Origin of the sequence: Clostridium sp. MT-14, assembly GCF_042436595.1 — a bacterium.
GTDB lineage: Bacteria > Bacillota > Clostridia > Clostridiales > Clostridiaceae > Clostridium_B > Clostridium_B aromativorans.
In genome coordinates this window covers 1-57,671 of the sequence record NZ_JBHMIY010000017.1, presented here as the reverse complement: position 1 = coordinate 57,671, position 57,671 = coordinate 1, and the positions used below count along the sequence as shown (strand labels likewise).

The window sequence follows — 57,671 nt, the reverse complement described above, 5'->3', positions numbered from 1 at the left end:
GGGATATGCAGACGCAATGTACAGGTTGTTGAAGGCTGTAGGAATTGATAGTATGATGGTAGTAGGAACTGTTTCAAGTGATGGCGGGGTAAGTTATGGAGACCACGCATGGAATATAGTTAAGATAGGTGGTCAGTATTATCAACTGGATCCTACCTGGGATGATCCTACTTATTTTTCCGGACCTAATGAACCAATTCCTGGTTATAATGATCCAACACATGATTATTTCAATGTAACAGATGATTTTTTATCTCAGGATCATATATGGGACAAGAGTAAATATCCTGTATGCAATAGCATAGAGTATTCATACAAATAAAAGATACAAGCAAAAAAATAATTTGTAATGGACAGAGAAGGTTCCTTGATTGTGGGGGCCTTCTTTTTTTTATCCCCAATTTTTGCTGGAGAAAATATTAAATTTTAGCCCAATTATAAGCAAGAAATCGCCATAATTTCTTATCATCGTATTCATTTATACTGAGTGTATACTGAATTTCTACAGAAAGGAGATATAGGCTTTTGATATTGATAGCGACGGGAATAAGTGATTTTGATGAGCAGATAAAAGAAGCAATTGATAGAGAAAATACCCACGGTACAAAAATTGTAGGGTATAGAGAATATCTTACGGGCGATAATGTAAGTTCGGATATTATAATTCTATCTAAAAGACTTCCTGGGGATATACCATTAAGACAGCTTCTGTTTGAACTTAAAAGAGGGAGCAAAACTCAAAGAATTATTTATCTTACAAATCAGGAAGACATAAAAGGTATAGAAGCATGTTTTGAATTTGCCATATATGATTTTCTATTTGATCCAGTAACAGTAGATAATATATTGGATTGTATAAAAAACCCCAGGACATTTACAGATGTGAGTTCCATCTATTTGAATTTTCAAGAAAAAATAGCCAAACATCCCGAAAATGATATTGATAAACCTCTTGTTGATACCAAAAAAAATACCAAAGTAGAAAAACCTATAAGGACAAAAGAAAAAATAAAAGAGGTTGAAAAAATAAGGGTAATCGAGAAAAAAGTGGTAGAAACAAGATTATACAAGCAAAATGTCATATCATTTTATTCTGCCGACAATAATATTCTTGCCAGCTTTGTTCTGGCTAATTCGGCTGTAGCTTTCAGCAGAAAATCCGAAAACAGGATACTTGTTATAGATAATAATACTGTACCCTGCCTTGATCATATGTTTGGAGTAAACAAAGAAATTATGGTAAAGGACAATTTTAATTCTAATTCAATTGATACAGGACTTTCAGCCTGCTATACATCCATAGAAAACTTTACTTTCAATGCGGAATTACTTAAAAAATTTGTTATACCGATCAAATACAGTAAAATAGACGTTCTGACAGGTATATATGACAATAGTGTTTTAAAACAGATGGAAGGCAAGCATTACAAAAGCATTATTGATACGGCCAGGGAAATATATGATGTGATCCTAATATCGGTCAACCCTTTCAAGGCAGCGGCAGGAACAATATATTCCCTGCTAAACAGCGACAAAATAGTGACCGTGGTGGAAGCAAATTATCTTTCGGCAAGAAATACGGTGAATGCTCTTAAAACTCTTGAAGGTACTGGAATTTATAAAGATAAATTTGGAATAGCAGTTGTGGAGGATAATGGAGCTCTGGATATTGGAGTCATGGATAAGATTTTCGAGAGTTATAAGGTTATATCTCAGATACCATTAAGCAAAAATTACAACAAGTCCATAAATACTAAAAAACCTTTGATTGGTTCACTGTATTCTTCAAGAACTGATAAAAATTCCTATGGCAGAATAGTTACTTTTATAGGTCTTTCAAATTCAATTGTGGTAAAGAACAAAACTGAAAATAAAGAGTATGAAAATGATAAAAAAACGAATGTATCTCCCACAAAAGGCATCGGTTTCTGGCTCCTAGGGGATATGAAGAAATTAGCGAGAAGGGGAAGGAGGTAATATACTTTGCCTTTAATAGTAGATTTGGATGATCTTAACTATTTACACCAGGTTTCAAATATGCCGAAGAAAAATTTAAATGAGACTATAGATAATATAGTAGACTATCTTGTTAAAAACTGTGCACTTCTTATAAATGACATAGAAAAAAATAAGAAACCTGTAACCTTAATAAATGATGAAATCCTAAAATATATAAAAAGCAATAAAATTTCAGTAGTATCCCAAAACAATCTTAATATGCTGCTGACATCCATAAACAATTATATCTGGGGATATGGCCCAATTCAATCATTTATCAACGATAGAGATATTTCAGATGTTTATATTTTCAACAAAAATTGTGTGGCCATAAAAAAATATGGGAAACTGCAATTTACAGATATAAAGTTTCCAACTGACAAGTCACTTCTGAATTTCTGCTATAACCTCGCCATAAAAAATGGGGGAAGCCTTTCAGATATAAATGCAAAACAAATTTTATCCGATTCAAAATCACAGAAAGATGCAATCCTTAGAATTGACATAGTTATAGATCCAATTACTTATACAGGCTCGCAGGTTGAAATAAGGAGACTTCCGAAAAAGAAAAAGTCATTTAATGATCTTATAAAAGAGGGAATGCTAAATGCAGAGATACAGAAATATTTAATAACTGCTGTTAAATCGGGACTTAATATAGTTTGGACAGGCCGTGGCGGTAGCGGTAAAACCACACTTATAAATGCATGTCTCGATTATGTTCCGAAACAGGATGTACAGCTTATAATGCAGGAATCCGAGGAACTTTTTACCTCACATAAGGCTACCTTCATGCAAAAAGTTAAAAAGAAACAGGGTGAAAGTGATGTGGAATATACCCTAAAGGATCTCACTATAAATGCACTTCTCATGAGCCTTGACAGGATGGTAATAGGCGAGATCAAAGATGAGGAAGCCATGGAATTTTTTAATGCCGTATACAGCGGCCACATAGGCTGGACCAGTGTCCATTCCCCATCGTCTGAAGAGTGTATGAATAAAATCGTACACCTCATGAAGTATTCAAAGACCGACCTTCCCAAAGAAGATCTTATGGAAATGCTCACGGAGATAGACCTCATCATATACATGGAAGACTACAAATGTTGTGAACTGACTGAAGTTGCAGGGTGGGATGAACAAAAAAAGAAGCCTTTATTTAATCCGGTCTTCAAATACAATACCGTAAAAGATAAATCTGATGGCAGCTACAGGGGCGAATTCATAAGAATTGGCGACAGTTGTGAAAAAGTAATGAAAAAAGTAAAAAAGGCCGTTGTTTCAGGAAAACTGAAGGGAGATGGTGACATTGTATAACTGGCTTATTGTTATACTTGAAATTGTAACGATGGTTTTACTGTATAACCTCATTTATATTACTATTTCACATGTCAGAGATGTTAAATTCAGAAAAAAAGTAGAAAATGGATTAAACAGACTTAATTCCAGTGACCTTAGAAAAGACATCCAATATGTATCCAAGAAGAAAAGGCCCCGATACTTACAGGACTTGTCACTATTAATACAGCAGTCAGGATTAAACATCAAGTACAAATTTATAACTCCGGTTTTCGTGATAGTCATATCTTGTGCCATATCAATAATATTTTTCATATTGTCTCAGAAATTTATAAATATACTGGTACCTTCAATTTTCATGGCGCTGATAGGATATAAAGTGCCTTCTGTTTTACTCAATATACTGGTGGGAATAAACTCAAATAAAATAACAAAGAGGATTATAGATTTTATAAACCTTCTTAAAAATTTCTGCATGGTGAAAAATAATATTTCATATGCTATTGCTTCAACAGGAAAGTATATGAAGGAGCCTCTGCAAAGTATATGTGAAAGTTTTAAATATGAGGTCAAGCATGGAATTCCACCTTATACAGCACTTGAAAATATAAAATATAGAGTTGATAGTAATCAATACAGCCTTCTTATAAAGAACCTGCAGATATGTTCAAAGCACTCGAACCAATATCTTGAAGTTCTTAAAAAATCAGAGAAACTTATGATGAGTTTCGCAAAAGAGCAGACTTTGAGAAAAAAAGAGATAAGTCGTGGTGTAATTGGCGTAGCCGCTCTGGTGGGGATGTCAGCTCTTATATTTTTAATGCTTATTTATATGAACCCAGGTTTAATCGAGCAGCTTCAGACTTCTACAATAGGACAAATTATTGTTTCAATCAATGTTTTTGCATATCTGGTAGGAATACTTGTAGTAGAAAAACTTGCCAGGTTTGATTTCTAGGAGGTGCTAATTTGCTTTTTATATTGAAATTGATTTTTTTGGTGGCTTTGTTTTTCATAATATATTTTGAAGCTGATTATCTGTATTTTAAAAACAATAAAAGTGTATTGGAGGCAAAAGGTGAATACAAGAAAAAGTATTACGCCTTCCAGGGGCTGAAGGCAGGCATTGAAAAAAATGAAAGGTTGAAGAACATTATTGAGAAGAAAGATGAAAAGCTTAAGAAAATGGGTAATCCCTTAAAAGTGAACGGATTTACTTATTATTTGTACAAGTTTGTAATTCTTATCCTGTTTACAATACTTCTCTTGATGAAGGACATGAATAGTTCACTGGTATTTGCACTAGTGCTTGCGGCCTTTCTTCCCGATTTTATGATCAATTCTGTGTACAAAAAAGAGAAGTTTCAGATACTTGGAGATTTGCCAAACATAAATGATGTTCTGAACATACAGTCAGGGGCGGCAGGAATGGATCTGGGAAGTGCACTTGTTGAAGTGTTTGATGTGGCGAAATGCAAAAGACTTAAAAATAAGCTCATAGAACTTTCCATTGAAATATCACTTACAAAAAATATACCAGACGCACTAGACAAGTTTGCAAAAAACTTTGATATAACTGAAATAGACAGCTTTGTACTGGCTCTAAAACAAGCCATCACGACAGGACGTTCCAAAGAACTGCTTGACAGCCAGAGTGAACTTTTGAAAGATGCTTCAATTGCCAGAATATCTGCTAAAACCAAAGAAATAAGCATGTGGGTCGGTTTGGTAGGAGGATTTATTTTTATAGGACTTGCCAGCATTATACTTTATAGCTTCGGGGTACAGATTTTCTCAAGCTTTAAAGATATATTTTAATGTAACTGGCAAGAAATCACCCACCTCTCTACATGTGGTGTGATGAATAATAGTCTTTTGGTTTGATTTATACTTATAATCATCCTACGACGGGAACCGCAGGAACTGCGGGATAGCATGAAAAATAAGAGAAACCGCTGTTAGTAAAGAAATATGCTAATAAGTATGCTCTTTTCCCATTAAGCTCTGACTTCAAGCGAAGCTAAGTTGGGGTAGTTCACAGATATATTTTAATAAAAATATTTTTTATTGAAAAAGGAGGAAATAATCGAATGATTATGCTAAAGGAATTGGTGAAAACACCACTAAGAAAAAGGAAGAAGGGTGATATAACTCATGTACTTGGAATTGTTGCTGTTACTGTTATTATGATTGCAATAGTTATGGCTGTCAAGGGACTTACATGGGCTGACTTGGTAACGCTTATAGATGATTTTGTAACCGGGCCATTATGGAAACATGTTACTGATCCATTCAACTAAATTTATGGAAGGGGGAAGATAAATGTTAAGAAAAGTATTCCCCAAAAGGAAAAAGGGATTTGTAGAAACTATGCTCGGTTCCCTGATAGCTATCTTTGTACTGCTGGTAGTAACATTTACAGCAATAGTCGATATCAAGCCTTTTTATATAAACCTGCAGCTTCACCAGGTGGACAGACAAGCATCCTTACGTATGGAAACAGATGGAGGGCTGACCGATGATACCAGGCAGTACATTGTTGATTCCCTGAGCAAAATGAATGGGTTTGATGCCAGTAAGTTGGAAATCAAGGCTTCAAATACGGCTGAAAACCATTCTCCTAATCCAACTGATGATACCAATTTTGCAAATTATGGTGAGCCTATAAGTCTCACTTTAACTTATAACTATACTCCCCGAAAGCATCATCTGGTAGGATGGACAGAGGTAACTACAGAAAATGGCAATGTTATACCCATAACTGTTCACTGGGATACGACAAGTAAAAGAATAAGAACAATAACCCATTAAAAGGAGGGACTAAAAATAATGATAAAAATAGCCAAAAAAAAAGGATCTGTCCAATTAGTCCCTTTATTCTTTATATTACTTATGCTTGTAGGAATATTTTCCTTATTCTTATATGAAAATGTAATTGCAAATGACAAATATTCCAGATTCAAAAACCAGCTAGAAGCTTCAAACCTTGCTGTTGTCAGGAACATAAATCAAAGGCAGCTCAAAGAAACTGGTAAAATAACTTTTAAAGAAACAGATCTAGTTCCGGCTTTTAACACTTTTAAAGAATATCTAATTAAAAATTATAGCCTTGGTTCAAATCTCAATAGCCTTCCTGGAAATACATCGGTTATAGGAAAAGTTTCCATAAAGGATTTAAGAATATACAGTGTTGAAAATGGGGAGCTCAATGAATGGGATTATACAGGCGAGGTATTTAACCATATATCAAATCCTACAGGTAAAACTCCAAATGGCAAACCAGTGGAGCAAACATCGATCTATTCAAAAATAAACTTAAACACATATACAGTACTTAGAGCCGAAAATTCAGGAACCAGCAATTTAAAAAGCTTGGATATAGAAGCATATGATGATTTTGTAACACCTAAAGAATAAGAAGATGGTTGTATGATATTTACAATCATATGTATTTTTTCATTGTTGAATTGTAAAAAGAAAGGATGTGTTTTACAGTTGAAAGACAAAAAAATAGTGGCAATAAGTATAATAGCTGCTGCAGTTATAGGGATCTCTATCTTTTATATTGAAAAGAAAGCCGTACAATATAAACCTACTACTAATGTTTATATAGCAACAAAGAAGATAAATGCAGGCAGTCCGCTTGACAAATCTAATTGTAAGGTCGAAGCCATACAGGTGTCCATGATATCAGCAGGAAGTAATCTAACTCCTAAAGATAATGCTTTAGATGGTAAAAAAATTGCAAAAGAAAATATATATAAAGGTGAAATAGTTAATAAAAACAGAGTCATAAATAAAGAAGATCCACAAGCAACAGCAATAACACTTAAAAAAGGTGAAGTTGAATTTTCAATCAATGCACAGCTGCTTGACAATTACGCTGGAACTTATAGGGAAGGAGATATGGTAACTATAATTTATACGCCAAATGCAACCAATAAAAATCCAAATCCCAAGTCAAAAGTTTTAATCCCCAAAATAAAGGTTTTAGGTGCAATAGATAGTCAAGGAAAGTTCTTAAAGCCGGGTGATAAGGATGCTCTTGCTGCAGGGCTTAGTTTTTCTGGGACTAATGAAGACATGAAAGCTGTTGCACAAGCTCAATCTTCAGGGATTTTTAAAATAGGAAGATTGAATCCCAGTAACTAAAGAGTTTTGTCATAAAGTTTGCAAAGGGGTGATGCCGTGCGTGACAGGTAGAACTCATGCGGCAGTGGGAATTGCTTCTGCTGCCGCTTTAAGTTTAATCTTAAATGTAAAATGTAGTTATGTGTTTTTTATCGGAGCCGCTATTGGCTCATTGACCCCGGATATAGATCTTGATAATAGTACAATCTCAAAATATTTAAATAAAGTAATTATAGCCATGTCTGTTATTTTATCCATAGTTTTATATGTACATCTCAAATATGGCTTTCATAATTTGCAAAATCACCTCACATCCTCGGGCCTCCTTATACTTTCACTTGCTTCTTTAATTTCAAGACTCACTGGACATAGAATGTTCTCACATAGTTTACTTGGTTTTGGTGCATTTTCTTATGGAATATATATTTTGTACAGACCGATATTTGCAGGTTTTGTTGTTGGATATGCAAGTCATATTCTAATTGATCTTTTAAATTATCAAGGGGAAGCACTCGTCTTTCCATTCAAGGGAAGTTACTCATTTAGGTTATGCAAGGCAGGTGGAATCATGGATAAAAGCATGCTTGTTATAAGTATAGTTGTTCTTATTACTCTTATGGAGAAAGCAAAATGGTCTTTACAGTGGTGATAAATTACGGGAAATAAAAATTATAAGAGAAAGGGTGATTTACATGGTGGATCAGTTTTTACAGGATGTATATGCAAGCCGTCAGAGCAGCAAGATTCTGACGGGAGAATTATCTGCTATTGAAATTATAAAGAAGAAAAAAGTTACAGAAGACGGTCAAAAGATAATAGAAATTCCATGTGGGATTGTCTTTTACGGAGATTTCAAAATTCTCATACCTTCCAGAGAAATGAATATCAAGCGTGAAGATCAGATGGAAATTTATAATATAATGAAAACTATGATAGGAGCTCCAATTGATTTCATAGTGGTTGAGCTTGATGCCGAAAGAAAAATTGCCGTTGCATCGAGAAAGAAAGCAATGGATTTGAGGTCAAAGCTGGAATTTCCCAAACATGCTGAGGGAGATAAAATTCCAGTCAGAATTGTGGGTATAGGCCGTACTACGGCATATGTCGAAGCTTACGGGGTGGAAGTCAGAATACCAAAAGAGGAAATAGACTGGGGCTATATATCAGATCTTAGAAATGTTATCCAGATAGGAGATGTAAAGACGGCTGTTATCCAGGAAATTGACATGGAAAAAGGCATTTTAAAACTTTCCATAAAGAGAGCTACAGATGATCCGTATTTTGAAAATATCAAGAAAGTTACCAAGAACAGCTGCTATGAAGCTGTGGTAACAGGAGTAGAGTCTTTTGGAATATTTTTTGAGCTGAAACATTTAAAACACGTGAGTGCACTTTGTCCATACCCTCACTGGGAAGGTTTCAATCCAGAGCCGGGTGACACATGCGTCATAAAAATAAAAAGGATTTTCCAATCTGAAGAGCTTAAAATGCGGAAAATAGATGCCAATCTTGTGAGACTTATAAGAAGGGTAAGGTAGGAAATTTTGTAGGGTGGTTAAAAACTAACTGCCCTACAAATATATATATGGGAGTGATAATAGATGGCACTTTATAAAATAGATACTCTTGATAGATTGTTAAGATTTATCAGTGATATGGTAGATGATAACCGTCAAAATGTTAAAAATTTGAGTTCATTAAAAGAAATGGCGGGTTTTGGTGATCCCAACAGTAAAGATATTTTAAAGGGTGTAATTATAAATTATATAAACAAGTCGGTGGATACTCAAAATATAAACTTACTTATAGAACAATACCATGTAAATTATTTCGAAAAAGTATATACAGGGAACAATAAAGATTTTGGCATGATAATAAACAGTTTGTGTATTCACAGGGATGACAACCTCAACGTAAAGATTGGGCTTCTGGCACAGATAATATTTCAGGAGCTGTATGGACTTTCAGTGATAGATATATACAGTTACAATGATGTAGATGGTCTGAATGAAATAAACTTAAATACCAAGGATTTCGTGAGCTTTCAGATAAAAGGAAGAAAAGAAAGGGTAAAAAAACTGTATTTTAAGGATGAAGTTTCCTATGAAGATACGATAAGAAGAAGTGTGTCATTTTCCAAACTGGACAATTTTCATCCTCTTGACTTTAATAATCCGGAAGTGAAATGTGAAAGAATTTGTGGTGCCAGGGTAACTGCAGTAATGCCGCCGTACAGCAGGTATTATTCACTCAACTTGAGGTATACGGGGGCCACTTTCTTTTCAAAAGAGTTTTTCATAGCTTCCAGGACTTCAAATTTATATATGGAGGAATTCATAGATCTCATAATGAAAGGCAGACCCAATATTTTTGTACTTGGTGGACAGGGTACAGGTAAGACAACATATCTTCTAAGGCTCATATCTTCTATCCCAGAAAATGTATCAATTCTTACAATAGAATCTACATTGGAACTTAACATACTCAAATATTTCCCGGACAAAGATGTCAAAAACTTAAAATTCTTCAAGTTGAAGTCTCCTGAAGATTGTTTTAAGACAGGGCTTAGGATGAACCGTGATATAATCATAGACGGTGAAGTATTGACTCCCGAAGAGGCCTATATAACTCTGGAGGCAATGACAAGGCAGAACAGGGGAAGCATGGGGAGCTTCCACACCTCCTCAAATCAGGACTTTATATATGACTACAAAAATATGCTTTTACGCGGAGGAATATATAAGACTGAGGAATCCGCACTATACGATATAGCCAGAGCAGTTAATATTCTTATATTCATTTCTATAAACAGGCAGACAGGTAAGAGATATATAAAGGAAGTATCGGAAATGATATTCAAGCCTGAAGATTATCACAGGCCATATGAATTAAGCACATTATTTAAGTATGATAGGAAAAAGGATGAACTGTTTCCTGTAAATCGAATATCCGAAGCTTTTCTTGACAGGGCTATGGATTATGAGTTTACAGAGAGTGATCGCGTTAAATTATATAATTTATATAAAAAAATAAAAATATAAAAAGTAACCGAATTATAAACAAATTTTCAAGTCTGATTTCTGCTGTATAATTGTTACGAAAATATATGAGAAAGAGGTGTGATTTTTTGTTTAGGAAAAGTATATTGGCTACGGCCGTAATATTAAGTTTAAGTATGCCTTTTCAAGTTTGTGCAAGCCCTTCAAGTCTTTCCTCCGGCATATCTTCAGATACAAACACCCAAGAGTATAAAAACTGGAATGACAATGTGGAAAAACAGATAGAAATTATGGATAACCAAATAGAAGGGAATATTGCTGCTTTGGAAAAATACAATCAAACTCTTAAAAATCTAAACGATAGCATTTCAAAGAATGCAAAGGAGCTGTCCTCTATAAACAAAAGCATAAAAGACACCAGTGATATTGCTCAAAAAAGAATCAGGGAAATGTACGTCACAGGTTTAAGACAAAACTACATTAATATTCTTTTGTCTTCTAAAAATTTCAATGATCTGATTTCAAAATCAATAATTATAAAAACACTAATGGATTTTGATGACCATAATATAAAAAAGCTTGAAAACGACAAAAAATCCAGGGAAAGCATTGTGAAAAAATTGAAACAGAATAAGGATAAAACTAAAAAATTGAAAAGTGATATTTTAAGGAAAATAGATATACTGAATAAACAAAAACAAAACCAGAAAAAGCTTTTGTCAGTTTTAAACAGTAGCGATCCATCAGAACGTGCTGATTTTGAGAATTCACTGTCAAGAGGAAGCTTTACTTCTACAAATGATGTGGTAAATTATGCACTGTCTTTTCTGGGCGTTCCTTATGTCTGGGGTGGTACAAGTCCCTCTGGATTTGACTGCTCGGGGTTTGTGCAGTATGTATATGAGCATTTTGGTGTCAATCTTCCGAGGGTTTCACAGGATCAGCAGAATTTCGGCATACCTGTCCCCAAAGGTGAACTTCAACCTGGAGACTTGGTGTTCTTCGGTACACCTGCATATCATGTTGGAATGTATATAGGAAACGGTAAATTCATAGAAGCGCCGCATACCGGAGATGTAGTAAAAATAGCAAATTTGGGAAACTACACATCTGCAATGAGGGTTAGATAAAAAATAGGGGTGATATAGATGAATAAAGTTGTTTTGATCGGGAGATTGACCAAGGATCCTGAGCTAAAATTTACACAAAATACTGGTACTGCTGTTGCAACGTTCAATCTGGCCGTAAATAGAAGATTTAAAAAAGAAGGTCAGCAGGAAGCAGATTTTATTCCAATTGTTGTATGGGGAAAACAGGGTGAATCTGTAGCAAACTATATGAACAAGGGAAAGCTTATAGGTGTCAGTGGCAGAATCCAGACAAGGAGTTATGAAGCTAAAGACGGCAGTAGGAGATTTGTAACTGAAGTTGTTTCAGAGGAAATTCAGTTTCTAGAATGGGGAGACAAAAATAAGGCAAAATCAAATACAGGTACAAGTAATGATTTGGCAGATGATTATGACTACTCGGGTATAACACCAGTCGATGATGGAGATATCCCATTTTGATTCTCCGAAAATCAATTGATTATCTGAAGAGGTGATGGTATTATGTAAGTACATAATACATTTTAACTTTTTCTTTCCAGGATACTACCACCTTTGGTGTCCTGGAATTTTATTTTTTGTGAGTTTCAAATTCCATATCAAAGAAAGGTTCCGAAATAAAAATGAATAAAATTTTGAAAAGCAGGTTGCTTTTAATCATCCTGTTTATACTGGTCAAATCTTTGAATTTCATGCTTGTTGTTATAGATAAATATGGCATCTTCATTATAGCTGTGAGTCTTGCACTATATAAAATTTCCATATCCTTTTATATATTTTTTGTAACTGCAGTTATAAAAATAGTACTTAAATTAGAAAATCCAATAAATAATGTACTTTGCATCAATAATTTTACCCGTTCCATAAACATGAATACTGCTGTAAATATAAAAAACATAAAAAACCATAGTACTATGTATGTGCTGAATAAAATTGTGGATGAATTTATAGAAGGGTTTGAAATAGCAGCCCTTGATACGAGAAAATTTAAAATTAAAGAAGGGACAGTCTACAAGTTTAGAACTCACGGTGCCATATATATGCTGTTTGCAAGAAAGGCCATAAAATTATACGATGGAATTGTTTATTGTGATATGGATTCGATGAAACCCGTAAGAAAGGCCATGAAAGACAGCAGGTTAAAGTCATTTAAACCTGCCAGATTAAGTATTGATGATAAAATTACATTTTTAGTTGAACGAATGCTGGTACAATCCTCTTTTACAGGAATGTTGAAATTTTTTAAACGTATGTACTTTGAGGATATACAGGTGCATGATTTTGAAGCGGTATTCACAGATAAAAAGGTATATATAAAAATAAAAGATTAAGCATAATTGCTTTCCCATATGATATGTTGTAATAATTGTTAAGAGTTAATTCGCAGGCAAATAGTAATTTGTGGGGCTGTTTTGAACTGCGGATTATTTATATTATTGGAGGTGCTAGTATTATGAGTGATGAACTAAAAATCAAAATGTACGCATTAACGTTGGACTGTAAAGATCTGCATAAATTAGCAAAATTCTATGCAGCGCTGCTCAAATGGGAGATAGCATTTCATGATGAAGAATATACATGCATAGGCGCTCCAGGGACAAATCAGGGAGAGTACCCTGGTATAACGTTTCAGCGGAACCCTGAGTATAAACCGCCTGTGTGGCCGGAAGATCCTGAAGCTCAGCAGCAAATGGCGCATATCGACTTCGCAGTTAATGATTTGGAAAAAGCGGTTCAATACGCAATCCATTGTGGGGCAACAATCGCAGATAAACAATTTTCTGACAGTTGGACCGTTATGTTTGACCCCGCCGGACACCCTTTTTGCTTATGTCAAATAAAACATATTTTTGAAAGTCCCCATTTTACGTTGCTATAGAAAGTTACGAGACTGAATAGTATGAGCAGAATGGGAAGTTGACAAATTTCAAATTTATAGAGATGAAGTCAAAAATAACTTCATAGAAAAACTCAAAAACTAAAATATTAAAAATGGATCATTAATAAGGTCTGTCTAGTGTGGCAGACCTTATTTTTTATTTTATATTTTTTATACTTTAAAATACCACATATTAAATATATAAAGGAAATTGGTAAATGCCTTATATAAGGTAACAATTGGCTTCAGCTATAAAGCTAACAAATAAATGGAGTGTGAAATATGTATGGATGTAATTTGCAAAGTAGATTATTTAATCAAGGGTAGTAGAAAAAGTTATCTGGTGAAAAGAGGAGCAAAAGGTATTGCGAACATAATAAATGGAAGAATATATGTTAAGTTACTTAAGACCGAAAGTGATATGGGAATTAATAAAGGCTCATTTGTTCAAAGAGATTTTCTAGATATTAAAGATTTCAGAGCTAAATGGAAACTTGTTTAAAAAAATAGTATAGTTATATTGATTTACAATCAAACATTAAGAAAGTCAAATTAGTGAAGCAAGGAGGGTTTTATTAAATGGTAGGAGAGAAATTAGAAGAGTATGTATTAGCAGCAAATAAAGAATTTAGTAAGGATACTATAGAAATGTGTAAAACTCTATTTAATGAATTACCAGAAAAAATTAAAAATGATATTATTGTTGAAGGAGTAATAAACACTTTGAATTTTAATTTTCAAGACAACGAAAAAATAAAAAAATTTATAAATCAAGTTTTACTTAAAAATGAAAGGCCATTAATCAAGAAATTTATTAGATATGACTAATATCATATTATGTAAAAATTTTATTGAAAAAAATATAATAATAAAAATTTAGGAGAATTTTCAATTTTGAGGATTCTCTTTTTATTTATTTTAGAAAAGGTGGAGTGTATTGTGAAAATTGAAGATTTTGGAGAAAAAATAGGTGGAGCTAAAAAAGATCTCTGGAAGGAAAGAAATTTTTTAATTTCAGATCTGGATTCTTTGTCTGACAGGGAAGCTTTTCAATTCTGTGTCAAAGACCAGATATGGAAGAAACCAGACTACAGAGAGATGTGCAATGACAATCCAAAGCTAGTGGTTTTCTGTATAAAAAAACTAAGAGATGCGTTGCCTGCAAAGGTGAAGCCCACACATGATGAAGAGGAAAACAAGAATAACAGAAAATTGTTTGTAGAATTTGTGTCCATAGTAAGAGATGTAGCAATGAATTTAAAATCAGAAGAGGACTTAAAGAATGTATTTTACGAGATTTTTGTACGTAATGGATATTATAGGCAAAGCTGGACAGGCAAAGTTTATAAGAATCCAAACATAAAAAATAAATTTACAACTGTTGCCTATAAAGTATCTCAATATCCGGAGGATTTTAGAAAAGAACTTTCGCGTATAGGGTTTCCGGATTCCTTGTCACAGAAAAATCCCTTAATAGTTAAGGAACAAAAGGGAAAGTTTTTCATATGCAAGAGTAGCTGCAAGAGCAGCAAATATTATTACAAAATTGTTTGTAAAAGCTCATTTGAAACAAGAGAAGAAGCAGAACTGTATATTGAAAACATGAATAAAAAAGGAAGTTCAATTTTCAAATTTCAGAGGCCAGTATTAAAAGGTATAGAAAGAAGGGGGCCTGCAAAAAGGAAATTTGAGGTATCAACGGATGAATTCCTTGAAATATTCGGCTTCAGAGGAGGAGAGTTCGGGAATTATGCCACTGACAGCGAAAGGCAGATGCATATAAATTATTGTTTCGACGCCCTTGTAGATTTGGCATATGTTCTAAATGTAGCATCAAATTTTATATCACTTAAAAGAGAGGGAGAAAGCAGCCTTGGAATAGCTTTTGGTGCAAGGGGCAGTGGAAATGCTTCGGCACATTATGAAAGCTGCAGGAGAGTCATAAATATAACAAAGATCAGGGGAGCAGGTTCACTGTCACATGAGTGGCTTCATGCACTTGACGATTTTATAGGCAGTATATGTGAGAATGAGGTAAGTTATCCATATGCTAGTTTTAATATTAATAACAGTAACAAACTGTCTCCTGAATTATTAAAAGTATTCAAGGACCTGATATATTCTTTGAAGTACAAGAATGAATCCGGAAATGCAAAACAGTCTGACTTTTTGATTGAATCCAGGAAATTAGATGAAGGAAGGAAAAAAGATTATTTCAGTACTATCCAGGAGATGTTTGCAAGAGCTTTTGAGGCATATGTGCAAGACTCCCTAAGGGAAAAAGGTTTTATAAGTCAATACCTGGTTCATGGTGTTGACAACAAATATTATTTCAGCAATAAACCTTACCCTGAAGGAGAGGAAAGGAAAGAATTCAATAAAAAATTCAAAGCTCTTTTTATAGAGTTGAAAAAATTCCTGAGCATCCCTGACTTTGAGATTCCTGAAGTGTATAACAGTCAGTCAACTCACTCGGTTATTATGGATATTTCAACTGAAATTATTAATGGAAAGCAGCTCAGCCTGTTTTAGAATGTGAAAAATAATTTATAATTTTAACCTTTTGTATTTAAAATACCACATATTAATATTAGAAATGAATTTAGTTAATACCCTGTAGGGTGACATTTGGATTTGGCCGTAAAGCTAAAAAATTGAAAGGTGGAATATATTATGTTGAATTTATTATCAAAATTCACGAACAAAAGTATAGCAGCAAAAAAGGAATTTGCTTCACAAAGAAAAATAGAAGATTTGGAACATGAAAAGATTATGCTGGAGAATTCTAAGAATGAACTTAAAACAAAATTAGAGGAGAAGCAGGAATATTATGATGCTATAATGTATATTCTGACCTGCAATAATGAAGATAAAATTAAACATACACTAAACTTGCATGGATTTAAGGAAAGTGATTTGTTTTCAATCAATTCTTCAGAAAATGGGAAATATGATGTAACATTGGGGTTTAATACATTCGGTGAAGATGTATGTTCGAGAGATATGGACACGCACTTGGATGCACTTAAATTTTCAGCAGTCAGAACATTGCTTGGATATGATATAAAAAGTTATTAAGAAGTACGGGAAACAATTTCTATTATGACAATAATTATAAAAATTTTTAGAAGAACTTTCAGACATTGAGAGTTCTTCTTTTATTATCAAAAATTATAAAAAATTATAAAAAATGAAAAGGTGGAGTGTGTTATGTACAAGGAAAGAATCGGAAAATTAGCAGCAAAAATAAAGGATAATGAAACTCTTGAAAATTTGAGATTTGTTGAAAAAGATTTCAGCGAATATGTAAGGACGGTTGCTGATACAGAGAACATATTGACTATTGCACGTTTTAAATACCAGGGAGAAGAATTCAGAGAGTATGTTGCCGGCCAGATGCTTTTAAGGAAAAGGGCAATGGCTTGTGCCGTATACAGTATAAAAATTCTCAACAAAATATGTCTTTTGTACGATGAACCTGTGATTTATACAGAAGATATCAGAAATACGGAGCAAATTGCATGCTTCTGTAAAAGTGTTGTAGATGAACTTTTTGAAAGCAGAAAGGCGGCTTAGCCATGACATATATGGGAGCAATGATTTTGAAAGTTATTTCTATAGTTGCTTTGTCAATTATGTTCTGCAGAAATATTTTCAAGTTTGCCAAGTCAGGAGACAAGGGTTGTGAAGCATCGTTGGCATTCTTAATAATAATATTTTTGTATGTCATAAATAAATAAAAAAGGTGGAATGTATTGTGAATAAAGTTGTATTAATTGGAAGGTTGACTAAAGACGTTGATTTGAAATTTACTCCGGGAAGCAATATACCGGTTGTCACATTTAATCTGGCTGTTGACAGGAAAGTAAAAAAAGAAGGACATCAGCAGGCAGATTTCATTCCTGTTGTTTTATGGGGGAAAATTGCCGAAGCTGCTGCACAAAATACATGTAAAGGGAAACTTATAGCAGTGAGCGGCAGAATTCAGACCAGAAGTTATAAAGCCAAAGATGGCAGTATGAGGTTTGTTACTGAAGTTATTGCGGAGGAAACCAAGTATCTTTCTCCAAAGTCTTATACAAGCCATTCTACAGGAAATTCTAACTATATTCCTGAGTCGGACATGAGTTTGGTTGGTGATGTACCTTTCTAAAAATTAAATTAATGATATAGAGGTAAGGGGGCTCTGGTATATGAAAACAAAAAAGAAGATATTGAAAAGAAAAATGGAAAATAAACTGGATGATTTGAATGAATTAAGGTCACTGAGCAAATCGGGATTAAAGATAAGAAAAGAAGAATTAAAAATGATTACCAGGGAGATTTATATTTTGGGCGAAAAACTTTCTAAATTGTAACATAAAAAGCTGTCATTTAATATGGCAGCTTTTAAATTACCACATATTAAAAATATAAGGGAATATAAGGAGGTGCTTTTGATGGAAATAGATTATGATACTGATCCTAGATTAAGCATATTAAATGTTGCTTACATGTGTGGATTGACAGACATAAAAGAAGAAGGATACAGATTCACAGCAACGTGTCCTTTCTGTGGTGCAAAACCCGGACATTTCTACCTGACACCAACGGATAGAAGAAATCCAAACTATAAAAATGTGTATAGATGTGTAAAATGCGGAGCTGCGGGTTCAAATATAAAATTGTATGCTGAACTTCATAGTTGTTCAACTAAAGAGGCATTTAAGGAAATCATGGGGTTTGACGTAAAAATCAGTGTTGTGAAAAAAATTAAGAAAATGGAAAAGAAGTTAAACAAGCCTGTAATTCCAATGGCTGATATAGATACAAGAGATAAGGTTTATAGAAAACTTATATCATTGCTTTACGTAAGTGATAAACATTTGGAAAACCTTGTTTTGAGAGGTCTCACTGAAAAAGATATCCGTAAAAATGGGTATGCAACTCTACCAGAAAGTAAATATCTGAAAAGAAAAATATGTATAGAAATTCAGAAATGCGGTTTTTCCCTTAAAGGAATTCCAGGGTTTTATCCGAGCAAATATAAAAATTGGACATTCTGGACTCCAAAAGAAGGGGGATTTCTTGTACCTGTAAGAGATATGTATGGCAGAATACAGGGATGTCAGATAAGAAAAAACGGCGAAAAAATCAAGAAGAAATATCCATGGTTTTCATCAGGCTACATGGACAGGGGATGTTCTGCTCAAGGTTTTTTCCACGTTTATTGGAATTCAAAACATTCCGGCAAAAAAGTGGCTATTACCGAGGGAGCATTAAAGGCAACAGTAGCTGGAATTCTATCAGATACAACATTTCTGGCAGTTCCAGGAGTAAACTCTTATAATGGTTGTGCGGAAATTTTAAAGAAAATGAAAGCAAAACGGATTTTTGTAGCTTATGATATGGATAGGTTTGATAATTCACAAGTCATGGAAAATCAGATGAAGTTGATACAATATCTAAAATCAGAAGGCTTCAGTGATATAAGGATATCTACGTGGAATCCTTCGTATAAAGGTATAGATGATTACCTTTATCATACTATAAAGCAAAATATAGAATATTACCATAAAAAATAAGCATAATAATTTAATAATAATATGTTGAATTATATGTATTATTATGATAATATTATTATAAAGTAACTTTTGAGGAGGGTTTATATGATTAAAGAAAAAATTGATGATAAGCAATTTGTTTCTATTACAGATTTGCAAAGAAGTGCTTCTAAAGTACTTGATACGGATAAAGATATATTTATAATGAAAAATAATCATCTTTTTAAAATTATCACATCAGTTGAAGATTACAACAAACAAATTGATGCTTTTGAAAAATTAAATGATAAATTACTTGAGGCTGAAACTTATATTCGTATTCTTGAAGAATCTAAAGGTAATGTAAAAAAATTATCGGATTATGAGGTCCGAGGTGATAAAGCAAATAAAGTGCCTGTATTGGATGAAAATGATGGTTGGGAATAAAAAAATAAAGCATTATAAAGATATTAATAAAATAAAAAAAGACGACCATTATATATTGAATTGGTTTGATAAAGCAAAGGAAGATTATTTTAAATTAGATGGAGAACAAATTATTTTTGTAGATAAAGCTTTGGATAGAATTAAAATTATAGGCATGAAAGCTGGAGAAAAACTGCATGGTAAACTTTGCAATTGTCGAAAATTGAAAAATAGAAAAAAAGGTTTAAGAATTGTGTTTAAAGAGGGAAATTCTGATAAGGATGTTGATATTATAGATATCGTAGTTATTGGGAAACGGTCTGATAATGAAGTCTACAATGAAGCTGAAAAACGATTAGATGATAAATCATAAAAATAATTTATAATGAAAAATTCCAAAGATGATTTTATATTATATCTCTGGAATTTTTTTATGCAAATAAGTTAAAACTTTAGTTTTTACCACATATTAAATATATAAAGGAAATTGGCAAATGCTCTTATATGGGTAACATTTTGTTTGGGTCGTACAAGACTAAAAAATAAAGAAACATAAGTGAAATATGGATATATCTAGATAGTAGAAAATAAAATGTTTAAGGAAAGCAGCTGATAAAATATTGGCTGTTTTTTGTTTATAAAAAATGAAAGGTGGAATGTATTATGTTATTTAGGACAACAAAAGAAGTATTTCAGAATGAATTGGAGAAGGTTGTCAGAGCTTGCGTGAAGACAAATTTGAATGAAAATCTGGATGGAGTTCTATTAGAAGTAAAAGATGGCAAAGTAACGCTTATGTGTACAGATCTTATAACTACAATTAAAGCAGCTTTTACATGCATGGATTTTGAAAATGGAGCCATTTTGGTAAATTCAAAATTCTTATTATCGTATGTAAAAGCCCTCCCAAACCAGGAATTGCTTATAAAATCAGAAGAAAAAGATAACTCGGTGTCCATAGTTTCAGGAAAGTCTCAATCCAATATTGTATCTATGGATATAAATGCTTTTCCTGTTATAAAGCCAATTAAAAGTAAAGTAGAGGTAAACGTAATATCAGAGGAATTCAAAAAAGCCTTAAAAGAGGTCATTTTTGCAGTTGCACATGATGAAACAAGACCTGTACTTACCGGAGTATTTTTTGAAGTTAAAAATGGGAAATTGACTCTTGTTGCTCTGGATGGATATAGGATGTGCGTAAGTAGTCTCCCTGTAGATTGTGATGAAAATGTATCTTTTATAGTTCCACAGAAGTCAGCATTAGAACTTCAGAGGATACTGGAAAATGACGAGCAGAATGTTAATGTAAAAATTTCAAAAGGCATAATTGAATTTGCATTTAATGAAGTTTTTATAAGCAGTGTTCCATTGGAAGGCAGCTATATAAAGTGGGAAAAAATAATTCCTGAAAATAGCGATACTGTGTGCACAATAGACAGAATGGATCTGGCATCTGTTTTGAGCAGGGCTGCAGCTATACTTACGGGAGAAAACAAGCTTGTAAAATTGTCATTTACAAAAGATGGTAATCTTGATTTGTTGGCCAAATCTTCCATTGGAAGAGTAGAGGAAGAGATTAAAGTGAAAGACTTTCAGGGCTCAGAGCTAAAAATTGCATTCAATTCAAAATATATTTCTGATGTGTTATTATCCCAGGAAGATGATGAACTGGAATTTGACTTTTCAAACAATGTATCTCCAGTAGTTATAAAGAAGAAAGACAGTGATAATTATACAGGGATTGTATTACCAGTAAGATTGATAAATGTAAATAAAATGTAAGCCATTATAACTTAGCTTAAATAATGGGAAATTTTAAAAATCAGTTATAAGATCTATATAAAAGGTAAAAGATTATTTAAAATACAACAAAAATGGTGTATAATCATATTATAAAATACAATATTTTTGTTGTATATATGCCTTACAAGAAGGGAATAATACTAAACATGAATGTATGGGACTATGAAACAAATGGAGGAAAAGATCTAATAAATGAATACTTGGATAATTTACCTTGCGATGAAAGTGCAGAAGGATACAGAATAAAACAGCTACTTGAAGATGAAGGACTAAGTGCTCTCAATTTATTAATCACACGGCAGCTTAAAAACAAACTTTGGGAAATAAAATTTAATTATAAAGATAGATTTATGTATGTTATAGCTGATAAAGATAATTTTTATATACTTCATGCCTGTAAAAAACAAAAAGGGAAAGCTGAAAAAGTTGAACTTAATAGAGCAATAAAAAGAGCTAAAGAACTGGGCAGATATCTCAATAAAAAATTTGTGTAATAGGAGGTGTTAAATATGCCATTTAAAAAAGTAAATGTAAGAGAAGAAATAAAAAAGAGAATGGAAGAGGATAAAGATTTTAAAAATGCCTATATCCAAGCAGATCGGGAGTTTAAACTTATAAAAGAAGTAGTACAAAAAAGAAAAGAGATGGGAATATCTCAAAACAAAATTGCCGAACGATCAGGGTTAAAGCAACAGGTAATATCTAGAATTGAGAAAGATGGTAATTCCCCAACTTTAAGAAACTTTCTTAAATATTTGGATGCTGCAGATCTTACAATTAAAATTGAGAAGAAAAATGCAGATGATTCAGCAAATAAGTATACTACAGTATAAACAGACTAATAAACTTTTTCTAAAATTGAACTTGAAATGAAAAATTCTGGCGGTACTAATTGTATTGCCGGAATTCTTTATTTTTTATAAAAAACAATTTATGCTTTAGTTTTTACCACATATTAAAAGTGAGAAATAATTTGGTCAATACCTTTGAGGTAACAATTTGTTTGGGCCATATAAGGCTAAAAATAAAGAAAGGTGGAATGAAATATGAATATTAACTCTTTACTTATTATAAAGGAACCATATCCTGCTAATGAAGAAAACATATCAAAAATAGCATTGTGTAGCTATATTAACGGATATCTTGATGGTGTCCAAGAACTGGACAAATATATATTGGAATTATTCAGATCAGCAGATAGATTGGATAGGCTAAGAGCTCATATGCTTTATACAATAACTAGAGAACTGAGAGAAACTACTTCAAAGGAATATAATAAACTTTGCGAAAATCTAAATAAGAAAATATAAAAGTATTCAACAAAAGCAGCTGATAAAATTTTGGCTGTTTTTTGTTTATAAAAAAGGAAAGGTGGAATGTATTATGTTATACAATGAATTTAGGCCCAAAAGATTTAGTGATATAGTAGGACAGGGGCATATAACTGAAATAATAAGGAACCAGGTTGTAAAAAAGAATGTTTCACATGCATATCTTTTTTCTGGCACCAGGGGTACGGGAAAAACTACTACAGCCAAAGTTCTGGCCAAAGCTGTAAATTGTTTGAATCCTAAAGATGGTGAACCTTGTGGTACATGTGAAATGTGCAAAAAAATAGAGGATGGAAACTGTATTGATGTAATTGAGATGGATGCGGCTTCTAAAAGAAGAATAGAGGACATGAGAAATATCATATCTTCACTTAATTATCCAACTACGGAAGCAAAATTTAGAGTTATTATCCTGGACGAGGTACACATGCTAACACAGGAGGCTGTCAATGCCTTTTTAAAGACTCTTGAGGAACCTCCCCAAAATACAATATTCATACTGGCAACTACAGATCCGCAAAAGCTCCCTGCTACTATTTTATCGAGATGCCAGAGGTTTAATTTTAGAAGGGTAAGTATAGAAGATATTTATAAAAGGCTTAAATATATTTCGGAAAAGTCATCTATAAAGGTAGATGATAAAAGTTTAGTATTGATTTCTAAAGTATCTGACGGAGGAATGAGAGATGCAGTAAGTATTTTAGATCAGGTCAAGGATTTAAATAATGTGTCTTATAAAGAGGTATCCGAGTTATTGGGTGTTTCAGGTAATGAAAATATGTTCAAGCTTTCTTCGTATATTTTTCAAAGAAATATCCCTGCAAGTCTTGAGCTGATAAATTATTTAGATAATCAAGGTATTGATTTCAATGTATTTATCAAAGATTTTATGAGGTTTCTCAGGCATATTCTAATGAGTAAGGTTATGGGCAGTGAAGCCAATTCTGTTATTCCCATGACTGACACTGATATTACAAGGCTGTCTAATTTGAAAGTTACTAAAGGGGAAGTTATTAATACTATAGAGCTTTTTCAAAAAATAGATTCGAAGGATAGAACTTCACTTGAACTAGCGGTTATAAAGGCAGGTAGTTTTGTTGGAAAACCTGCTGAAGGAAAATCTAATAAAGGTGTGGAGAATACTAATTACAATGAAGTGGATTTTGAAGAAAAGGTTAAAAAAATTACTTTTGCGAAAAAACAGATGGTAGAAAATTTCAAGAAGTTACCACAGTATAAGGCATTGGGAGATACGTTTGAAAAGTCCAAGATGTTTATAAATAAAGTTATGGAAATAAAAATTGTACCTGCCACTTTGAAAGAAAAAAACATACTTGAAGAAGGATATACATGGCTCGAAAAAGGATATAAACAGTTTTCAGGAATAAGCGATTTAAAGATTATTATATGTGACAATGGAGGGAAATGTTAATGGACAACAAAATTATACTGTATTCAAAATCCGAATACAGTATTTTAAAGAAGTTGAATTCTGTCAAAAAGGGAGTGGAACCACTAAATATTTCAGAAATAGATATTAAATCCTTGGTAAAACCTGAAGAAATAATATCAAAGTGCGAGACACTGCCTTTGATGGGCAAAAAAAGGGTAATCGTTATAAAAGCGGATTTCCTCTATGATGATTACAAAGACAAGCTGGGTATATTTAAATGTTTAAAGAAATATGTCAAGAGCCTTCCTAATTTTACAATCTTAGTTTTGTATGTCTACAAGAGGGACAAAAGAGAAAAAATCAGCAGAAGGATGAAGGAACTGCAGAAACAGGGTATGGAACTTATCATGGATTCAGATGATACTCTGGAAAAGAAGAAAATATTAAAATCGTTTTGTAAGGACAATAAATTGAATATAAATAATAAGATAATTGACTTCATGATAAATAGCAGTTCAAATCTGGATATGTTTATCAATGATCTGGATAAGCTTAAGTTTATGGATACTATATCTATAGAAAAAGTGAAAGATGTTTTTTGTTCACTGGATGATGATGATATTCTGGATCTTTTAAATGCCGTATCGGAAAACAGAAAAATTGATGAACTGCGCATTATAAATGTTTTACTCGATAGCGGGTTGCAGCCTGTTCAGATTATAAGAAGTATTGAGAAACAATATAACAGGCTAATATACTGTAAATCAGGGATGATGGCTAATAAAAATTATAGTGATATAGCAAAAGAGTACAAGTTGAACCAATATTTTTGTAAGAGACTCTGTAGTATTGCAAAGAAATATCAAATTCAAGATCTTGCTTATAATTTGGAGATTTGCAATGATCTGGATAAAAAAATTATAAATACAGGAGGACTTGACGTTAATACAGAGATGGAAATGATGATTATAAAGATAAGATAGATTAATATTATATGATAAAAGCTCCAACCTAAATTTAAGTTGGAGTTTTTATTTTTATAACATATTATTGTATAAACTTGCATATATGTTTCAATTTAAAGTATAATTTGCAAACATATTTGCAAACATAAAATACAATTTTTAATAACATTTCATAGTATTTAATAATAAATGAAAAAACGATAATCCTCAAGAAACCTTGATTTTGTGGACTTTATAATATATAATAATACATAAAAGTACATAGAAGACAGTTCGAAACCATCCTGTCTATAAACAAAACTATGGATTGATGCTATTGACAGTTCAATTACAATAGTCTATTTGTGATATATAAGGTGGGGAAATTTCTTCACCTTTTTATATTGTCTCTGTTATTTTAGATATAGATTGTGTGAGGGTGGCATTTAACGTTTCTTATACTTTTAAATTTTTAAACAGGCTAGGAGAGATAATATGAGTGCTTTACCGAAATTGAAAAGATATGGACAAATTACTGAGAGGCTTCCCAGGGAAATTGTGCTTTTAAGGGGAAGCGGGTGTTTTTGGGGAAAGTGTATTTTCTGCGATTACCATCTGGATCAGGACAGCAGTGCCTTTAGAAATTATAAGCTGAATTCTGAAGTGCTCAGGAGAGTTACGGGAAAATATGGAGTACTTCAGGTAATTAATTCCGGAAGTACGAGTGAACTGGATGTCTGTACTGTGTTTGAGCTCATCAGGTTGTGCAGGGAGAAGAACATAAAACAGGTTATTTTTGAGGGACATGTGAAATATGAGGAGAATATAGAGCTTTTTAAAGAACGGTTTTCTCCTGTTGAGCTGAAGTTCATAGTAGGTGCGGAGACCTTTGATGTGGATTACAGGGAAAATGTACTCCACAAGGGAATTGGACCGAGAAAAGCATGTGATTTCAAAAATTTTGACTGGGTGAATCTTCTCTTTGGAATGAGGGGACAGACACTTGAAGCTCTTAAAAAAGATGTAAAGCTTGCACTTGAATACTTTGAAAGGGTAACGGTGAATGTATTTTGTGAAAACAGCACTGAGGTAAAGAGAGACAATAAGCTTGTAGATGAATTTTATAACAGTGAACTGTTCAGAACCTTACAGACAACCTATTATAGTAGAGTAGAGGTGCTGGATGATATAGATGCCAGATGTAATGCAGATCTGGACGGAGTTGGAGGTAAGATAAATGAGTAGAACTGGTAAACTGGTAAAATTGGCTGTAGTGGCTGCAATATATATAGTGGCAACTATTGCATTGGGGCAGCTTTCCTATTGGGGTCCCATAGGGTTTAGAATCAGTGAAGTGCTTAACTTTCTTGCCTTTATAGATCCTTTTTATATAATGTCTCTTACTTTAGGATGTGCAATATCGAATTTTTACAGCTTCAGTATAGTGGACGTTTTCGTGGGCAGCTTTGCAACTTTTGTTGCCACCTATGCTATGTGGAAAACCAGGAATATGGCGGTTTCGATTATATGGCCTGTTTTAGGAAGTGCGGCTATAGCGGAGGAACTTCATGTATTGTACAAGGTGCCTTTTTTCTATACATTTTTTACCCAGGCGGTGGGAGAACTGGCAGTTATGATTTTGGGATATTTTTTATTCAAAAAGATATTTAAAAATTCCGCATTCTTGGATAGAATAAAGATAAAGCTTGATAATAAAAAATTGGAGAGCATAAAATTACAAAACATAAAAAAGGGCTAGTTATTCAAATGTCAGAGTTCAATATCAAATCTTGTTGGTTTTCGAACTTATCCGAAAATCCTCATTAATTGTGCATTGTGAACTGTGAATTGTGAACTGAATAAAAGGGGGAACCTGTATTATGGGGAAGAATCTTCTGAGTATTGATTGGGATTATTTCATTCCTATAAAGAGGAAATGGTGTGGTTCCTATATTGAAAACAGAAGAAATAATATTAATATATGGTATAAGAGATATTTTGAAGATATGAAAAATGGAGAAAATGTAGAAAAATCAGTTAGAACGGGTAGAGAACTCATAGGATTTTGGAATAGAATCAAGAGATACTTTATTATAAAAAAGGAGATGAAGATGTATGTATCTGATTCCCATAAAATTTCCTATTATATAGCAAAAGACAACAAATGTGATAAAGTGATAAATTTTGATGCTCATTCAGATCTAGGATATGGAGGACTGAAGTCCCTTAATTTTGAACTGAATTGCGGTAATTGGCTCGGAAAATTATTAAAAAATAAAATAGTTCAGAAGGTAAGCATAATTTACAGTCCATATACCTACGAGAGCAAGAAGGAATTTAAGGAAATAAACGAAAAATTTCATGTAAGTTATCATGAAACGGAGGACTTTAAGGACAAAATAGCTGTGGACTATATTCACATATGCAGATCGGGAAGCTGGACACCTCCTTGGTTGGATGCAGAATTTTATGGATTCATAAAGAGTTTGAATAGACCCTATAAGATATTTAAATGCCCAAAAAGAGAATGGGATCCAAAAGGACTTACTCTTTCCGATAAAATATATATAACACTCTAATATTCTATTTTTAGGGGGATTGATAATGTGGTTGAAAATTTTGAAGTAAAGAACAAGGCCGGGAAAGTCCTGAGGGGGATTATAAATAGACCTGAAATAGAGTATAAAATGCCGTGCATAATTTTCTGCCATGGATTTATGGGGAACAAGCTGGGCCATGATTTTATGTTTGTGAAAATAGCCAGGATTTTAGAAAGTATGGGAGTAGTTTCTGTAAGATTTGATTTTGCCGGTAGTGGTGAGAGTGATGGTGATTTTTTGGATTTGACGATATCTGGAGAGATTGAAGACTGCAGTTCAGTTATTGATTATGTAAATTCAATTTATTATGTAGACAAAAATAAAATAAATATCTTGGGATTCAGTATGGGCGGTGCAGTTGCAGCAGTAATTGCCTGTAATTATTCAAATTTAATTAAAAATACTGTCCTTATAAGTCCTGCATTCAATATGTATGATGTATTTATAAATGAAGTGAGAGGGAGCAAACTGGAAAAATTTCTGCACACTGGATATATAGAATTTGAAAATAACCGGCTTTATAAGAGTGCTGTAGAAGATGCATTTAACTATAATTTTTTTGATTATTTGAAAGGAATAATGGGAAAGGTACTAATAGTTCAGGGAACGGAGGATCAATCAGTGCCGCCTCTTTATTCCAAGCGGATTAAAGAAATGCTGGAAGATAAAGCTTTTTTAAAGTTTGTTTCCGGAGCTGATCACTGCTATTCAAGTGTGGCCTATTTTAAGCAGCTGGCAGACAACATAGTGGATTTTACAAAAAAATATATAATATAAATTATTTATATATTTTGGACTTCCCATTTCAGAGAAATCAGAAATGGGAAGTCCCAGTAAATAATGGCCTATTTTTTATAAAATCTCTTTATGGTAGAGCATACAAAGTCCACTTCATTTTCTGTTATCTCAGGATATATTGGAAGTGCCAGTATTTCCTTTGATACTTTTTCAGCTACCGGAAAATCACCTTCTTTATATTTTAAATAATTAAAGCATTTTTGAAGGTGAAGTGGGATTGGATAATATATGCTCGTGCCTATATTATTTTGTTTTAAATATGCAGCCAGTTTATCACGACTTTGTGCCAATATGTTAAATACATAATATACGGGTCTTTGTTCTCCTTTTACACTAGGTATTTTTATATAGTCACAGTTATCAAGTCTCTCTTTATACCAAGTTGAGACTTTTTCCCTTTTTTCAATAGCTTCATCTACATATTTTAATTTAACTGACAGTACAGCGGCCTGTATTGTATCAAGTCTTGAATTATAACCCAAATAGTCATAGTGATATTTCTTGGAAGCTCCATGAACCCGGAACATCTTTGCCATTTCAGCCAGTTTGGCGTCATTTGTAACTATCATTCCTCCATCACCGTATCCACCTAAAGTTTTAGTTGGGAAAAAAGAAAATATACCCATGTCACCTATGGTACCCGAATGTCTATATACATCATTGTTCTTGCCCTTCCATTTCATACCAAAGGCTTCTGCAGCATCTTCAAGTACGACTAAATTGTTCTTAGAAGCCAGATCGGTTACCTTATCCATATCCGACATCTGAGAAAATAGATGTATGGGAAGTATACCCACAGTGTTGGGGCTTATTTTTTCTTCAATTTTATTGGCATCTATATTAAATGTGTCTTCATCTATATCTACAAAGACAGGTTTTGCACCGCCTTTAGCTATACAGGAAGTAGAAGCAAGAAAAGTAAAGGGAGAAGTTATTACTTCCTTTCCATTTTTGAATCCCAGTATGTCTGAAGATATAACCAATGCATCCGTTCCTGAAGCTACGGAAACTGCATATTTAGCACCGGTGTATTTTTTTATGGCATCTTCAAAATCAGTAACTTCTCTGCCCATTATGAAATTTCCGCTGTTTAATACAGAATGTATTGCTCTGTTGAATTCATCCTTTTTTTCAGTATATTCTCTTGTAGGTGTAAAAAATTTAACTTCCATATATATTTACCTCACTTTCTCTACTACTTTAATGAGTTCCTGTGCTACATATTCAGCATCTTCTGGTAAAAGTGTTGAATAGAGGGGAAGAGTTATTTCATTTGCATATTGTGAATAGGTATTTGGATAATTGTCTATAGAATATCCAAGATTTCTATAAGCTGTGAACATTGGCAGAGGTGTAAAATGTACATTTGTAGCAATGCCTTTTTCTGCAAGAATCTGTATTACACTATTTCTATTTTCTTCAGTAAAATCTCTCAGTCTAAGTGGATATAGATGATAGGATGTAACCTTATCATCATTTTTTTCAAAAGGAATGATTGCCCAATCTTTATCTTTCAATGCATTGGTATAAATATCGAATATGTTTTTACGCTTTTTTAAAATATTTTCGTATCTGGAAAGCTGAACGAGACCTATTGAAGCGTTTATATCAGCCATATTGCATTTTGATCCGACAAACAACACATCATATTGCCATGCTCCTGCTTTGGTCTTTGAAAGAGCGTCCTTGGATTGACCGTTTAAAGACATCAGTTTAAGTTCCCTGAGAAGATCTTTTTTGCCAAACAGATGATTGTCATTAAAAGTTACTGCTCCACCTTCGGCAGTGGTAAGGTTTTTTACTGCATGAAAGGAAAAAACATGGGCATCTACCTGGTCTCCAACTTTTTTCCCTTTGTAGGATGCACCAAAAGCATGAGCAGAATCGGATACCAGGAGTATATCTTCACGTCCCTTATCCTTTAAAACCTGTTTTATGGCATCATAATCCACTGGTACTCCTGCAAAGTCTACAGAATATATGGCCTTTGTATTTGGTTTTATAGCGTCATACAATTTTTCAGGGTCAATTAAAAAATCGTCTTTTTTTACATCTACAAAGGTGGGAAGTATCCCGCAGTGAATAGCTGCACTGGCGGTTGAAGTATAAGTATAGGGAGTGGTTATTACGTCATCACCTTTTTTTATATCAAATACCTTGAGTAGAATTTCAAGGCCTGCAGTGGCATTTGCCAGTGCGAGAGCATGATTTGAACCACAGTATTCAGATATCTTTTTTTCAAATTCAGCAGTTTTAGGTCCCGTAGTTATCCATCCGGATTTTAAAACATCTACTACTGCGTCTATTTCAGCTTGTGTAATATCTGGAGGAGAAAAGGGAATTTTTTTATTCATAAATATCAAGTCCTTTCTACTTTTAATTTTTAGTCTGATAGTTAACATTGCTAACACGTAGTGGGTGAACTCCACATGAATTTAAGGCTCACTTGATTTAATACCTTGAAAAAAACCAGTGTCCTTTGTTATATAAATATATCCATTTTTGTCTATCTCAGACTGTAAAAAGTTTTTGAGATTGTGGAGTTCGGTTTCATCAAGTATATTTTTTGTATTACCTGGCATTGAAAATATATAATCTGCAAGAGGGCCGGAGGAAGTTACCTTCAGGTTGTCCTTGTATCTTTTTAAAGTTACATTTTTAAACCATTTTGAAACTTCTGCAAGACCATTTTCAAGTTGAAATTTTTCTGTAAGATTCCAACTGTCTGTAGTTATTTCCTGTGAATTAAATCTTTTGACAATATCCCTCATTTCTTTCATATGATTTTTACCAACTGTAGAGGCATAAAAATATCCATTGGGTTTTAAAACCCTGTAAATCTCTGAAAAAGCCTTGCCTATATCGGTTACGTGGTAAAGCATATGGTTGGCGATTACTACGTCAAAACTGTTTTTACTATAGGGGATGTCCTGTGCATCTACTAATTTAAATTTAAATCTCTTTGAATTCAAATTTTTTTTTGCATCTTCCAGCATACCCGCAGAAAAATCAGTGAGAGTTATATCCCATGCTTTTGGAATTTTACACAAATTTTTTGCCCATAATTCGCCGTTGCCACAGCCAAGTTCCAATACAGTGGCTTTATCCGGTAGATTTAATTGTTCGAAAAACCAGTTCATCCAACCCTGTTTGTTAGTGCTGAAAAGTTCATGTATTCTAATTCTGGCATTTAAATTGGAGGCATTTTCATATTGTTCTATCCATTTTTGATCTATATTTATTACATTTATTATGTTTATGAATTTATTCCAATTCAATTCTTTATTTTGGTCCAGCATACAGACAGCCTCGTCTATGGATTTTATTACAGTCTTAATGTGATATATTTTTTCTTTCATTATCTCTTTTTGTATTTCCAAAGATTTTTTTAAATCGTTGTGATTTATATCGTAATTCATTATCCTGGAAATATCTTCGAGAGAAAGCCCTATAAACTTAAGAGTCATTATCTTTTGCAGTTTGCTAAAATCCTCAAAACTGTACAATCTATGTCCATATTCATTATAAGAACATGGTTTTAAAAGGCCAATTTTATCATAATATCTTAAAGTTCTCAAAGTGACACCAGATTTTTTGGCAAATTGACCTATACTAACTAAGTCAGATTTTGGAACAGACACAGTAAATCACCTCTACTTAAACTATTGTACCACATTACGTAAGGTAAGGTGCAATACCCTATTTTATGATTGTATTTGGATATCAATTTCAAGTTATGGATATATTAAAAGTCCAAGATATGACGGTATTTTCACATATACATGATTTAAATATATAGCTGCATGCTACTGTGACAAAATATTTGCTATGGATAACGTAGTCTATGTGCCATAGACAAAGTTAGGCCGTATCGAGATTTTTGCAAATCAAATCTGGATACGGCTGCTATTTTTAATTAACGTTACTTTTTTATATAGGCATTTTCTGGATGAATGTCATATAGAAATAAAATAGAAAATTATTTAATTGTTGACGGCAGATTTATTTCAAAAGGACCAATTGAAGAAAAAGATCCGTTGATTTCATTTAATTGTAAATTATCGCCTATATCTTTTTCCTTTTGAAGAATATGTTTAATTGTACTATTATGTGATCTACAGTGATTGTTTCCATTTTGTCCTATGGTAACACTTCCCAAGTACATATCCCAAGTTTGCAATTTTGAACTGCTGTCATTTATATAACTGTAAATTAGTTCTACAGTGTTATCTGATAGGCGTTCAATACTGACGATTTTATACTTGATTCCCTTATATTCACCAGTTTTATTTAAAATGCTTTTTCCTGATTTGGGAACATCCAAGTCTATCTTAAAATCATTATTTTTACCCATGTAATCATTTTGAACATGATATACTACCTTTGGAACAGTTAATTTTAGCTTTTTACCGGTAAGCTTGCTCAAATCAAATAAAGATTCATTTCCCTGGTCTAAATAGTTGGTATTGTTATGTCCGTATACTGCGTTATTATATTCATCAGAAATTATAATGAGGGAATCCTGTATGGAATTATTATTTATTAATTTTGTACTAGTTGGTTCCTTGAATCCCCATTGCTTGCCTTCTTCAAAGGTTCCACAATTAACTTTATCTATTCTTTTAGATTTAAAATCTGGTAAGGTATCTGTAAAATAGTAATCTACTTTTAAAATATTTCCCTCCTTTTTTAATGAAGTCACATTTAATGTAGTTATTCCATTAGTTGCAGTATATAAGATTTTTGATTCAGGAGCTTCTTTAAAATCAGAATTTTTTAGCTTGAAAGCTGCTTTAGTAAATTTCCTATCATTATCTAGAATACTTAAAGTATAATTATTGGAGTTTTTTACTTTGCCATTGTACTCTAGCCTATATGAGCCTATATGATTATCTGGCATCATGGCAAGATTATCACTCCTGTGAAGTTCATAGGAATTGCCCTGTTTGTCTCTAATAATGTAATAAGAGGGTTTAAGTTCTTCTGGTTCAATGGTTAAAGTAACTACGATTTTGTTTTTGTCTACATACATATTAGCTAAAGTTATATTACCCTGTTTAAGACTGTTTTTAAGAATTTTCGGGGTATCTGAAGAGATCTTTACTTCTCCAATGCCGGATATAACAGTGAATTTTTCTATCATGTTAGCTAAGACATCTTTCTGGGATATAATTATAGGACTAGCTATCAAGAGGATAATAGCTGCCGCAACAAAATTTCTTTTAACTTTGGATTCTTTAGGATTTACTTTGTCAATAATATTTTTGCAGATTCTTTTCTTTTCAATTTTATTAAGTTCTATATTGCTAAATTCATTTTCCCTTATATTAACATCATTTAAAAGCATTAATACATCATCTTTATTTAAATTTAATTTCATTTTGATACCTCCATTTCACCTGAAATATTTAATTTTTTTATGAGTGAGTTTTTAGTGCGCCATAATCTATTGTAAACAGCACCTTTTGATAAATTAAAATTTTTACATAGACTTTCCATATCTTGATCTAAAATATATTTTCGTATAAATAGTTCTCTGTCCAATTTATGCTCATATTGTAAAAGCTTTATTAATTCTTCTTTTTTTTCCTTTGATATATACTCGCTTTCAATATCAGTCTTGGAGATTAAGGTTTGTTCTTCTATTTGAAGGTTATTCTGCTTATATAAGGTTCTTTTATAATCTATAGCCTTATATTTACTTACAGCTAAAAGCCAATTTTTAAATGAAGATTTTTTAGAATTATATAAGTGGCTTTTATTCCATATTAAAAGATATATATCATTAATACATTCTTTTGCATTTTCATAATTATCATTTCCAAGTACATCTAGTACAATTTTAAAAACTAAATTGCAGTAAGTATTAATTATGTATTCCAGGGCTGCAGGATTTTTTTTCTTAAGTTCTAATAAAAAGTTTTTATCATTGATTTTCATCTTTAACTCCTTCCGTCTTATTATCTCACTAATTAATACGAATAATATGGTTAGTATTTCACTTGATGTTGGAAAAAAATATTACTTTTCATGCGTTTATACTGAAGAAATGAAATATTATTTATAAAATGATGTGTTTTTGTGCTTTGTGTTGTATAATACTTAGATAAATCCAAGTATAAAAAAAGTTAAACATTAGATGAAAAGTGGGAGATCTGTTGTGAAGAGGTGAGAAAAAATGGACATAAATTCAAAGAACTCTAATAAATTAGATTTAAAAAACAGTTTACTTGTAAGAGAAGTTTTAAGTATACCTGCCTTTGAATCCGGCAGAGTTATAGCTGGAAAAAATGGACTTGACAATGAGTGCAGGAATAATAACGATAATTGAGACTCCAGATGGAATAGAATGGCTGGAAGGTGATGAATTTTTACTGAGTGCTGGATATGCATTTAAAGATAAAAAAGATGAATTGGACAATGCTGTATACAGGGCATATAAAAAAGGGGCTGCTGCACTTGCAATTAAGGAGAAAAGATATATAGATGTTATACCGCAAAAGATGATAGATCAATCAAATGAATACAATATTCCACTTATAGTATTACCTTGTAATTTTATATATACTAAAGCTTTAAGCAGTTTCTATAATTCACTTTTATATAAAAAAAACAAGCATATATATGAATCAAAAAAAATGCATGATAGATTGCTTAGACTTATGTTAGAAGATAAAAATGCTGAAGATACGATTAAAGCATTATCGGAACTTACTGGTTTAAGTATAATAATTTTGGATTCTGTTTTTAATTTAGTATACAAAAATATAGTTGAAAAACTTTTCGATACAGTCAATGACATGGTCAAAAGTAAAGTAAAAGAATTTGCTGCAAATAAAATGCATGACCATGCTAAAATAAAATGCTATGGTTATGATGTCTATATATATAGATTGTCTTATAATAATAAACTTTTAGGGTATATGTATGTTATTAATAGATTATCTAAAAATAGTATTTATATGGATGTAATTGAAAATGGGAAAAGAATGCTTGAATTGAAACTGGCAAAGGAAAAGAACAAGCCCTTGAATATAGTTAATGTAAATATGATGATAACAAATATGATTTTAAACAGTAGAAATTTACCAGATAAATTTTATTCTAATATAAAAAATGACTATGGATGGAATGACAAGAGTAGATTTATTGGAATTTGTATAAATGTAAATCGTGGTTTAAAAAACGATTCAAAAATCTTAGGCAATCAATTAAATGAAGAAATATGTAATTTGATTGCAAGGATTTTTAATGGTCATGGTTTTTTTATTACGGAAGAAAATAGCAGGATAATTTTGTTTTTTTGTCTGGAGGATGTTGTATCTCTGGATTATGTAGTAAAAAAAATAAACAACTACATAAATAATTATAATAATAGTATGAGAGTGTTTTTCTCAGTATCAAGATCGTATGACGATATAGTAGATATACCGAAGATGTACAATGAATGCTATATAGCATCGTTGTTTAATACCAAAAAGAATATAGTACTATATTATGACTCTTTGGATACAATAAAATTACTTTATCCATTAAAAGAGAATATGCAAACTTTTGAATACTGTAGTAAAACACTAGGTGGAATTAAGGAATATGACAGTAAAAATAAAAGTGAACTACTTAGAACATTGGAATGCTTTTTTAAATACAACATGAAAAAAAAGCTGGTGGCTGATAAATTACATATACATCCTGAAACTTTAAGATATAGATTGAATAAGATAGAAGATTTAACCGGATATTCACTTCACAGTTCAGAGGGAATATTTGCACTTCAAATTGGAATTAAGCTCTATCGCATGATAAAAGACTAAAATTTTTAAATTAATAAATATATAAAATAAAAAATCAAAACATATTAATAAAATCCACATATTTATGACAATGCGTAAATATGTGGATTTTATTTTATGAAATTACAGTATGTTATATTTTCTGAAAAATGATTATAATTCTAATATATTGTTCATAGATAAAGAGGAAAGGGGAAAGACTACATGACAAATAATTTAGAAAACCATCCATCCGTATTTGAACCTGTTGCATTTATAGTAAATGTACTTTGCGCTATACTTGGTGCAGTAATAGGGATGCAGCTGGTAACTACACTTGGAGTAACGCCAAATACTTCTATAATAGGTGCACTTATTGCCATGCTTATAGCAAGAATTCCTTTAAATGTACTTAGAAAATTTAGATCAATACACAGGCAAAATATTGTACAGACATCGATATCATCAGCTACATTTGGGGCTGCTAATAGCTTGATGATACCTATAGGCATTCCGTTTCTGATTGGAAGAAGTGATCTTGTAATTCCACTTCTGATAGGTGTTAGTTTTGCCATGATTGTGGATTCTGCCATTTTGTATAATGTATTTGATTCTGAAGTGTTTCCAGCGTCAGGTGCATGGCCGCCGGGAGTTGCCACTGCAGAATCTATACTTGCAGGTGACAAAGGTGGTAAAAGAGCAGGCATACTTGGTATTGGAACTATAGTTGGGGTAATTGGATCTTTCCTGCACATACCGATGTCGGCTTTTGGTATATCATTTATAGGAAATATATGGGCATTATCTATGTTTGGAATAGGTCTTCTAATAAATCAGTATTCCAAGCCCTTATTTAATATAGATGTAAATGCGCTTTACATACCACATGGAATTATGATAGGTGCAGGATTTATAGCCATATGCCAAATTTTCAAGATTATATTTGTTAAACAGAAAGAAGTGAAGAATAAATCAGAAAATGTAAGCTATACTCGTTCGGCTTCAAGAGTTAAAAAGTCTTTACTGTTTGGGTATATAGCCTATGCATTGATTGCTTCTGGAATTGCTGTAACTTGTGGACTTGCTTCTAAAATGACTACAAAAATGATAATAGGGTTTGTGATTTATGCTGCTGCAGCTGCTTTTGTTCACGAAATGGAAAGTAAATATGGATTTATGAAACATTTTCAAACTTTGGGAAAATAGGGAAGGAGCACATTGTTTTGAAAAAGAAAATAGGTGCTATAACTATAGGACAATCCCCCAGGAACGATGTTATTCCGGAGATAAAGGCTGTAGTCGGGAATAACATAGAGATACTGGAAGCTGGAGCCCTTGACGGACTTACCAAGGATGAAATAGACAGATTTATTATAGAAAAAGACGATTATATACTTGTGTCCAAACTTAGAGATGGCAGTTCCGTAAAATTTGCGGAGAGAAATATATTGAAGAGATTACAGAAATGCATATATGAACTAGAAGACAACGGAGCAGAAATTATTGTGTTTATATGTACGGGATGCTTCCCTGATGTATTCAAATCCAGCAAGCTTCTTATATACCCCCAGAAAATACTGCATTCTGTGGTACCTAAGATTTCAAATAATAAGATAGGTGTTTTTACTCCAGTTAAGGATCAAATAAAGCAGTGTTATGAAAAGTGGTCGGAAAGCGGAAAACATATCGAGGTGGTGTCCGCATCACCCTATAGTGACATTGATAAAATTAGAGAAGCTGCATTTTCCATGAAGGAAAAGGATGTGGATATAATTGTTATGGATTGTATAGGATATAACATGAAAATGAAAGTTATGGTGAGGGAGATAACAGGAAAACCTGTTATATTGCCCAGAACTTTGGTTGGCAGAATTGTAGCGGAAATGTTTGATTGATTGTGGGAGGATGGTATTTTGAATTTAAAAAAAGGTAGTAAAATAGTTCTTGATAATTGCCTTGGAATTAAAAGAGATGAAGATGTTCTCATTGTAACAGATGAAATTGAACTAAATATAGGTAAGGCTCTCTATGAAGAAACAAAAAATATAGGAGCAGAAGCAGTGCTGGCAATTATGAAGGAAAGAGATGTAAGTGGAGAGGAGCCGCCTAGAAATATTGCAGAAGCCATGAGAAATTCCGATGTGGTAATATGTGTTACGGATAAATCTCTGACTCATACAAATGCAAAGATAAATGCAGTTAAAAATGGTGCAAGGGTTGCCACCATGCCTGGAATAAGTGAAAGAATGTTTTCACAAGGTCCTATAATGGCAGATTATACTGAAGTGGAAAAACTTACGTTAAAAATAACAAAATTATTGACAAAAGCAAAAACTGCCAGGATATGTAAAGACGGCTACACTCTTACCATGAGCCTCGAAAATAGAGATGGAATACCTAGTACGGGGGTTTATAGAAAGAGTGGAATGTCTGGAAACCTTCCTTCTGGAGAGGCCTATATAGCTCCAGTAGAAGGAACTGCAGAAGGTGAAATTGTCATTGATGGGAGTATGGTTGGAGCTGGAAAACTATCAGAGCTGCTTTACTTGAAAATAAGTAATGGAAAACTTGAAAAAATGAAGGGAAAGGACTCGGATAAATTTAAATTCCTGTTTGATAATGAAAGAAATTCAAATGTAGGAGAGCTTGGAATAGGTACAAATCCTATGGCGAAGGTAACTGGGATAATACTTGAAGATGAAAAAGTATATGGTACAGTTCACATTGCTTTTGGAACCAATATTTCTTTTGGAGGTACTGTAAAAGCAGATTGTCATATAGATGGTGTAATTTTGAATCCGGATCTCTATTTGGATGACAATTTGATAATAAGTAAAGGAAAATTTGTAATCTGATTTTAATATAGGGGAGGGCTTAAACTGTGGATAGTAAAATTAAAATAGGTATAATAAGAGTACTTACCTTGAAGGATAAGTATGCTCTTGAAAATCATGCTAGAATTATAGATGAAGATGGCAAGTTTGGAGAAAGCATTGAATTTGTGAGCAGATGTATAAAAGATCAACCGTTTGGAATACATGATGATGAAACTTTAAATACAGCTGTTCCTAAAATAGTAGAACTTGCAAAGCAGATGGAGAAGGAAAATTCGGACGGAATAGTTATCAGCTGCTGTGCCGATCCGGGATTAAAAGAAGTTGAGAAAGAAGTTAAAATACCTGTAATAAGTGCAGGCCGGGAGTGTTCAGAAAAAGCACTTAAACTTGGGAAAAAGATAATTGCAATTGGAATAACTGCGGAAGCTACTGAACATCTTAAAGAATTACTTGGAAATAATCTTTTTGATTATTATAATCCTGAGAATATAAACAGCACTTTAGATTTAAATTCTAAAAGAGGAAGAAAATCTGTGGTAGATTCTGCAAAAAAAGCTTATAGATGCGGCAGTGATTGTATAATGATATGCTGTACGGGAATGTCTAATATAAAGATTGCAGAAGAAATAAGGAGCAGCGTGGATATTAAAGTTGCTGATCCACTTGAGGCAATTGCATCAAAGATAAAAAAAGTATATGATCTTTAAGTCGAGTAAAAAAAGGATTTCAAAGGTGTTCTTTAGTATAAAGTCGTTGTGTATAAAGAGGAGCTGCTGCTAATTATGAGCGGCTCCTCTTTTAGTGCACCATGTATGGTGGACTAAATTTCTCAGATTATATGATATCTTGTATAATAATTGCATAAAATATAACACAACAAGTTGCAATGCGGGATAAATAAAGGCTTATTATTGAATATACATGAGATGTATGGTAATATCAAGTAAAGTATTATAAAATTTTAAATGTATATAAAATGGAAAATTCGATAAGAATAGAAATTTTTGTAAAATATCAATAAGTTTTAGAAAAGGAAGGGTACGTATGGAAGATAACAACAGCTCATCAAATTTTATTAGGAATATAATTGAAGAAGATTTAAAGTCAGGTAAATATAAGGAAGTAATAACTAGATTTCCTCCTGAGCCAAATGGATATTTGCATATAGGTCATGCCAAGTCCATAGTTCTAAATTTTGGTTTAGCAGATGAATTTAATGGAAGAACCAATTTGAGATTTGATGATACTAATCCTTCAAAAGAGGATACGGAATATGTGAAATCAATAAAAGAAGATGTAAAATGGCTGGGATACAATTGGGAGGAACTGCATTTTGCATCCAGTTATTTTGATCAAATGTATGAATATGCCATTTTTCTGATAAAAAAGGGGAAGGCCTATGTATGTGATTTGACTTCAGATGAAATAAGGCAATACAGGGGAACACTGACAAAACCAGGAAAGGAAAGTCCTTATAGAAACAGAACAGTGGAGGAGAATCTTGAATTATTTGAGAAAATGAAAAATGGGGAATTTAAAGATGGCGAGAGGGTCCTGAGAGCTAAAATTGATATGTTGTCTCCCAATATAAATATGAGAGATCCTGTATTATATCGTATAGTTCATGCATCACATCACAATACCGGGGACAAATGGTGCATATACCCTATGTATGATTTTGCACACCCTCTAGAAGATGCCATTGAAGGAATTACCCATTCCATATGTACCCTTGAATTTGAAGATCATCGTCCTCTTTATGAATGGATAATAAGGGAATGCGAAACGAAAAGTAAACCTAAACAGATAGAATTTGCCAGGTTGAATATGACAAATACTGTCATGAGTAAAAGAAAACTTAAAAAACTTGTAGATGAAAATTTTGTGGATGGGTGGGATGATCCACGTATGCCAACTATTGCGGGTCTCAGAAGAAGGGGCTTTACTTCAGGATCCATTCGCAGATTTTGCAGGGAAATTGGAGTGGCAAAGGCCAGCAGTGTAGTTGATTCACAAATGTTAGACTATTTTTTAAGGGATGAACTTGAAAAAAAAGCACTCAGAACTATGGCTGTTTTAAATCCTTTGAAGGTTATAATAACTAATTATCCTGAAGGCAAAAGTGAAAATTTTGAAATTGAAAATAATCCAGATGATCCTTCTGCAGGGGTTAGAAAAGTTCCTTTCTCCAGGGAACTGTATATTGAACAGGAAGATTTTATGGAAGATCCACCTAAAAAATACTACAGATTATTTCCTGGAAATGAAGTCAGATTGAAAGGTGCCTATTTTGTAAAGTGCAGTGAAGTGATAAAGGATAAAGATGGCAGCATAACTGAACTCCACTGTACCTATGATCCCAGGTCAAAGGGAGGAAACAGCCCTGATGGTAGAAAAGTAAGAGGAACAATTCATTGGGTAAATGCAGATACTGCTATTTCAGCGGAGATAAGGCTGTATGAACCCCTGATTTTGAATAATTCAGAAGAGGAAAATGACTCATTTTTAGACAATGTAAATCCTAATTCACTTGAAATTGTAAAAGGATTTTTGGAACCTGATATGAAAAATGCAAAGCCCGGGGAAAAATTTCAATTTTTTAGGCATGGGTACTTTAATGTAGATCCTAAATGTACTAGAGATGGTAAATTGGTATTTAACAGGATAGTATCTCTTAAAAGCTCTTTTAGAATCAAGTAGTTTTTGTTATTAGAGGAAAGTTGGCTATAATGTTTAAAATAGATATATGTATAAATTTATAGATTTATGCACATATCTATTTTTAAATCATAAATTATAAGTAGCTTTAAACTAATAATTTATTCGGAGGGGACTTCTATGTGTGGAATTGCAGGATGGATTAACTTAAAGAGAGATATCTCCAAAAATAGAGATGTGATTTTAAATATGGCCAATACGTTAAAAAACAGGGGACCTGACAGTGAAGGATATTATTATTCAAAAAACGCCCTGTTAGGACACAGAAGATTGATAGTTGTAGATCCTACTGGCGGCGTTCAGCCCATGTTAAAAAAAGTAAATGACAAAAAATATATAATTGTGTATAATGGAGAGCTTTATAATACGGAGGATTTGAGAAAACTGCTTGTAGAACAAGGGTATTCTTTTGATTCCTATTCTGACACAGAGGTACTTATAACAAGCTATATCCACTGGGGGATAGATTGTTTAAAATATATAAATGGTATATATGCTTTTGCCATATGGGATGAAAAGGAAAAAAGTTTGTTTATGGCAAGAGATCCACTTGGAGTAAAACCACTGTTTTATACCATAAAAGATGATTCATTTATATTTGGTTCAGAAATAAAAGCTATTTTAGCTCATCCTTTTATTGAACCCGTAGTTGACAGGGAGGGGTTAACTGAAATATTTGCTCTGGGTCCTGCAAGATCCCTGGGTGGAGGAATATTTAAGAATATACATGAGATACCTCCAGCTAATTATCTTATATATGACAGAGACGGACTAAAATTGAAGGAATATTGGAAGCTGCAGTGTAAAGCCCATGAAGAAGACGTGGAGGCTACAGCGGAACACGTGAGGACACTTTTAGTGGATGCCATAAAGAGGCAGCTGGTAGCAGATGTTCCTGTCTGCACTTTTCTTTCAGGAGGACTTGATTCCAGCGCCATATCTGCTGTGGCAGCATCGGAATTTAAAAAACAGGGAAAGGTGCTAAATACCTATTCTATTGATTATGAAGACAATGACAAATATTTTAAAGCAAATGCTTTTGAGCCAACTTCAGATAAAGTATGGGCGTTGAAAATGTCCGAATATATAGAGAGTAATCATCATGGAGTTATAAATACCAGCAGGGATTTGGCAGAGACGCTGTATAATTCCGTGATGGCGGGTGATCTTCCCGGAATGGCGGATATAGATTCCTCTTTATATCTTTTTTGCAGAAAAATAAGAGAGAACAATACAGTGGCGTTGTCCGGCGAATGTGCCGATGAAATTTTTGGCGGATATCCCTGGTACAGAAGAGAAGAAGATATAAATGCCAATACTTTTCCCTGGTCGAAATCTGTGAGTGCTAGGAAAAAGATTTTGTCACAGGATTTGAAATCACTTAAGCTGGATGAATATCTGAATGCACAGTATGAAGACAGTATAAAACAAGTGCCTCATTTGGATGGAGAATCGAAAATTGACCGACGTATGAGAGAACTTTTTTATCTCAATATCAAGTGGTTTATGATCACTTTGTTGAACAGAAAAGACAGAATGAGTATGTCCAATAGTCTTGAGGTGAGAGTTCCCTTTGCAGATTACAGGCTAGTGGAATATGCTTTTAATATACCTTCTGATATAAAATTTTATAAAGGAAGGGAGAAGGGACTTCTCAGGGAGGCATTGAAGGGAATTTTGCCGGAAGATATTATTACCAGGAAAAAGAGTCCTTATCCAAAAACTCATAACCCAGAATATACAAAGAGAGTTCAGAAGTGGATGAAATTAATAATAAATGACAAGAGTTCACCTATACTTCCGCTGATAGATGAAAAAGAAGTCAGGACATTGATAGAAACTGGAGGAGATTCTTTTAAGGAGCCCTGGTTCGGACAGCTGATGAGAGGTCCTCAGCTGCTGGCATATCTGATTCAGGTAAATGTGTGGCTCAAATCCTATAATATAAGGATAGAATTTTAAAAAGATTACTGGTTGAATGCCAGTAATCTCTTTTTACATCAGCTTTTTGAAAGCTTCCAAACACAGGATATGCAGAGCATGTCTTTATTTAATCTTGCATGAATATTCCCTCCCATTTTATTCATGAGGCTTTTGGCTATGTACAGTCCCAGGCCAGTACTTCTTGAGCTTCTTGAATTGTCAGCTTTATAAAATCTGTTGAATATAAGTTCCACATTATCTTTATTGATTTTATCAACTCTGTTGGTTATATTAAGTGCAGCTAAATTTTCATCTTTGGATAAATTTATATAAACACAATTTTGGGAGTGCTTTACTACATTATTTAATAGATTGTCGAGGACTCTTCTTATAGCAGAACTGTCTCCCATGACAGATATGTTTTCCTGGCATATTTTTATATGTGGTGTAATGGCATTTGAGGTAAAATTGTAATAGAAGTCAGCCAGTGATTCATATAAAATGCTGTTTATGTTCACCGGCTGCAGTTCTAATTTGTATTCGGGAGATTCTACAATGGAAATCTGGAAAAAGTCACTTACCAGAACTTCCAGTGAGTTTGATTTCCTAAGTACTATTTCAAGATACTCTCTTTGCCTTTGCTCAAGTGTTTTTGAAGAAAGCAGCATTTGAACATAGCCTTTTATGGAAGTAAGTGGTGTACGGAGATCATGCGATATATCTGCTATGGATTTTTTGAGTTCCTCCTGGGAGTTTCTCTGGAAAGATTTTGCTTTTTCACTTATATCTATATGTTCATTTATGGTGAAGGCAAGATCTTCAAAATCTTTATCCAGAAGAGGTATATCCAGTTTTTTATGAACTCTGTTGTCATTGTAATTTCTGAGCTGCACTGTAATATTTCTTATCTGCAATTTTATAAAGAACAGGTATACTAATAAAAATAAGATGCAAAATATTAATACATATATTATCCAGATTGTATACAGCACCTTCTTTCTCTATTTGATATCCTGATTTTTAAATGTTATAATTCCAAGCCCCAGGGATACTAAAATAATAATAGTGCAAATTGATATTACATTGCAAATATCCGATGGAGAGGAATTCAAACTTCCAAGTTTCATAAGCATGATGATGGGAGTGTATATGTCAAATTTTAAGTTGATTAAAAATCCACCTGCATTTACAAATAAAAGTATCATTCCCAGGGCAATAATTATGGATTTACTTTTTATTATAGTTGCAAGACAGGTATAGGCGCTGGCCAAAGTTATAAGAATCAAGTATGTAAGCAGGGTATATTTAAAAATTTTTACTGCAGTGTAAGCGGAAATGGATTTTACCCAGCCTAAAATAAGCGCCGCTGCCAGTGGCAGAAACAACAATAAAATGAGAAGTATAAAAATTGATAGATAGATTATTATGATTTTGGATAGATATATTTTAGATCTGCTGTGTCCATAGGACAAGGTGTTTTTTACCGTGCCATAGCTGTATTCGTTTATAATATAGGAGCCTACGAGAAATAATGATAATATTATAAGTATTACGCTGAATCCAAAAGAGGATTTAAAAAATTCCAGAGCAGTGGGAGTGAATATATTGTGAAATTTATTTATGAAAAATCCAAAGGTTTCATGGCCGTGTATAAAGGAAAATATCACAATTATGTCCAAGTGGGAGTAAAATAGTTTTAAGACGAGGAAGGTCAAAAACAGCGTAATTATCGTCGATATTTTAAAAACTGTATTGTATTTTAATTTATATAGTTCAAATTTTAATAGATTGTACATTATTTGAGCCCTCCTACTAAATTTATAAAATAGTTCTCCAGATTTTCACCTGTAGCTAATATCTGTTCAATGGTGATATTTTCTTTTGAAAGAATAGAGGACACCTTTCCGGGATTGTCTATATAATCGTATAGAGCTATGGTTTTATCAGGAAGTACAGTGAAATTGGTTGTATTGAGTTTTCTTTCTAGGATTACTGCAGTTTTTTGGATATTATCTACTTTTATATTCAAGCTTCTTCTGCATTTTTTGTTCAAAGCTTTAAGAGTCAGCTCCTCCACAAGCTTTCCTCTGTGAATTATTCCAAAACAGCTGGCAAGCTGATATAATTCTCCCAGAATATGACTGGAAATAATAATGGTCATATTTTTGTCTTTATTTAATTTTTTCAGCTTTTCCCTCATCTGTACAATACCAATAGGATCAAGACCATTTACGGGTTCGTCAAGTATCAGGAGTTCAGGATTTCCAATCAAGGCTATGGCAAGGCCGAGTTTTTGTTTCATGCCCATTGAAAAGTTTTTAAGTTTCTTTTTACCACAGTTTGAGAGATCTACAAATTCCAAAACTTTTTCGGTACATTTTTTACCAGGTATGCCCTTTTGTATTCTGCAGGCCTCCAGGTTTTCATAGGCGGACATATTGGGATAAAATGCAGGGGACTCAACCAGAGCTCCAATTCTCTTTCTTATATTGCTGATTTTATTTTCAGAATCAAATCCAAATAGATTTATTTTCCCTGAAGTGGGTTTTGAAAGCCCTGTAAGCATCCGCAGGGTTGTACTTTTACCAGCTCCATTTTCTCCTATAAATCCATAGATTTTACCTCTTTTAATATTTAAGTTTAAATTGTTAACCACTAAATTATTTTTGTATTTTTTACTGAGATCAGTGGTTTTTACGACATAATCGGTCATAACTATGCTCCCTTCTCTATAGAATATATCAATTGTAAAATTTTATGGATAATCAAGGGTAAAGGAAAGGTAAATTAAGTGTAAAGATTATACCTGAAGCTTGTATCCAATGCTCCATACAGTTTGTATGTATTCATGGAGAGGTTTTGCACTGTGAATTTTATTCCTTAAATTGCTTATATGGACCTTTATTGTATTGTCATCACACAGATAATTTTCTCCCCAGACCGTTTCAAATATATTTGTTTTTGTAAATACTTTTCTGGGGTATGATATTAAAAGCTCCAAAATGTCAAATTCTCGTGTAGTCAGGTTTATGGGAACTTGATTTACAAACACTTCTCTTGTATCTTTATTTAAAGAAATTTCTCCGTAAGTTAATATAGAATTGTCTTCTTTAGAAAATTTTTTATATCTCCTAAGATTGGCGTCAATTCTAGCAGAGACTTCATCTATGTCAAAGGGTTTTGTTATATAATCATCTGCGCCTGTTCTAAGTGCCTGAATTTTGGTTTCTGTGTCCCCTTTGGCCGAAATTATGATTACAGGCATTTCTCTAGCTGTTCTTATTTTCTCCAGAATTTTTTCACCAGCTAATCCAGGAAGCATTAAATCTAGAATTACCATATCCCAATTTTCATCTTTTAAATTCAGCAGGGCTTCTGTTCCGGAATATGCGGACACTGTATTGTATCCTGAATTTTGCAGCATATGACAGAGAAGTTTATTAATATCAGCATCATCCTCTACCACTAATATTTTTATAGGGTTTCCCATGGTAATCACCTTTCTGAAAATTATATTTACAAATTACATTATAGTAGAATAAATATATTTTTTAAATCAATTATGCAAATAAAGAAAAATTTTACTTATATGTATTGAATTTTTAGACAGATAGTGTATAATTTATATCAACAGATAATAATTATTAAATTGGAGGTATATAATATGAGTAAGAATTTTTATGAGGCAGTTAAAGATAGAAGAACCATATATGGTATAGATAAGAAAAAAATTGTGCCTGAGGATAGAATAATAGAAGTAGTTCAAGAAGCGGTAAAAAATTCACCCTCTGCTTTTAATTCACAGAGTGCAAGAGTAGTGGTGCTATTTGGAGAAAACCATGATAAATTGTGGGATATTACGGAAGCTGAGCTTAGAAAGATAGTTCCTGATGAGAATTTCTCAAAGACAGGAGAAAAGATCAATTCTTTTAGAAAAGGTTATGGGTCTGTTTTATTCTTTGAAGATCAAGACGTCATATCAGAACTTCAAAAGAATTTCCCACTTTATAAGGATAATTTCCCTATTTGGTCCCAGCAGGGTTCTGGAATTCTTCAGTTTATAATATGGACTTCTTTGGAGATAGAAGGTCTGGGTGTTTCACTTCAACACTATAATCCACTTATTGACGAAGAGGTGAAGAAAACATATGGGATACCTAATAATTGGAAATTAATTGCACAGCTTCCTTTTGGAAAACCAGTTTCAGGAGCCGGAGAAAAAGAAATTAAACCATTAAAGGATAGAATAAAGGTGTTTAAGTAAACTAAAAAGTGACTGCTTCAAAAAATTCTGAGGCAGTCACTTTTACTTTTACAATAGATTTCAACAGTTATTTAAGTTGTGCAGCTCTTTTTAGTACTGCATTCATACTTCCCGTTTTATAGCCTAAAATGTCCAGAGTAACATAAGTGAATCCTAGTTCTTTTAATCTATTTCCAACTTTGTCCATTGTATCCAAATTGAAAAATTTAGTTCTCTCTTCTGGAGCAACTTCAATTCTTGCAATTTCACCGTGATGTCTTACTCTAACTTGCCTAAAACCTAAATCCAGTAGAAATTGTTCTGCATCTTCCACCATTTTTAACTTCTTGCTGTTGATTTCGTTTCCATAGGGAAACCTAGAAGATAAACATGCAAAAGAAGGTTTATTCCATGTTGGTAAACCCATTTCTTTAGAATATATTCTAATATCCTGTTTGGTCAATTTGGCTTCTTTTAATGGACTTATAACTCCAAGCTCCCTGGCTGCTTTCATTCCTGGCCTGTAATCACCTATGTCATCAAAATTAGAACCATCTAAAATATATTTTATACCATTTTCATCTGCAACCTTTTTAAGTTTTGAATACAGTTCCTTTTTACAATAATAACATCTATTCACTGGATTTTGTGAATATCCCTTAATATCAAGTTCTTCTGATTCTATAATTATGTGTCTTACTCCTATGGATTTTGCATATTTTTTGGCTTCATTTAATTCTCTTTTAGGATAGGTAGAGGAAGTTGCAGTTACGGCAATAACTTTATCCTTGAGGACGTCCTGTGCAACTTTCAATAAAAATGTGCTGTCAACTCCACCGGAGAATGCTATTAATACACTTTCAAGTGATTTAAGTTTTTCTTCTAATATTGTTAATTTTGTACTCATAATCAACCTCTACTTTATTATGATTTTTATTTATATTTATTATAACATAATTTTTCATTTTTTGAGCTTATAAATCGCAAATTTTAATTTATATACGTGTGGTTTTGATGACCAATGTGTTAAAATGAAAGATAAATAATGTTTTATAGGAGGGGGCTATTTATGAAAAGCATAAATTACGAAGCAGATTTCGACATAAAATATAAAAAATTAACTTTGGATTCCATTTCTATTTATAGAAATTTGCTTAAAGATAATGTAATAGACAGCTTAAAAAAACTTGTAGAATATATTGATAAGGGGAAAATCAATATGGAATCTACGGCCAATTTATACAATGAATTTTTCTTTAATCTAGTAGAAAGTGGATATTTTTCTTTAAAGGATTATATTATTGACAAGATAATTTTTAGTGAAAATTTTTTTTCACTTGAAGCTGAGAAGGGAAATTTTAAAGGGAATAGAAACATAATCAAGAATGCAGCAGCTGAGGATCTTGAAAAACTTCAAAACACTGCTGAGTTAACTTCTTCTGATATAAAGAGACAATTGCTGAAGCATTTTGATAAAGATGTGTATAAAGAAATGATTTTAAAATTTCCTCAATGGGAGGCGGAAGATGAATTTAAAGAAGAAAATTATCCTGAACACATAAAGTCAATAGAAAAAAGTTTTCACTGTAGTAGCAAGTGGAGCAAGTGTATTGATGATCTTGAAAAGTTTCACAATGTTTATGGATGCGGCATGTTTGCAAAATATAGGGTTTTTGTATGGGAACATATTAATGGAATGGGACATTTCAGAGGAATTGAAGATCCAGATTCTATTGAACTTTCAGATCTTATTGGCTATGAAAAAGAGCATCAGATTGTAGAGGAAAATACAGTACAGTTTTTAAATGGATTCCCTGCCAATAACGTGCTGATTCATGGGGATAGAGGTACCGGCAAATCCTCAACGGTTAAGGCCATCCTTAATAAATATTATAATAAAGGGCTGCGTATGGTTGAACTTCCTAAAGCATATCTGGAGGACTTTCCGGAGATAATAAGAAGATTAAAAAACAAACCCCAGAAATTTATTATATTTATAGATGATTTAGCTTTTTCAGACAATGAAGAGAACTATACTGCACTTAAATCAATGCTGGAGGGTGGATTTGAAAATAGATCTTCAAATATATTGATATACGCTACTTCCAATAGGAGACATCTTGTAAAAGAATATTTTAGTGACAGAAAGGGAGCGGCATCTTTTGATATTGATGATGAAGTTCATGGAGAGGATAGTGTACAGGAGAAACTCTCATTGGCAGATAGATTTGGAATAAATGTGCTATTTACGTCTCCAGATAAAACTGGTTATTTGCAGATTGTAGACGGTATTGCCCAAAAAAGAAAATTAGGCTTTGATAGAGAAAAACTTCATAGAGAAGCACTTAAATGGGAACGCTGGTATAATGGACGATCTGCAAGAACTGCAAGACAATTTGTAGATTGGATGGAAGGATGTCAAAAAAATTTGATAGTAAATAAAGATTTGAAATAACACCGAGATTAAGGGACAAGGAATAGGGTTCAAAATTATCAAACTTTATCTGAACTTAAGAATAACTTGATTTGGAAATCTGCTATATTTGAACCCTAAACTTTGTCCTTTTATATAAAGATCAGATTAAATTTTAAGTTCATAAGCATAGTTATGCACTCAGCTGTAAATAATAGCGCCAGAAAAATTCACACAATATTTTTCTGACATTTTTACGGGATGATATGATTTTTTGGCTTTTCTGAGACCGGGAATGCCTAAATCCTGTTCTCTGTTAATGTATTTAACATTGGATAGATAATTTTCCACAAAAGTTTTGTTGACAAAAGTGTATACTCCCCTTACGGAAGAGGAGCCCTTTTCTATGTGTATAATTCCCATATTGTCATTCAGACGTTCACCTATTGTAAAGGCAGCTATATTGTCAGCAACATATACTGCTATAGCATTTAAATTTAGAAAATCCATATTTTCCACAATTTCTTTGATACCTTTTAGCTCATAAAATAAATGTCTGTCGCCTTTATTGTTTTTCTCATACCAATTTTCAGCGGCTTTTTTAATGTCGTCTTTTACACCTGGTTCAGAGAAGTCTTTAACTTTGTAATCATAGGTTTTCACAAAATAGTTGTAGTGATTTTTTTTAGAATGAAGTTTTTTACCTGATAAACTTATGAGTTTGCTGGAGTCATAAATATAATCAAAATTATCTATGTCGGCCCTTATCTGAATGTTGTCACCGTAAATTTTCTTCAATTCATCTAGAAATGGTTGCTCGAGATCTTTGAACAAGTAAGGCATAGAATGTTCTTCCTTGTATTTCAGCAGTTCTCTTACTATATTTTTTAAGTTTGATGCAGTGTATCCGAGAGGCTGCATAAAATAGTAATTTTCATTGAAATCTTTTTTCTTTATGATAAGTGCATTGTCATAAATGGTGTATTGAACATCACAGCCTTCTTTCCATATGATCAGGCTGGTAAAGGAATATTCGCAAGTATTGAAATTGTATTTATTTAAGTATTTGTCAAAGATTATTTTGTCATCTATAGTAATAGGTTTAAATGTAAGCATAAAATTTCTACAGTTTAATAGATGGTACACATTATAGTGTAATACTATTATTTTACTGATGATACCTCCTCTTATTTTTTATGGTTGATTCCCATTCAGATCTTAATATTCCATAAAGATACATGTCATATCTAGTTCCATCTCTATAGATAAATTGTCTGTAAGTTCCCTCTTTTTTAAAACCCAATTTTTCATAAAGCTTTATGGCGGGTTTATTATAGGATATAACAGTGAGCTGTATTCTGTGAAGATTTAATTCTTCAAAGCCAAATTCCATAGTTAGATATAAAGCTTCCATTCCTATTCCACAGCCTCTATAATTTTTTTCGCCGATTCCTATATATATTGTAGCAGCACCATTATTCCATAATATATTTTCAAAACCTGTGATTCCAATTATTTTTTTATCTTCTATGGAATTTATTGCAAACATAAATTTATCCTGGGATTCTCTTAAGTTATTTAGTGTAGAATTTAATTCTTGAGCACTTCTTGGGAAAGCAGGTATCATGTCAAAATTTCTTAGAAAATATATATCATTATACCATGTTTCTAAAGAAGCTAAGTGAAAATCTTTGAAAGAAGTAAGTGTTACTTTAGAGCCCTTCAGCAGATCTTTAATCAAAATGTATGTCACCTCTTGTAAAAAGTTAGAATTAAAAGATAATGGCTTTTTATACATAACTATTATATCCTAATCCATAAATTATGTAAAATTCCATCAAAAATAAATTGATTGGTATTGATCTTTTATATATTATAATATATTTTTGCTTACTATAATATAGAATTAATGAGAACTTTGATAATATGTGAAAGTTTTTTTGGATTAGAAGAAAAATAGAATTAGAGTAGAATACTTAATTATAATTTAAGTTAGTGGAGGAATTTTTATGTCAGAAATAGTTGTTAAAGTTACAAGAGGATCTTTGGTTGAAAGTGTTCACAGAGCAGATATAGCAGTAGTGGACAGTAAAGGGAATCTTGTCTGTAGTTTGGGAAATTCACATAAAGTAACTTATATGCGTTCTGCAGCAAAGCCAATACAGACTTTAGAAGTTATATTGTCGGGAGCAGCAGAGAAATTTTCTTTTACAGATGAAGAAATATCCATAATGTGTGGTTCACATTATGGAGAAGAATTTCATATAAAGACTGTAGAAAAAATATTAAAAAAATTAGGACTTAAAATAGATAATTTATTATGCGGTTCTACGTTATCGTTGAATAAAGAGTATTCTAAAAAACTTTTATGGGATCATATAAAATTAAACCCCACTTATACGGATTGTTCAGGAAAACATGCTGGGATACTCTCCGTATGTGTTTTAGAGGGATATAGCCTGGAGGATTATAATTTACCTGAGCACCCTGTTCAAAAGGAGATTAAAAGAATAATATCTAGAGTTTGCTCCATAGAAGAGGAAAGCATCATTATAGGAACAGATGGATGTACTGTACCTGTTTTTGGAATGCCACTGTATAATATGGCACTGGGTTATTCCAGAATTGCCAGTGGTAATGGACTCCCTCAAAGTTATAAAAAGGCGGCAAATAGAGTATTTAGGGCAATGAATAATGCTCCCGAGATGGTAGCAGGCACTGATGGGTTTTGCACTGATCTCATAAAAAATACTAATGATAAAATTATTGGAAAGTTTGGAGCAGAAGGTGTGTATTGTATTGGAATTAAAGATATGAATCTAGGAGTAGCGATTAAGATAGAAGATGGCAATACCAGAGCATTATGGCCTACGGTTATTAAATGCCTGGAAGATTTGAATGTCTTGGATCGAAATGAAAAAAATCTGCTGAGCAAATATAAAAGTCAGCAAAATTTAAATAACGTAGGGAAAAAAATAGGGGATATATTTCCAGATTTCAGTTTGAAGAAAAACATCTAAAGTATATATGGCATGAAGATTATATGTATTTATAATGGCACTTACTTTGCCTAGAATGTTAAAAGATAAAGTAAAGTGCTGATTTTACTGAAAATAAGTTCTAAGGTTCAGGAAATATAATATTGTTCTAAATCCTAGAGCTTATTTTCATATAAAATTATGCAGCAAAAAACTATTCTGATAATTCTTTTAGCTTGTCTGTTAACGTGCTCAGGCTATTTATTGAGGCATCCAGCTCCTGTATTTGAGACAGTTGATTTTTAAAGGTATCAGTTGTAGATGAAATTCCCTTTGATATATTGCTTACAGATTTCTGTATTTCAGTCAGGGTTGAGTTTATCTCATTTATGGAGGTACTGCTTGAATTGGATAATTTTCTTATTTCATTTGCCACTACTGAAAATCCTTTTCCCTGTTCTCCAGCCCTTGAAGCTTCTATAGCTGCATTTAAACCAAGAAGATTGGTCTGAGAAGCTATATTTTTTATAAAATTTAACACTTCATCTGTATTTTCTGATTTATTTAAAGCATCTTTTACTTCATCTAGTATATCTTTATTGGATTTTACGGTGTTTTCTATTCCAGAGGATAATATGCTTGAAGCATGTGAGATATTTTCTATAGATTCTGATAGGATTTTAGACACTTCCTTGAATTCATAGTGTCTTTTTAAACTTTTTACAAGAACTATGCTGCCTATTATCTTTTCATTTTCCCTTACGGGTATTCCTATGGCTTTTATTTCAATTCCGAAAGTTTCTTTTGGAATTATAGAGGAATAGACTTTTCTGGCTTTGATGCATTCATAGGCTGCCCCCTTTGGCCTAAGAGGATCTCCAGCTTTTGCGTTCATGTTTATGTTTTTACTATTTACTACTTTTATAAAGTGAGTAGTATTTGACATGGTAAAAGCTATTTCATCATCAAAAAAATACTGCATGTAGGGCATTAAAGTTTCAAAAGCCTGCTGAAGTTTATTCTCAATTTCGATTTTTTCCATAATAGGTTCCCCCAATTTTAATAATATTGTCTATAACTATACAATAGCACAAATGGAAGGATTTTTTAATTATTTTAGAAAATAAAAGTCACATTTGCTAAGTTAATTAATATTATAAAAGTATAGAACACATGATGAAAAAAAAGAGTACCTAATAATATAATTATTAAAGATGATAAGGAGGGATCTTTATGTCACGTAGAAGTTGTGGTAGCCGAGGAAGCGGAAAGGAAATATTGGTTATAATAATAATTTTAATATTGTGTTGTGGCATTGACTGTGGTGATTTTGGAAGAAAGTGCTAGGTAGAAGCTGTCAAGTTGCACAAAAGTAAAATATATTTAGTAAATAATGTTTAATACTTTGCTGAATATAATTCTTTTGGTTTTAAGAATTTTGGTTAATTAATAAAAAGAAAGGACAAAAGATAAGAAATTAAGATAACTTAAAATTATATATTATAATTTAAGGATAATAAGGAGGGGTCTTTATGTCACACAGATGTTGTGATCGTGGACGCGGAAGCAGTTCAATAATAATAATAATAATATTATTGTTATTATGTGGTGGATGTGGAAGAGGAATATGCTAGAATAGTAAATAAAAGGGAAACAATTTTTCGTTTCCCTTTTTTATTAATTGTTAAAACAATAGATTTTCCAGAGTATCTACATTTTTTATAAGTATAGAGTTTCTGTTGAAATCTATTAGATTGTCTTTTTTCATATTTACAAGTTCTCTTGAAAGTGACGGCCTTGGGATTCCAAGTTGCTCAGCCATTTCTTTTCTAGTACAACTTAAAGTTATTTTTGGACTCTTTTGGTGGTAATATTCGTCTAAAATATAAGATGCTATTTTTTGGCGAATGGTTTCATAGGATATATTTTTGAGCTTTTTATTCAGCATTAGTATTTTATTAGATAAAAGGGACATGAAATTATTTAGAAATACAGGGAACAGATTACATAATTTCAATATGTCCTCTTTTGATATAAACATTACAGATGCACTTCTTGATGCTGTTATAGTTGCAGGGTAGGTGCTTCTATTGGAAAATATTATAACTTCTCCAAATATGTCACTTTCTCTTAAACTGCCTATAGTAATGACTTTTCCCGAAGAAAATATCTTTTGTACTTCCAGAGTTCCACTTGTAATTATCCCTATTTTTGAGCAAGTTGATTCTTCAATAGCTATGATTTCTCCCTTTGAATAGGAAACAAGAGTATAGCTAAATTTTCCTAAAAAGCTTTTGATTTCATTTTCTGAAAAATTTTTCATCAGTATGCAGTTACTCAATGCACCATATATGTCTTTCATAATTTTCTTCAACCTCAATATTGATTATAATTTATAATGGTAACATAAGATACGGATTATATGATTTCATTTTATTATAATAAAGGCATAAAAACAAGGGAGGAATTTAAATGAAGAGGAAAATTGTTAATATAGATAGAGAAAAATGTAATGGATGCGGCTTATGTGTAAATGCATGTCATGAGGGTGCCATAGAATTGGTGAACGGGAAAGCACAGCTTATAGGCGATGAATACTGTGATGGGCTCGGAGATTGTCTTCCAGAGTGTCCTGTAGATGCAATAAACATAATTGAAAGGGAAAGTAAAGATTATGATGAAAAATTAGTTGTGGAGAAGAAAAAAGAAAAACTGAATCTTAAAGTTGACCTGCCCTGTGGATGCCCTGGAACGGCAGCAAGAATTATAAACAGGGTTCCAAAATCAAAAATACATGTAAGTACGAGTGGAGAAAATATAGGAAATATATCGAAACTTAGACAATGGCCAGTTCAATTGAAACTTATAAATCCTAAAGCAGCTTATTTAAAAAATGCAGAACTTTTGGTGGCAGCTGATTGTACAGCTTATGCTTATGGGAATTTTCATGAAGATTTCATTAAAGATCATATTGTGCTGATAGGATGTCCAAAATTGGATGATATAAATTACTATGAAGAAAAATTTACGGAAATCATAAAAAATAATGATTTAAAAAGTATAACTGTAGTGAGAATGGAAGTGCCCTGCTGCAGTGGTATTGTAAATGCGGTTAAGAATTCAATGTTGAGATCTGGAATAATAGTTCCCTATAAAGAGGTTATAATATCCACTGAGGGAAATATTGTAGAGAGATAATGATATTAAAGTACATTGTTAATATTAATACAATAATATTATAGATTGTATAAAAAAATGGAATATAGAATCTTATTGGAATATATAGAAAAGTATTCAGAGGTAATATATAATTAAAGTAAATAAAAAATAATTATAAGTTGGATGAATTTTTCGGGAGATTAAGTAGAAATTTAAGCAATACGCAAAATGATTTTGCATATTGGCTGCTTTTCTTGAGATATAAAGAAAGGTTTCATAGAAATTTTCTTTGAAGACTACTTAACTGTAGAAATTGTTCTATAGTATCCTTAAGTGGATAGCCGAAGGAGTAAGTATTATTTCTCTTAAATAATGTGAATCTCTCAGGCCAAAGGACCGAAAAAGGACGAAACTCTGGAAAGCTTTTGGCACCGAAGGAGTAAATCTCTCAGGTAAAAAGGACAGGGTAAAAGAGAACTCTTTTACCCTGTCCTTAATTTTATATGCATTTAACTGAAAATTTTGAAAGGAAAAAATAATATGATAGAACCTATAATAGTAGTTACTAATAATCCTATGTGTAGAGAGAAGCTGGCAGATAAATATAAAATAGATTTTATAAATGGCACTACTGTAGATGTATTGGAAAGAGTTAGAGATTATATACATGGGAAACATATATTATTGACCCATCCGCTTGTAAGTGGCATAAAGCCTAATGAAATTCCATATAGAACTATCATAATAACTAAAAGAGCTGGAAATACTGTGGATATTAAGTCCTTGAACTATATAGAAAGGGGGATTCTCACTACTGAAAAATTTTTAAAAAATCATGGTATTTCACATTGGAGTAAAAAGATATTAGATGATTTTTCTTTGATAGATTATGATTTAGTAAAGTATAATCTCTAATAAATTTATAGGGGTAAGAGTATAATTATAGCTGTTGTAAGACTAAAATAAGTGGGTGCTTTAATAGAAAAAATTGTTTGTATTTTAACAATGTCAGGAGGTATAAAATGGAACATATATATGATTGCATAATAATTGGAGGAGGGCCAGCAGGTCTATCGGCAGGTCTCTATGCAGCGAGATCTAAAATGGACACTTTGCTGATAGAGAGGGCAAAATATGGAGGACAGATAACTACAACGGATGAACTCGAGAATTATCCAGGTTCCATTGAGAATTGTACGGGAACGAGTTTAAGCGAGAGAATGAAAAATCAAGCTTTGAACTTTGGTGTAAAATTTGCTAAAGATGAGATATTAGATGTTGACATTGAGGGTGTAATTAAAGTTTTAAAGAGTAAAAAAGATGTCTATAGAGCTAGGACAATAATAATTGCCACAGGTGCAAATCCAAGGCTGTCAGGTTTTAAAAATGAGAAAGAATT

65 protein-coding genes and 1 riboswitch (1 of these 66 running past the window's edge) are annotated in these 57,671 nt (G+C 32.5%); of the genes, 51 read left to right on the top strand and 14 right to left on the bottom strand.

Annotated elements, in window-relative coordinates; all coding sequences use genetic code 11:
• The 37 genes from ACFHWD_RS12625 to ACFHWD_RS12445 all read left to right on the top strand — a co-directional run.
• Positions 1-322: the 3' end of a cell wall-binding repeat-containing protein gene (locus ACFHWD_RS12625; protein WP_378062155.1), read on the top strand. Its footprint begins 3,233 nt before the window's first position; 322 of the gene's 3,555 nt are visible here — the last part of the coding sequence; its start codon lies beyond the left edge, outside the window; its stop codon occupies positions 320-322.
• A gap of 203 nt (positions 323-525) precedes the next feature.
• Complete coding sequence (locus ACFHWD_RS12620; RefSeq protein ID WP_179977676.1) at positions 526-1,977, top strand: hypothetical protein; 1,452 nt, start codon at positions 526-528, stop codon at positions 1,975-1,977.
• 6 nt (positions 1,978-1,983) lie between these two features.
• Complete coding sequence (locus ACFHWD_RS12615) at positions 1,984-3,315, top strand: ATPase, T2SS/T4P/T4SS family (RefSeq protein WP_378062152.1); 1,332 nt, start codon at positions 1,984-1,986, stop codon at positions 3,313-3,315.
• On the top strand, positions 3,308-4,255 hold the full coding sequence (locus ACFHWD_RS12610; protein ID WP_150359046.1) for a type II secretion system F family protein: 948 nt from the start codon (positions 3,308-3,310) through the stop codon (positions 4,253-4,255). The genes ACFHWD_RS12615 and ACFHWD_RS12610 overlap by 8 nt, the downstream gene beginning before the upstream one ends.
• A gap of 11 nt (positions 4,256-4,266) precedes the next feature.
• Positions 4,267-5,115, top strand: coding sequence for a hypothetical protein (locus ACFHWD_RS12605; protein ID WP_150359045.1), 849 nt, complete (start codon positions 4,267-4,269; stop codon positions 5,113-5,115).
• A gap of 272 nt (positions 5,116-5,387) precedes the next feature.
• Positions 5,388-5,597 (top strand): hypothetical protein, encoded by a 210-nt coding sequence (locus ACFHWD_RS12600; RefSeq protein WP_150358898.1) that lies wholly within the window; start codon positions 5,388-5,390, stop codon positions 5,595-5,597.
• A gap of 22 nt (positions 5,598-5,619) precedes the next feature.
• Positions 5,620-6,108, top strand: a complete 489-nt coding sequence (locus ACFHWD_RS12595; protein ID WP_378062149.1) for a hypothetical protein — start codon at positions 5,620-5,622, stop codon at positions 6,106-6,108.
• A gap of 18 nt (positions 6,109-6,126) precedes the next feature.
• Entirely contained in the window at positions 6,127-6,714 is a 588-nt protein-coding gene (locus tag ACFHWD_RS12590; protein WP_229981794.1) for a hypothetical protein, read from the top strand.
• A gap of 78 nt (positions 6,715-6,792) precedes the next feature.
• A complete protein-coding gene (locus tag ACFHWD_RS12585) occupies positions 6,793-7,449 on the top strand; it encodes an RcpC/CpaB family pilus assembly protein (protein ID WP_179977669.1) in 657 nt (218 codons plus the stop codon).
• A gap of 40 nt (positions 7,450-7,489) precedes the next feature.
• On the top strand, positions 7,490-8,077 hold the full coding sequence (locus ACFHWD_RS12580) for a metal-dependent hydrolase (protein WP_378062146.1): 588 nt from the start codon (positions 7,490-7,492) through the stop codon (positions 8,075-8,077).
• Positions 8,078-8,120: 43 nt separating this feature from the next.
• Positions 8,121-8,966, top strand: a complete 846-nt coding sequence (locus ACFHWD_RS12575; RefSeq protein WP_378062144.1) for a S1 RNA-binding domain-containing protein — start codon at positions 8,121-8,123, stop codon at positions 8,964-8,966.
• Between the two features lie 63 nt (positions 8,967-9,029).
• A complete protein-coding gene (locus tag ACFHWD_RS12570) occupies positions 9,030-10,469 on the top strand; it encodes an ATPase, T2SS/T4P/T4SS family (protein WP_150358904.1) in 1,440 nt (479 codons plus the stop codon).
• Positions 10,470-10,555: 86 nt separating this feature from the next.
• A complete protein-coding gene (locus ACFHWD_RS12565) occupies positions 10,556-11,557 on the top strand; it encodes an NlpC/P60 family protein (protein ID WP_378062142.1) in 1,002 nt (333 codons plus the stop codon).
• An 18-nt stretch (positions 11,558-11,575) separates the two neighbouring features.
• Positions 11,576-11,995 (top strand): single-stranded DNA-binding protein, encoded by a 420-nt coding sequence (locus ACFHWD_RS12560; protein WP_378062140.1) that lies wholly within the window; start codon positions 11,576-11,578, stop codon positions 11,993-11,995.
• Between the two features lie 161 nt (positions 11,996-12,156).
• Positions 12,157-12,864 (top strand): hypothetical protein, encoded by a 708-nt coding sequence (locus tag ACFHWD_RS12555; RefSeq protein WP_378062138.1) that lies wholly within the window; start codon positions 12,157-12,159, stop codon positions 12,862-12,864.
• A gap of 122 nt (positions 12,865-12,986) precedes the next feature.
• Positions 12,987-13,412: a VOC family protein gene (locus tag ACFHWD_RS12550; RefSeq protein WP_378062136.1), complete on the top strand. Its 426-nt coding sequence runs from the start codon at positions 12,987-12,989 to the stop codon at positions 13,410-13,412.
• Between the two features lie 286 nt (positions 13,413-13,698).
• Positions 13,699-13,914: a hypothetical protein gene (locus tag ACFHWD_RS12545; protein ID WP_150358964.1), complete on the top strand. Its 216-nt coding sequence runs from the start codon at positions 13,699-13,701 to the stop codon at positions 13,912-13,914.
• A gap of 77 nt (positions 13,915-13,991) precedes the next feature.
• Entirely contained in the window at positions 13,992-14,240 is a 249-nt protein-coding gene (locus ACFHWD_RS12540) for a hypothetical protein (RefSeq protein WP_150358965.1), read from the top strand.
• Between the two features lie 111 nt (positions 14,241-14,351).
• The gene (locus tag ACFHWD_RS12535; protein ID WP_150358381.1) at positions 14,352-15,944 is read left to right on the top strand and encodes an LPD1 domain-containing protein; all 1,593 of its coding nucleotides are present in this window, start codon (positions 14,352-14,354) and stop codon (positions 15,942-15,944) included.
• 141 nt (positions 15,945-16,085) lie between these two features.
• The gene (locus tag ACFHWD_RS12530; protein ID WP_179977660.1) at positions 16,086-16,490 is read left to right on the top strand and encodes a hypothetical protein; all 405 of its coding nucleotides are present in this window, start codon (positions 16,086-16,088) and stop codon (positions 16,488-16,490) included.
• Between the two features lie 132 nt (positions 16,491-16,622).
• Positions 16,623-16,988 (top strand): DUF3232 domain-containing protein, encoded by a 366-nt coding sequence (locus ACFHWD_RS12525; RefSeq protein ID WP_179977659.1) that lies wholly within the window; start codon positions 16,623-16,625, stop codon positions 16,986-16,988.
• A 2-nt stretch (positions 16,989-16,990) separates the two neighbouring features.
• Positions 16,991-17,152, top strand: a complete 162-nt coding sequence (locus ACFHWD_RS12520; protein ID WP_179977658.1) for a hypothetical protein — start codon at positions 16,991-16,993, stop codon at positions 17,150-17,152.
• Positions 17,153-17,169: 17 nt separating this feature from the next.
• Positions 17,170-17,565, top strand: coding sequence for a single-stranded DNA-binding protein (locus tag ACFHWD_RS12515; RefSeq protein WP_179977657.1), 396 nt, complete (start codon positions 17,170-17,172; stop codon positions 17,563-17,565).
• A gap of 40 nt (positions 17,566-17,605) precedes the next feature.
• The gene (locus tag ACFHWD_RS12510; protein ID WP_179977656.1) at positions 17,606-17,770 is read left to right on the top strand and encodes a hypothetical protein; all 165 of its coding nucleotides are present in this window, start codon (positions 17,606-17,608) and stop codon (positions 17,768-17,770) included.
• Between the two features lie 81 nt (positions 17,771-17,851).
• Positions 17,852-18,976, top strand: coding sequence for a DUF3854 domain-containing protein (locus ACFHWD_RS12505; protein ID WP_378062131.1), 1,125 nt, complete (start codon positions 17,852-17,854; stop codon positions 18,974-18,976).
• 84 nt (positions 18,977-19,060) lie between these two features.
• Positions 19,061-19,381, top strand: coding sequence for a hypothetical protein (locus ACFHWD_RS12500; RefSeq protein WP_378062129.1), 321 nt, complete (start codon positions 19,061-19,063; stop codon positions 19,379-19,381).
• Positions 19,329-19,733 carry an addiction module toxin RelE gene (locus ACFHWD_RS12495; protein ID WP_378062127.1) on the top strand — a complete coding sequence of 135 codons (405 nt, stop codon included), beginning with the start codon at positions 19,329-19,331 and terminating at the stop codon, positions 19,731-19,733. The genes ACFHWD_RS12500 and ACFHWD_RS12495 overlap by 53 nt, the downstream gene beginning before the upstream one ends.
• A gap of 290 nt (positions 19,734-20,023) precedes the next feature.
• Positions 20,024-21,142, top strand: a complete 1,119-nt coding sequence (gene dnaN / locus ACFHWD_RS12490; protein WP_378062125.1) for a DNA polymerase III subunit beta — start codon at positions 20,024-20,026, stop codon at positions 21,140-21,142.
• A 167-nt stretch (positions 21,143-21,309) separates the two neighbouring features.
• Positions 21,310-21,657, top strand: coding sequence for a type II toxin-antitoxin system RelE/ParE family toxin (locus ACFHWD_RS12485; RefSeq protein WP_179977653.1), 348 nt, complete (start codon positions 21,310-21,312; stop codon positions 21,655-21,657).
• A 15-nt stretch (positions 21,658-21,672) separates the two neighbouring features.
• The gene (locus tag ACFHWD_RS12480) at positions 21,673-21,996 is read left to right on the top strand and encodes a helix-turn-helix domain-containing protein (RefSeq protein ID WP_179977652.1); all 324 of its coding nucleotides are present in this window, start codon (positions 21,673-21,675) and stop codon (positions 21,994-21,996) included.
• 213 nt (positions 21,997-22,209) lie between these two features.
• Positions 22,210-22,473, top strand: a complete 264-nt coding sequence (locus ACFHWD_RS12475; protein WP_179977651.1) for a hypothetical protein — start codon at positions 22,210-22,212, stop codon at positions 22,471-22,473.
• A 73-nt stretch (positions 22,474-22,546) separates the two neighbouring features.
• A complete protein-coding gene (dnaX, locus tag ACFHWD_RS12470) occupies positions 22,547-23,926 on the top strand; it encodes a DNA polymerase III subunit gamma/tau (protein ID WP_179977650.1) in 1,380 nt (459 codons plus the stop codon).
• Positions 23,926-24,870 carry a DNA polymerase III subunit delta gene (holA, locus tag ACFHWD_RS12465; RefSeq protein ID WP_179977649.1) on the top strand — a complete coding sequence of 315 codons (945 nt, stop codon included), beginning with the start codon at positions 23,926-23,928 and terminating at the stop codon, positions 24,868-24,870. The genes dnaX and holA overlap by 1 nt, the downstream gene beginning before the upstream one ends.
• 456 nt (positions 24,871-25,326) lie before the next feature.
• A complete protein-coding gene (locus tag ACFHWD_RS12460; RefSeq protein ID WP_150358391.1) occupies positions 25,327-26,076 on the top strand; it encodes a hypothetical protein in 750 nt (249 codons plus the stop codon).
• A complete protein-coding gene (locus tag ACFHWD_RS12455) occupies positions 26,069-26,590 on the top strand; it encodes a QueT transporter family protein (RefSeq protein ID WP_150358392.1) in 522 nt (173 codons plus the stop codon). Before ACFHWD_RS12460 ends, ACFHWD_RS12455 begins: the two co-directional genes overlap by 8 nt.
• A gap of 121 nt (positions 26,591-26,711) precedes the next feature.
• Positions 26,712-27,410, top strand: a complete 699-nt coding sequence (locus ACFHWD_RS12450) for an arginase (protein WP_150358393.1) — start codon at positions 26,712-26,714, stop codon at positions 27,408-27,410.
• A gap of 27 nt (positions 27,411-27,437) precedes the next feature.
• Positions 27,438-28,208, top strand: a complete 771-nt coding sequence (locus tag ACFHWD_RS12445) for a S9 family peptidase (protein ID WP_179977648.1) — start codon at positions 27,438-27,440, stop codon at positions 28,206-28,208.
• A 68-nt stretch (positions 28,209-28,276) separates the two neighbouring features.
• Here ACFHWD_RS12445 and ACFHWD_RS12440 read toward each other — a convergent pair whose 3' ends face one another.
• The 5 genes from ACFHWD_RS12440 to ACFHWD_RS12420 form a co-directional block, all read right to left on the bottom strand.
• A complete protein-coding gene (locus ACFHWD_RS12440; protein WP_150358550.1) occupies positions 28,277-29,401 on the bottom strand; it encodes a DegT/DnrJ/EryC1/StrS aminotransferase family protein in 1,125 nt (374 codons plus the stop codon).
• Between the two features lie 6 nt (positions 29,402-29,407).
• On the bottom strand, positions 29,408-30,583 hold the full coding sequence (locus ACFHWD_RS12435) for a DegT/DnrJ/EryC1/StrS aminotransferase family protein (protein ID WP_150358551.1): 1,176 nt from the start codon (positions 30,581-30,583) through the stop codon (positions 29,408-29,410).
• A gap of 81 nt (positions 30,584-30,664) precedes the next feature.
• Positions 30,665-31,870 carry a methyltransferase domain-containing protein gene (locus ACFHWD_RS12430; RefSeq protein ID WP_179977647.1) on the bottom strand — a complete coding sequence of 402 codons (1,206 nt, stop codon included), beginning with the start codon at positions 31,868-31,870 and terminating at the stop codon, positions 30,665-30,667.
• A gap of 338 nt (positions 31,871-32,208) precedes the next feature.
• On the bottom strand, positions 32,209-33,609 hold the full coding sequence (locus ACFHWD_RS12425) for a hypothetical protein (RefSeq protein WP_150358553.1): 1,401 nt from the start codon (positions 33,607-33,609) through the stop codon (positions 32,209-32,211).
• Positions 33,606-34,169, bottom strand: coding sequence for a sigma-70 family RNA polymerase sigma factor (locus ACFHWD_RS12420; RefSeq protein WP_150358554.1), 564 nt, complete (start codon positions 34,167-34,169; stop codon positions 33,606-33,608). Before ACFHWD_RS12420 ends, ACFHWD_RS12425 begins: the two co-directional genes overlap by 4 nt.
• 238 nt (positions 34,170-34,407) lie before the next feature.
• On the opposite strand from ACFHWD_RS12420, the gene ACFHWD_RS12415 reads away from it, so the two are divergent.
• The 8 genes from ACFHWD_RS12415 (at position 34,408) to asnB (ending at position 43,518) form a co-directional block, all read left to right on the top strand.
• Positions 34,408-34,560, top strand: a complete 153-nt coding sequence (locus tag ACFHWD_RS12415) for a hypothetical protein (RefSeq protein ID WP_378062118.1) — start codon at positions 34,408-34,410, stop codon at positions 34,558-34,560.
• Positions 34,520-36,043: a PucR family transcriptional regulator gene (locus ACFHWD_RS12410; protein ID WP_378062116.1), complete on the top strand. Its 1,524-nt coding sequence runs from the start codon at positions 34,520-34,522 to the stop codon at positions 36,041-36,043. Before ACFHWD_RS12415 ends, ACFHWD_RS12410 begins: the two co-directional genes overlap by 41 nt.
• 183 nt (positions 36,044-36,226) lie before the next feature.
• Entirely contained in the window at positions 36,227-37,207 is a 981-nt protein-coding gene (locus ACFHWD_RS12405; protein ID WP_378062114.1) for an OPT/YSL family transporter, read from the top strand.
• A 17-nt stretch (positions 37,208-37,224) separates the two neighbouring features.
• A complete protein-coding gene (locus ACFHWD_RS12400; RefSeq protein WP_150358236.1) occupies positions 37,225-37,896 on the top strand; it encodes an AroM family protein in 672 nt (223 codons plus the stop codon).
• An 18-nt stretch (positions 37,897-37,914) separates the two neighbouring features.
• Positions 37,915-38,856 carry an aminopeptidase gene (locus ACFHWD_RS12395; protein WP_378062111.1) on the top strand — a complete coding sequence of 314 codons (942 nt, stop codon included), beginning with the start codon at positions 37,915-37,917 and terminating at the stop codon, positions 38,854-38,856.
• A 26-nt stretch (positions 38,857-38,882) separates the two neighbouring features.
• A complete protein-coding gene (locus ACFHWD_RS12390; RefSeq protein WP_378062109.1) occupies positions 38,883-39,545 on the top strand; it encodes an aspartate/glutamate racemase family protein in 663 nt (220 codons plus the stop codon).
• A gap of 337 nt (positions 39,546-39,882) precedes the next feature.
• Positions 39,883-41,538: a glutamine--tRNA ligase/YqeY domain fusion protein gene (locus ACFHWD_RS12385; RefSeq protein WP_150358238.1), complete on the top strand. Its 1,656-nt coding sequence runs from the start codon at positions 39,883-39,885 to the stop codon at positions 41,536-41,538.
• Between the two features lie 138 nt (positions 41,539-41,676).
• The gene (asnB, locus tag ACFHWD_RS12380; RefSeq protein WP_229981945.1) at positions 41,677-43,518 is read left to right on the top strand and encodes an asparagine synthase (glutamine-hydrolyzing); all 1,842 of its coding nucleotides are present in this window, start codon (positions 41,677-41,679) and stop codon (positions 43,516-43,518) included.
• Between the two features lie 38 nt (positions 43,519-43,556).
• Here asnB and ACFHWD_RS12375 read toward each other — a convergent pair whose 3' ends face one another.
• The 4 genes from ACFHWD_RS12375 to ACFHWD_RS12360 form a co-directional block, all read right to left on the bottom strand.
• Entirely contained in the window at positions 43,557-44,372 is an 816-nt protein-coding gene (locus ACFHWD_RS12375) for a sensor histidine kinase (protein ID WP_378062106.1), read from the bottom strand.
• Between the two features lie 108 nt (positions 44,373-44,480).
• Positions 44,481-45,275, bottom strand: coding sequence for an ABC transporter permease (locus ACFHWD_RS12370; protein ID WP_229981947.1), 795 nt, complete (start codon positions 45,273-45,275; stop codon positions 44,481-44,483).
• Positions 45,275-46,192 carry an ATP-binding cassette domain-containing protein gene (locus ACFHWD_RS12365; protein ID WP_150358241.1) on the bottom strand — a complete coding sequence of 306 codons (918 nt, stop codon included), beginning with the start codon at positions 46,190-46,192 and terminating at the stop codon, positions 45,275-45,277. Before ACFHWD_RS12365 ends, ACFHWD_RS12370 begins: the two co-directional genes overlap by 1 nt.
• Before the next feature lie 87 nt (positions 46,193-46,279).
• Positions 46,280-46,969, bottom strand: a complete 690-nt coding sequence (locus ACFHWD_RS12360) for a response regulator transcription factor (protein ID WP_150358242.1) — start codon at positions 46,967-46,969, stop codon at positions 46,280-46,282.
• A gap of 174 nt (positions 46,970-47,143) precedes the next feature.
• Here ACFHWD_RS12360 and ACFHWD_RS12355 point away from each other — a divergent pair, with 174 nt between their 5' ends.
• The gene (locus tag ACFHWD_RS12355; protein WP_150358243.1) at positions 47,144-47,743 is read left to right on the top strand and encodes a nitroreductase family protein; all 600 of its coding nucleotides are present in this window, start codon (positions 47,144-47,146) and stop codon (positions 47,741-47,743) included.
• Between the two features lie 67 nt (positions 47,744-47,810).
• Here ACFHWD_RS12355 and larE read toward each other — a convergent pair whose 3' ends face one another.
• The gene (gene larE, locus ACFHWD_RS12350) at positions 47,811-48,629 is read right to left on the bottom strand and encodes an ATP-dependent sacrificial sulfur transferase LarE (protein WP_150358244.1); all 819 of its coding nucleotides are present in this window, start codon (positions 48,627-48,629) and stop codon (positions 47,811-47,813) included.
• Between the two features lie 162 nt (positions 48,630-48,791).
• Between larE and ACFHWD_RS12345 the strand changes: the two genes are divergently transcribed.
• On the top strand, positions 48,792-50,177 hold the full coding sequence (locus ACFHWD_RS12345) for an ATP-binding protein (RefSeq protein WP_378062102.1): 1,386 nt from the start codon (positions 48,792-48,794) through the stop codon (positions 50,175-50,177).
• Positions 50,178-50,336: 159 nt separating this feature from the next.
• Here ACFHWD_RS12345 and ACFHWD_RS12340 read toward each other — a convergent pair whose 3' ends face one another.
• Entirely contained in the window at positions 50,337-51,251 is a 915-nt protein-coding gene (locus ACFHWD_RS12340; protein ID WP_150358246.1) for a DUF2156 domain-containing protein, read from the bottom strand.
• Between the two features lie 52 nt (positions 51,252-51,303).
• Positions 51,304-51,933, bottom strand: a complete 630-nt coding sequence (locus ACFHWD_RS12335; RefSeq protein ID WP_268253928.1) for a GNAT family N-acetyltransferase — start codon at positions 51,931-51,933, stop codon at positions 51,304-51,306.
• A gap of 211 nt (positions 51,934-52,144) precedes the next feature.
• On the opposite strand from ACFHWD_RS12335, the gene ACFHWD_RS12330 reads away from it, so the two are divergent.
• Positions 52,145-53,155: an asparaginase gene (locus ACFHWD_RS12330; RefSeq protein ID WP_150358803.1), complete on the top strand. Its 1,011-nt coding sequence runs from the start codon at positions 52,145-52,147 to the stop codon at positions 53,153-53,155.
• A gap of 172 nt (positions 53,156-53,327) precedes the next feature.
• Here the strand turns inward: ACFHWD_RS12330 and ACFHWD_RS12325 are convergent, their stop codons facing one another.
• Positions 53,328-54,155, bottom strand: a complete 828-nt coding sequence (locus ACFHWD_RS12325) for a methyl-accepting chemotaxis protein (protein WP_150358802.1) — start codon at positions 54,153-54,155, stop codon at positions 53,328-53,330.
• Positions 54,156-54,797: 642 nt separating this feature from the next.
• The gene (locus ACFHWD_RS12320) at positions 54,798-55,475 is read right to left on the bottom strand and encodes a Crp/Fnr family transcriptional regulator (RefSeq protein ID WP_150358800.1); all 678 of its coding nucleotides are present in this window, start codon (positions 55,473-55,475) and stop codon (positions 54,798-54,800) included.
• Positions 55,476-55,585: 110 nt separating this feature from the next.
• On the opposite strand from ACFHWD_RS12320, the gene ACFHWD_RS12315 reads away from it, so the two are divergent.
• The 3 genes from ACFHWD_RS12315 to ACFHWD_RS12305 all read left to right on the top strand — a co-directional run.
• A complete protein-coding gene (locus ACFHWD_RS12315; protein WP_179977635.1) occupies positions 55,586-56,311 on the top strand; it encodes an ATP-binding protein in 726 nt (241 codons plus the stop codon).
• A 365-nt stretch (positions 56,312-56,676) separates the two neighbouring features.
• A riboswitch (glycine riboswitch) is annotated at positions 56,677-56,747 on the top strand.
• 65 nt (positions 56,748-56,812) lie between these two features.
• Positions 56,813-57,187 carry a GrdX family protein gene (locus tag ACFHWD_RS12310; RefSeq protein ID WP_378062097.1) on the top strand — a complete coding sequence of 125 codons (375 nt, stop codon included), beginning with the start codon at positions 56,813-56,815 and terminating at the stop codon, positions 57,185-57,187.
• Between the two features lie 107 nt (positions 57,188-57,294).
• Positions 57,295-57,671, top strand: a 377-nt coding sequence (locus tag ACFHWD_RS12305; protein ID WP_378062095.1) for an NAD(P)/FAD-dependent oxidoreductase, incomplete at its 3' end; no start/stop codon positions are given.

Coding starts and splice junctions, on each gene's coding strand:
- ACFHWD_RS12530 (WP_179977660.1), top strand. CDS start 16,086: ATGTTGAATTTATTATCAAAATTCACGAACAAAAGTATAGCAGCAAAA.
- ACFHWD_RS12315 (WP_179977635.1), top strand. CDS start 55,586: ATGAAGAGGAAAATTGTTAATATAGATAGAGAAAAATGTAATGGATGC.
- ACFHWD_RS12550 (WP_378062136.1), top strand. CDS start 12,987: ATGAGTGATGAACTAAAAATCAAAATGTACGCATTAACGTTGGACTGT.
- ACFHWD_RS12600 (WP_150358898.1), top strand. CDS start 5,388: ATGATTATGCTAAAGGAATTGGTGAAAACACCACTAAGAAAAAGGAAG.
- ACFHWD_RS12595 (WP_378062149.1), top strand. CDS start 5,620: ATGTTAAGAAAAGTATTCCCCAAAAGGAAAAAGGGATTTGTAGAAACT.
- ACFHWD_RS12455 (WP_150358392.1), top strand. CDS start 26,069: ATGAGTAGAACTGGTAAACTGGTAAAATTGGCTGTAGTGGCTGCAATA.
- ACFHWD_RS12555 (WP_378062138.1), top strand. CDS start 12,157: ATGAATAAAATTTTGAAAAGCAGGTTGCTTTTAATCATCCTGTTTATA.
- ACFHWD_RS12360 (WP_150358242.1), bottom strand. CDS start 46,969: ATGGGAAACCCTATAAAAATATTAGTGGTAGAGGATGATGCTGATATT.
- ACFHWD_RS12560 (WP_378062140.1), top strand. CDS start 11,576: ATGAATAAAGTTGTTTTGATCGGGAGATTGACCAAGGATCCTGAGCTA.
- ACFHWD_RS12460 (WP_150358391.1), top strand. CDS start 25,327: ATGAGTGCTTTACCGAAATTGAAAAGATATGGACAAATTACTGAGAGG.
- ACFHWD_RS12480 (WP_179977652.1), top strand. CDS start 21,673: ATGCCATTTAAAAAAGTAAATGTAAGAGAAGAAATAAAAAAGAGAATG.
- ACFHWD_RS12355 (WP_150358243.1), top strand. CDS start 47,144: ATGAGTAAGAATTTTTATGAGGCAGTTAAAGATAGAAGAACCATATAT.
- ACFHWD_RS12475 (WP_179977651.1), top strand. CDS start 22,210: ATGAATATTAACTCTTTACTTATTATAAAGGAACCATATCCTGCTAAT.
- ACFHWD_RS12435 (WP_150358551.1), bottom strand. CDS start 30,583: ATGAATAAAAAAATTCCCTTTTCTCCTCCAGATATTACACAAGCTGAA.
- ACFHWD_RS12330 (WP_150358803.1), top strand. CDS start 52,145: ATGTCAGAAATAGTTGTTAAAGTTACAAGAGGATCTTTGGTTGAAAGT.
- holA (WP_179977649.1), top strand. CDS start 23,926: ATGGACAACAAAATTATACTGTATTCAAAATCCGAATACAGTATTTTA.
- ACFHWD_RS12320 (WP_150358800.1), bottom strand. CDS start 55,475: ATGAAAGACATATATGGTGCATTGAGTAACTGCATACTGATGAAAAAT.
- ACFHWD_RS12500 (WP_378062129.1), top strand. CDS start 19,061: ATGATTAAAGAAAAAATTGATGATAAGCAATTTGTTTCTATTACAGAT.
- dnaX (WP_179977650.1), top strand. CDS start 22,547: ATGTTATACAATGAATTTAGGCCCAAAAGATTTAGTGATATAGTAGGA.
- ACFHWD_RS12590 (WP_229981794.1), top strand. CDS start 6,127: ATGATAAAAATAGCCAAAAAAAAAGGATCTGTCCAATTAGTCCCTTTA.
- ACFHWD_RS12410 (WP_378062116.1), top strand. CDS start 34,520: ATGGACTTGACAATGAGTGCAGGAATAATAACGATAATTGAGACTCCA.
- asnB (WP_229981945.1), top strand. CDS start 41,677: ATGTGTGGAATTGCAGGATGGATTAACTTAAAGAGAGATATCTCCAAA.
- ACFHWD_RS12425 (WP_150358553.1), bottom strand. CDS start 33,609: ATGAAATTAAATTTAAATAAAGATGATGTATTAATGCTTTTAAATGAT.
- ACFHWD_RS12370 (WP_229981947.1), bottom strand. CDS start 45,275: ATGTACAATCTATTAAAATTTGAACTATATAAATTAAAATACAATACA.
- ACFHWD_RS12485 (WP_179977653.1), top strand. CDS start 21,310: ATGAATGTATGGGACTATGAAACAAATGGAGGAAAAGATCTAATAAAT.
- ACFHWD_RS12310 (WP_378062097.1), top strand. CDS start 56,813: ATGATAGAACCTATAATAGTAGTTACTAATAATCCTATGTGTAGAGAG.
- ACFHWD_RS12365 (WP_150358241.1), bottom strand. CDS start 46,192: ATGACCGATTATGTCGTAAAAACCACTGATCTCAGTAAAAAATACAAA.
- ACFHWD_RS12420 (WP_150358554.1), bottom strand. CDS start 34,169: ATGAAAATCAATGATAAAAACTTTTTATTAGAACTTAAGAAAAAAAAT.
- ACFHWD_RS12540 (WP_150358965.1), top strand. CDS start 13,992: ATGGTAGGAGAGAAATTAGAAGAGTATGTATTAGCAGCAAATAAAGAA.
- ACFHWD_RS12510 (WP_179977656.1), top strand. CDS start 17,606: ATGAAAACAAAAAAGAAGATATTGAAAAGAAAAATGGAAAATAAACTG.
- ACFHWD_RS12335 (WP_268253928.1), bottom strand. CDS start 51,933: ATGTATAAAAAGCCATTATCTTTTAATTCTAACTTTTTACAAGAGGTG.
- ACFHWD_RS12545 (WP_150358964.1), top strand. CDS start 13,699: ATGGATGTAATTTGCAAAGTAGATTATTTAATCAAGGGTAGTAGAAAA.
- ACFHWD_RS12450 (WP_150358393.1), top strand. CDS start 26,712: ATGGGGAAGAATCTTCTGAGTATTGATTGGGATTATTTCATTCCTATA.
- ACFHWD_RS12525 (WP_179977659.1), top strand. CDS start 16,623: ATGTACAAGGAAAGAATCGGAAAATTAGCAGCAAAAATAAAGGATAAT.
- ACFHWD_RS12520 (WP_179977658.1), top strand. CDS start 16,991: ATGACATATATGGGAGCAATGATTTTGAAAGTTATTTCTATAGTTGCT.
- ACFHWD_RS12415 (WP_378062118.1), top strand. CDS start 34,408: ATGGACATAAATTCAAAGAACTCTAATAAATTAGATTTAAAAAACAGT.
- ACFHWD_RS12570 (WP_150358904.1), top strand. CDS start 9,030: ATGGCACTTTATAAAATAGATACTCTTGATAGATTGTTAAGATTTATC.
- ACFHWD_RS12440 (WP_150358550.1), bottom strand. CDS start 29,401: ATGGAAGTTAAATTTTTTACACCTACAAGAGAATATACTGAAAAAAAG.
- ACFHWD_RS12575 (WP_378062144.1), top strand. CDS start 8,121: ATGGTGGATCAGTTTTTACAGGATGTATATGCAAGCCGTCAGAGCAGC.
- ACFHWD_RS12385 (WP_150358238.1), top strand. CDS start 39,883: ATGGAAGATAACAACAGCTCATCAAATTTTATTAGGAATATAATTGAA.
- ACFHWD_RS12405 (WP_378062114.1), top strand. CDS start 36,227: ATGACAAATAATTTAGAAAACCATCCATCCGTATTTGAACCTGTTGCA.
- dnaN (WP_378062125.1), top strand. CDS start 20,024: ATGTTATTTAGGACAACAAAAGAAGTATTTCAGAATGAATTGGAGAAG.
- ACFHWD_RS12325 (WP_150358802.1), bottom strand. CDS start 54,155: ATGGAAAAAATCGAAATTGAGAATAAACTTCAGCAGGCTTTTGAAACT.
- larE (WP_150358244.1), bottom strand. CDS start 48,629: ATGAGTACAAAATTAACAATATTAGAAGAAAAACTTAAATCACTTGAA.
- ACFHWD_RS12340 (WP_150358246.1), bottom strand. CDS start 51,251: ATGCTTACATTTAAACCTATTACTATAGATGACAAAATAATCTTTGAC.
- ACFHWD_RS12345 (WP_378062102.1), top strand. CDS start 48,792: ATGAAAAGCATAAATTACGAAGCAGATTTCGACATAAAATATAAAAAA.
- ACFHWD_RS12505 (WP_378062131.1), top strand. CDS start 17,852: ATGGAAATAGATTATGATACTGATCCTAGATTAAGCATATTAAATGTT.